Source organism: Sphaerisporangium sp. B11E5 (assembly GCF_039871875.1).
Taxonomy (GTDB): domain Bacteria; phylum Actinomycetota; class Actinomycetes; order Streptosporangiales; family Streptosporangiaceae; genus Sphaerisporangium.
In genome coordinates this window covers 285003-342673 of the sequence record NZ_JBDPMD010000003.1, presented here as the reverse complement: position 1 = coordinate 342673, position 57671 = coordinate 285003, and the positions used below count along the sequence as shown (strand labels likewise).

Annotated in this window: 38 protein-coding genes (2 of these 38 cut by a window edge); 29 read left to right on the top strand and 9 right to left on the bottom strand. The window is 71.3% G+C overall.

The window, feature by feature from the left end; genetic code table 11:
* From ABGB17_RS05280 to ABGB17_RS05205, 16 genes are all read left to right on the top strand, one after another.
* Positions 1-1220, top strand: the 3' portion of a protein-coding gene (locus tag ABGB17_RS05280; protein WP_347626637.1) for an aminotransferase. The gene continues 40 nt to the left of window position 1, outside the view; only the last 1220 of its 1260 coding nucleotides appear in the window; its start codon lies beyond the left edge, outside the window; the stop codon is at positions 1218-1220.
* A 9-nt stretch (positions 1221-1229) separates the two neighbouring features.
* Positions 1230-1820, top strand: coding sequence for a DinB family protein (locus ABGB17_RS05275; protein ID WP_347626636.1), 591 nt, complete (start codon positions 1230-1232; stop codon positions 1818-1820).
* Between the two features lie 316 nt (positions 1821-2136).
* Positions 2137-3705, top strand: a complete 1569-nt coding sequence (locus ABGB17_RS05270; protein ID WP_347626635.1) for an amino acid adenylation domain-containing protein — start codon at positions 2137-2139, stop codon at positions 3703-3705.
* A gap of 18 nt (positions 3706-3723) precedes the next feature.
* Complete coding sequence (locus ABGB17_RS05265) at positions 3724-3987, top strand: acyl carrier protein (protein WP_347626634.1); 264 nt, start codon at positions 3724-3726, stop codon at positions 3985-3987.
* On the top strand, positions 3984-4931 hold the full coding sequence (locus ABGB17_RS05260) for a chlorinating enzyme (RefSeq protein ID WP_347626633.1): 948 nt from the start codon (positions 3984-3986) through the stop codon (positions 4929-4931). The genes ABGB17_RS05265 and ABGB17_RS05260 overlap by 4 nt, the downstream gene beginning before the upstream one ends.
* 100 nt (positions 4932-5031) lie before the next feature.
* A complete protein-coding gene (locus tag ABGB17_RS05255; protein WP_347626632.1) occupies positions 5032-6282 on the top strand; it encodes an alpha/beta hydrolase in 1251 nt (416 codons plus the stop codon).
* Between the two features lie 43 nt (positions 6283-6325).
* Positions 6326-7108 carry a thioesterase domain-containing protein gene (locus ABGB17_RS05250; RefSeq protein ID WP_347626631.1) on the top strand — a complete coding sequence of 261 codons (783 nt, stop codon included), beginning with the start codon at positions 6326-6328 and terminating at the stop codon, positions 7106-7108.
* A gap of 19 nt (positions 7109-7127) precedes the next feature.
* Positions 7128-13373, top strand: coding sequence for an amino acid adenylation domain-containing protein (locus tag ABGB17_RS05245; RefSeq protein WP_347626630.1), 6246 nt, complete (start codon positions 7128-7130; stop codon positions 13371-13373).
* Complete coding sequence (locus ABGB17_RS05240) at positions 13373-16561, top strand: amino acid adenylation domain-containing protein (RefSeq protein WP_347626629.1); 3189 nt, start codon at positions 13373-13375, stop codon at positions 16559-16561. The genes ABGB17_RS05245 and ABGB17_RS05240 overlap by 1 nt, the downstream gene beginning before the upstream one ends.
* Positions 16561-19770 (top strand): amino acid adenylation domain-containing protein, encoded by a 3210-nt coding sequence (locus ABGB17_RS05235; protein WP_347626628.1) that lies wholly within the window; start codon positions 16561-16563, stop codon positions 19768-19770. The genes ABGB17_RS05240 and ABGB17_RS05235 overlap by 1 nt, the downstream gene beginning before the upstream one ends.
* A 2-nt stretch (positions 19771-19772) precedes the next feature.
* The gene (locus ABGB17_RS05230; RefSeq protein WP_347626627.1) at positions 19773-22364 is read left to right on the top strand and encodes an amino acid adenylation domain-containing protein; all 2592 of its coding nucleotides are present in this window, start codon (positions 19773-19775) and stop codon (positions 22362-22364) included.
* A 168-nt stretch (positions 22365-22532) separates the two neighbouring features.
* Positions 22533-23666 carry an aminotransferase class I/II-fold pyridoxal phosphate-dependent enzyme gene (locus ABGB17_RS05225; protein ID WP_347626626.1) on the top strand — a complete coding sequence of 378 codons (1134 nt, stop codon included), beginning with the start codon at positions 22533-22535 and terminating at the stop codon, positions 23664-23666.
* 27 nt (positions 23667-23693) lie between these two features.
* On the top strand, positions 23694-24947 hold the full coding sequence (locus tag ABGB17_RS05220) for a cytochrome P450 (protein WP_347626625.1): 1254 nt from the start codon (positions 23694-23696) through the stop codon (positions 24945-24947).
* 15 nt (positions 24948-24962) lie between these two features.
* Positions 24963-26342 carry an MFS transporter gene (locus ABGB17_RS05215; RefSeq protein WP_347626624.1) on the top strand — a complete coding sequence of 460 codons (1380 nt, stop codon included), beginning with the start codon at positions 24963-24965 and terminating at the stop codon, positions 26340-26342.
* A gap of 10 nt (positions 26343-26352) precedes the next feature.
* Entirely contained in the window at positions 26353-27741 is a 1389-nt protein-coding gene (locus ABGB17_RS05210) for an MFS transporter (RefSeq protein ID WP_347626623.1), read from the top strand.
* A 12-nt stretch (positions 27742-27753) separates the two neighbouring features.
* A complete protein-coding gene (locus tag ABGB17_RS05205) occupies positions 27754-28548 on the top strand; it encodes a phytanoyl-CoA dioxygenase family protein (protein ID WP_347626622.1) in 795 nt (264 codons plus the stop codon).
* 163 nt (positions 28549-28711) lie between these two features.
* Here the strand turns inward: ABGB17_RS05205 and ABGB17_RS05200 are convergent, their stop codons facing one another.
* Positions 28712-31033 carry a non-ribosomal peptide synthetase gene (locus ABGB17_RS05200; protein ID WP_347626621.1) on the bottom strand — a complete coding sequence of 774 codons (2322 nt, stop codon included), beginning with the start codon at positions 31031-31033 and terminating at the stop codon, positions 28712-28714.
* A 375-nt stretch (positions 31034-31408) separates the two neighbouring features.
* On the opposite strand from ABGB17_RS05200, the gene ABGB17_RS05195 reads away from it, so the two are divergent.
* From ABGB17_RS05195 to ABGB17_RS05145, 11 genes are read left to right on the top strand one after another with little or no spacing between them, the layout of a single operon-like run.
* Positions 31409-34012: an amino acid adenylation domain-containing protein gene (locus tag ABGB17_RS05195; RefSeq protein WP_347626620.1), complete on the top strand. Its 2604-nt coding sequence runs from the start codon at positions 31409-31411 to the stop codon at positions 34010-34012.
* A 1-nt stretch (position 34013) separates the two neighbouring features.
* Positions 34014-34898, top strand: a complete 885-nt coding sequence (locus ABGB17_RS05190; protein ID WP_347626619.1) for a chlorinating enzyme — start codon at positions 34014-34016, stop codon at positions 34896-34898.
* 4 nt (positions 34899-34902) lie between these two features.
* Positions 34903-35769 (top strand): aspartyl/asparaginyl beta-hydroxylase domain-containing protein, encoded by an 867-nt coding sequence (locus tag ABGB17_RS05185; protein WP_347626618.1) that lies wholly within the window; start codon positions 34903-34905, stop codon positions 35767-35769.
* Between the two features lie 5 nt (positions 35770-35774).
* On the top strand, positions 35775-36464 hold the full coding sequence (locus tag ABGB17_RS05180) for an iron-containing redox enzyme family protein (RefSeq protein WP_347626617.1): 690 nt from the start codon (positions 35775-35777) through the stop codon (positions 36462-36464).
* A gap of 3 nt (positions 36465-36467) precedes the next feature.
* The gene (locus tag ABGB17_RS05175; protein WP_347626616.1) at positions 36468-37598 is read left to right on the top strand and encodes a fatty acid desaturase; all 1131 of its coding nucleotides are present in this window, start codon (positions 36468-36470) and stop codon (positions 37596-37598) included.
* Positions 37579-38403 carry a PhzF family phenazine biosynthesis protein gene (locus tag ABGB17_RS05170; RefSeq protein ID WP_347626615.1) on the top strand — a complete coding sequence of 275 codons (825 nt, stop codon included), beginning with the start codon at positions 37579-37581 and terminating at the stop codon, positions 38401-38403. Before ABGB17_RS05175 ends, ABGB17_RS05170 begins: the two co-directional genes overlap by 20 nt.
* A complete protein-coding gene (locus tag ABGB17_RS05165; RefSeq protein WP_347626614.1) occupies positions 38400-39659 on the top strand; it encodes a cation:proton antiporter in 1260 nt (419 codons plus the stop codon). The genes ABGB17_RS05170 and ABGB17_RS05165 overlap by 4 nt, the downstream gene beginning before the upstream one ends.
* Positions 39656-40423, top strand: a complete 768-nt coding sequence (locus ABGB17_RS05160) for a thioesterase domain-containing protein (protein ID WP_347626613.1) — start codon at positions 39656-39658, stop codon at positions 40421-40423. The genes ABGB17_RS05165 and ABGB17_RS05160 overlap by 4 nt, the downstream gene beginning before the upstream one ends.
* 25 nt (positions 40424-40448) lie before the next feature.
* Positions 40449-41579 (top strand): capreomycidine synthase, encoded by a 1131-nt coding sequence (gene vioD, locus ABGB17_RS05155; protein ID WP_347626612.1) that lies wholly within the window; start codon positions 40449-40451, stop codon positions 41577-41579.
* Entirely contained in the window at positions 41576-46252 is a 4677-nt protein-coding gene (locus ABGB17_RS05150; protein ID WP_347626611.1) for an amino acid adenylation domain-containing protein, read from the top strand. The genes vioD and ABGB17_RS05150 overlap by 4 nt, the downstream gene beginning before the upstream one ends.
* Before the next feature lie 8 nt (positions 46253-46260).
* The gene (locus ABGB17_RS05145; protein ID WP_347626610.1) at positions 46261-47304 is read left to right on the top strand and encodes a MupA/Atu3671 family FMN-dependent luciferase-like monooxygenase; all 1044 of its coding nucleotides are present in this window, start codon (positions 46261-46263) and stop codon (positions 47302-47304) included.
* A 65-nt stretch (positions 47305-47369) separates the two neighbouring features.
* Here ABGB17_RS05145 and ABGB17_RS05140 read toward each other — a convergent pair whose 3' ends face one another.
* The 4 genes from ABGB17_RS05140 to ABGB17_RS05125 form a co-directional block, all read right to left on the bottom strand.
* Complete coding sequence (locus ABGB17_RS05140) at positions 47370-48881, bottom strand: MFS transporter (RefSeq protein WP_347626609.1); 1512 nt, start codon at positions 48879-48881, stop codon at positions 47370-47372.
* 54 nt (positions 48882-48935) lie between these two features.
* Positions 48936-49544 (bottom strand): TetR family transcriptional regulator, encoded by a 609-nt coding sequence (locus ABGB17_RS05135; RefSeq protein WP_347626608.1) that lies wholly within the window; start codon positions 49542-49544, stop codon positions 48936-48938.
* A 104-nt stretch (positions 49545-49648) separates the two neighbouring features.
* Entirely contained in the window at positions 49649-50605 is a 957-nt protein-coding gene (locus tag ABGB17_RS05130) for a hypothetical protein (RefSeq protein ID WP_347626607.1), read from the bottom strand.
* Between the two features lie 143 nt (positions 50606-50748).
* Positions 50749-51495: a TetR/AcrR family transcriptional regulator gene (locus ABGB17_RS05125; RefSeq protein WP_347626606.1), complete on the bottom strand. Its 747-nt coding sequence runs from the start codon at positions 51493-51495 to the stop codon at positions 50749-50751.
* Positions 51496-51545: 50 nt separating this feature from the next.
* Here ABGB17_RS05125 and ABGB17_RS05120 point away from each other — a divergent pair, with 50 nt between their 5' ends.
* Together ABGB17_RS05120 and ABGB17_RS05115 are read left to right on the top strand one after the other, a co-directional pair.
* Entirely contained in the window at positions 51546-52499 is a 954-nt protein-coding gene (locus ABGB17_RS05120) for an ATP-binding cassette domain-containing protein (RefSeq protein ID WP_347626605.1), read from the top strand.
* Entirely contained in the window at positions 52496-53272 is a 777-nt protein-coding gene (locus ABGB17_RS05115; protein WP_347626604.1) for an ABC transporter permease, read from the top strand. The genes ABGB17_RS05120 and ABGB17_RS05115 overlap by 4 nt, the downstream gene beginning before the upstream one ends.
* 77 nt (positions 53273-53349) lie before the next feature.
* Here the strand turns inward: ABGB17_RS05115 and ABGB17_RS05110 are convergent, their stop codons facing one another.
* The 4 genes in view from ABGB17_RS05110 to ABGB17_RS05095 are tightly spaced (at most 55 nt apart) and all read right to left on the bottom strand, a layout consistent with a single transcriptional unit that may run on beyond the window.
* Positions 53350-55170 (bottom strand): hypothetical protein, encoded by a 1821-nt coding sequence (locus ABGB17_RS05110; RefSeq protein ID WP_347626603.1) that lies wholly within the window; start codon positions 55168-55170, stop codon positions 53350-53352.
* Between the two features lie 55 nt (positions 55171-55225).
* Positions 55226-56713, bottom strand: coding sequence for an AMP-binding protein (locus ABGB17_RS05105; RefSeq protein WP_347626602.1), 1488 nt, complete (start codon positions 56711-56713; stop codon positions 55226-55228).
* Entirely contained in the window at positions 56713-57414 is a 702-nt protein-coding gene (locus ABGB17_RS05100; protein WP_347626601.1) for a lysophospholipid acyltransferase family protein, read from the bottom strand. Before ABGB17_RS05100 ends, ABGB17_RS05105 begins: the two co-directional genes overlap by 1 nt.
* On the bottom strand, positions 57407-57671 hold the end of the coding sequence (locus ABGB17_RS05095; protein ID WP_347626600.1) for a hypothetical protein. Its footprint extends 701 nt past the window's final position; 265 of the gene's 966 nt are visible here — the last part of the coding sequence; the start codon falls outside the window, past its right edge — the gene reads right to left on this strand; the stop codon is at positions 57407-57409. Before ABGB17_RS05095 ends, ABGB17_RS05100 begins: the two co-directional genes overlap by 8 nt.

Below are 57671 nucleotides of genomic sequence, written 5' to 3'. Positions count from 1 at the left end.
CGATCGGCACCGCGTACACCTTCCTCGACCGCCGCGCGAAGGAGCGGGACCTCCTCGACCTCGCGCAGGCGGCGCCCCAGTACCCCGCCGCGCCTGAGGTACTGGAGCACGTCATCGCGACCGCCCGTCACCCGCACGGCGGCGACTACACGGAGATCGAGGGGCTGCCGCACCTGCGCGAGGCGTTCGCCGCCGAGCTTTCCGCCGCGTATCGCGGGCGGGTGCGCGCCGAGAACGTGGTCGTCACCGCCGGGTGCAACCAGGCGTTCTGCCTGGTGGCGTCGGCGCTCGCCGCACCCGGTGACGAGGTGGTGGTGACGCTGCCGTATTACTTCAACCACGACATGTGGCTGCGGATGACGGGGATCGTGCCGGTGTACCTGGAGCCCGGACCCGATCTGGTCCCCACCGCCGAGGCGGCGCGGGCCCTGATCACCCCGCGTACGCGGGCCATCCTCGTGGTCACACCCGGCAACCCGACCGGCGTGACCGTGGCGCCGCGCCGGATCGCCGCGCTGGCCGAGGTGGCGGCCCGGCACGACGTCGCGCTGATCCTGGACGAGACGTACCGGTCGTTCCGTGACACCGAGGAGCCCCCTCACACGCTGTTCGCCGACTCGCGATGGCCCGATACCGTCGTCAGCCTGCACAGCTTCTCCAAGGAACTGGCCATCCCGGGGTACCGGGTAGGCGCCGTGGTCGCCTCCCCGGAGCTGGGCCGTGAGGTGACGAAGCTGCTCGACTGCGTCGCGATCTGCGCGCCGCGGATCGGTCAGGAGGCCGCCTGGGCCGGCCTCACGGCGGCCGGGGAGTGGCGGCGGACGCGAGCCCGTGAGATCGCCGACCGCCGGCACTGGTTCACGACGGTGATGGCCGACCGGCCCGGCGGCTTCGAGTTGCTGTCCGTCGGCGGTTTCTTCGGCTGGGTGCGCCACCCGTTCGCCGGACGTCCCACCGAGGACGTCGTGGGCGAGCTCGCCGTCGAGTACGACACGCTGGTCATCCCGGGCACCGCCTTTCTCCCGGACGACCGCGGCACCTTCCGGGTCAGCCTCAGCAACGCCGACCGGGCCGCGCTCGCCGACTTCGCCGGTCGCCTCACCGACTTCGCCGGACGGAAGGGCCGCGGCGCGCGCGGCACCTCCGGACAGGGCGCGGACCCGCACGGGCCGGGTGCCGCCGACGTGTCACAGGAGCGGGCCGCCGGCGACGGCATGTAGGCTGACGCCGTGGCTGACAGCGACACGTCGTGGGCAGAGCCTCCGTGGGAGCCGCCGCTCGCCGGTACGGAGGCGGAGCACCTCGCCGGAGCCCTGGACCGCCTGCGCGCCACCTTCCGATGGAAGGCCGACGGCCTCGACCCGGCCGGGCTGCGGGTCCGCGTCGGCGCCTCCGCGCTGACCATCGGCGGCCTGCTCAAGCATCTCGCGCGGGTCGAGGAGCAGTGCTTCGGCACCAAGCTCAGCGGCACGCCGCTCGGCCCGCCGTGGGACGCCGTGGACTGGCAGGCCGACCCTGACTGGGACTTCACATCGGCCGCCGACGACACCCCCGCGCAGTTGTACGCGCTCTACGACGACGCCGTCGCGCGATCCAGGACCACGCTCGACGCCGCCCTGCGGAACGGCGGGCTCGACCAGCTCGTCCACCTGGCCTGGCCGGACGGCCGGCGGGCCGGCCTGCGCCGCATCGTGTGCGACCTGATCGAGGAGTACGGCCGGCACACCGGCCAGGCCGACCTGCTGCGCGAGGCCGTGGACGGTCGCGTCGGGGAGGACCCGCCGGCCGCGTGGCGCCCGGTACGGGCGGCCGGCTCCTAGCCCCGTTTTCCGCACGTCGCCCTCGACGACCTGCACGGATCACTCACCGCACCGAATATCACAGAACACCTGACCAGGGACATTCGGGCTCGTGCGGAAAACAGGCCTAGCCCGCCGACCAGGCCGGTACCCCTTTCACGTGACTCCACCGGTACGGCCGCCGTACCTAATCTGAGGACACGTGCGACTGGTGCTCGCGATTCCGGTTCACCTGCGTGGCCGGGGCGTCTCCGCGTTGATCCGGACGAGCCAGGACCGCGGATCCAGCACGGTCGTGACCTGAACGGACGGCATCCGGCGACGGAAAGGAATCCGTGTGGAGCTCCCCGGCCGCTGCCTGCACACGATCTTCCGGGAACGAGCTCGCCGGGCTCCGGACAGCGTCGCGCTCTCCACACCGGCCAGGACCGTGACGTACGGGGAGCTCGACGCGTGGAGCGACCGCCTCGCTGGTCGTCTGGTCGAGCGAGGCGTCGGGCCGGATGTCCTGGTCGGGCTCTGCGCGCGCAGGAGCCCGGAAGCCATCGCCGGCATGCTGGGTGTCCTGAAGGCCGGTGGGGCCTACGTGCCGATCGATCCCGCTTATCCCGCGGAGCGCGTCGAGTATCTGCTGGCCGACAGCGCGGCGCCGATCGTGGTGGCGGCGAAGGACACGGCCGGGGTGATCGGCGGCCGTCACGCGTCGATCGTCTGGATCGACGGGGACGAGGACGAGGACGTCGCCGGCCCGCCCTCCAGGGAGCCCGGGCACGAGGCGCCGCGGCCCGAGGCGACCGGCGGCGACCTGGCCTACGTGATCTACACCTCCGGGTCGACCGGCAGACCCAAAGGGGTCATGGTCGAACATCGCAACGTGGTGCGGCTCTTCGAGCAGACGGCCGCCTGGTTCCACTTCGACCACCGGGACACCTGGGCGTTGTTCCACTCACTCAGCTTCGACTTCTCGGTGTGGGAGATCTGGGGTGCGCTCCTGTACGGCGGACGCCTGGTGCTGCTTCCCGAGATGACCTCCCGCTCGCCCGCGTTGCTGGTCTCGCTGCTGCGCTCCGAACAGGTCACCGTCCTGAACCAGACCCCGTCGGCGTTCCACCAGTTGCTGACGGTGATGGGCGCGGGGAAGAACGGCGACGACGGCACCTCGGGCCTGTCCTTGCGGCTGGTCGTCTTCGGCGGGGAACGGCTGGAGCCTCAGCTGCTCGCCCCCTGGGTGGACCGGCACGGCGACCGCCGGCCCGTGCTCGTCAACATGTACGGCATCACCGAGACCACGGTGCACTGCACCTATCGGCGGATCACCGCGGCGGACGTGCGCTCGACCGGGGTGAGCCCGATCGGTGTTCCCATCCCTGACCTGCGCGTGTATCTGATGGGTGATGACGGCGGGCCGGTGCCGGACGGCGCGGCGGGGGAGATGCACATCGCCGGCGGCGGGGTGACCCGCGGCTACCTGAACCGGCCGGAGCTCACCGCGGACCGGTTCGTGTCCGCCGTCACCGAGAGAGGCGAGGAACGGCTCTACCGGTCCGGGGATCGGGCGGTGCGGCTGCCCGGCGGCGAGCTGGCCTACCTCGGGCGGGTGGACGACCAGGTGAAGGTCCGCGGGTTCCGCATCGAGCCGGGCGAGATAGAGGTGTGCCTGTCGGAGACACCAGGAGTCGCGCGGGCCGTCGTCGCACCCAGGGATTTCGGTGGCGGCGACGTGCGCTTGGTCGCGTACCTCCTGCCCGCCGGCGACGCCGGCGAGGGCGCGCGGCTCGCCGCCGCGGCCGAGCGGCAGGCGCTGACGAAACTGCCACGACATCTTCGGCCGTCCGTCTACAAGGTCGTCACGGAGATCCCGATGACGCTGCAAGGAAAGGTGGATCGCGATGCGCTGGGAAAGTGAACCCCGGGCAGGGCGGGAATGACCGCGCCGCCGAGTGCCGGCGTCCCGGTGTCGGACGTCCGGGAAACGATCATGGACATCGTGCGTACGCATCTGGACCGCGAGGTCGATCCGTCGATCGATGTGTTCGACCAGGGCGTCACATCCCTGACCTTCCTCCGGATCGTGGCTCAGATCAATGAGAAGTACGACATCACGATGGATGTCGCGGAACTGGAAGAGGCGAGCGTCGACACGCTGTCGGGGTTCGTCGCGGGCCAGCTGAGGAGCGAGAACCGGTGACGGAGACAGTGCAGCAGACCTTCAGTCCCACCCCGGAAGAGGTCGCCAAGTTCCACGAGCTCGGTTACCTCGGCCCCTTCAAGGTGTACGAGGAAGACGAGATGCGGCGCCTCTGGCGGCGCGAGCGGCTGCGGCTGATGAACCGTACCGGCGCCGTCTACGACGAGGGCGACGCGCAGGCGGGCAACACCAACATCGCCAACTACGACCGTCACCTCGACTCGGACTTCCTCGCCGATCACATCTGCCACCCGCGGATCGTCGACCGCGTCACCGCCGTGCTCGGCCCGAACGTCCTGTGCTGGCGTAGCGAGTTCTTCCCGAAGTACCCCGGCGACGAGGGCACGGACTGGCATCAGGCCGACACCTTCGCCTTCGCCTCGGGCAAACCGCAGATCCTCTGGCCCGAGGAGGAGAAGGAGTTCGGCGGCACCATCACGGTGTGGACGGCGTTCACCGAGGCCGCCGAGGACACCGGGTGCCTCCAGTTCATCCCCGGGACGCATCGCACGATGTTCTACGACGAGACCAAGGGGATGCACTACCAGCCGGGCAAGATCAACAATGCGAGCAAGGACGGCGTCAACCGCGGCTTCTACGGCTACGACTACCGGGAACTGCAGAAGGACCCGGACTGGCGGCCGCCGGAGGAGCGGGCGATCTCGATGGTGATGCGCCCGGGTGAGGCGGTCATGTTCTGGTCGACGATGATGCACGCGTCGAAGCCGCACAGCGCGATGGACAAGGAGATGCGCCTCGGTTTCGCCGGCCGGTACGTGCCGACCTGCGTGGCCATCTACCCGGACACCGAGGACGTGGACGAGTACGGCGGCCGGATCAGCCTGAAGGACTACGGCGCGGTGCTGGTGGCGGGTGCCGACACCTACGGCCACAACCGGAAGGTGACGGCCACCACACGGGGACACATCTTCCCGGTCCGGTGACGGCGCGCCTCCGCGACACGACGAGGCCGGGCCGGTCGTCGCCGCACGGCTGTGCCCGGCCACCGGGTCAGGGGTGGCAGATCTGCCAGGGAGTGGCCCAATGCTGGAGCCGCGCGCGAGCGAGGCGATCACTCGGCTCGTGACATCCGTCCTCTCGGTGCGACCCCTCATGGAGGGCCTGGCCGTCCCGGTGCGGGTCGTGCCGGTCGCGAGAGACGCGGCCGGCTCGCCGGAGACCTGGCCCGCGGCGCGGTGGCGCGGGCTCGAACGGCTGCTGGACCGGGTCACACGGGAGGCCGGTGTCACCGGGCTGTCGTTGTCGCGCAGCACGGCCGCCGGCGACCTTCAGGTCTTCGAGCGGGTGATCAGCGATCGCCTGGCGCTCGCGGACCTGGCGGACGCCGTCGGCACACCGCCGGACGAGCTGCCGGCACAGGCCGGCCAGGTGATCGCCGCGGCGGTGGCGGACGGTTTCGACGTGTCCTTCCACAAGGACACCGTCGTCTCGCACGACGGGGTGCCGTTGAACGTGTACGGCGCGGGGTCGGGCGACGAGGCGGTCGTCCTGGTTCCCGCCTGCGGTATGCCCGCCGCGCTCGCGGAGACCTGGATGCGTTTCCTCGCGCGGGACCGCCGCGTCCTGGCATGGGAGAGCAGGGGCCTTTTCGGCCCGGCCGCGCGGAGCGGCGACTGCGCCGTAGACGTCACCGCACAGGCCGCGGACCTGTTCACCGTCATGGATCACTACGCCGTTCCGAGGGCCCACATCGTCGGCCTCTGCGGCGGCGCGGTGATCGCTCTGGCGGCCGCGGCCGGCCAGCCCGCCAGGATCTCCTCGCTCAGCCTGTGGCATGGCGCCTATGAGTTCGGCAGCGGCTCCCCGAGGACCAGGTTCCAGAACGACCTCATCGAGCTGATGACCATCGCCGCGCACAGCCGAGCCGCGGCGCGGTCGGTGCAGACCGCTTTCTGCCAGGTCGCGTTGAGAACCACACCCGCCGAAACAGCGCATCTCGTGCTGTATCCCTACACCAATCCCGAGCTTTTCTACCGGTACTGCCGGCTCAACGGCAGCATCGCCACCACCGACGTGGAGCCGTACCTCACGAAGGTGGAGCAGCCCACGCTCGTGGTCACCAGCGAGGACGACGAGACCGCCCATCCACAGGGTTCGCGACAGGTGGCCGAGGGCCTGCCGAACGGCCGGCTGCGGGTGGAGCCTCATGGCGACCACTCGTCGCTGTTCCACGCGGACACCACCCTGATGCAGGTGGCCGTCGACTTCATCGCGGAACGCGGTCACGACCCGCGAGGAGAGCCCCTCTCGATCGACTGTCCTCGATTCGTGTGACAGCACCACGAAGGAGCCTCTCGATAGCGTCGGTGAGGAGCTCATGTGCACCGTCGCGGACGAGGTGGGGATGAACGCACACCCGCAGGACATCGACCGCCGCTGGCTGAAGCGATTCGGCCGCACCGACGACACAGCGCGGATTCGACTGCTGTGTTTCCATCACGCGGGCGGCAACGCCGGCATGTACCGCCCGTGGCGCCGGCTGCTGCCGCCGGCTGTCGAACTGGTCGCCGTCCAGTTACCGGGCCGCGCCGACCGCTTCACCGAACCGGCCCACGATCGTATGACCAGCCTCGTCCGCGATCTCGTCGACGTACTCAAGCCACTGCTGGACCGGCCGTTCGCCTGCTTCGGCATCAGCATGGGGGCCAGGGTCGCCTGGGCCCTGACGCACACGCTCCGCGTGACGGCGATGCCGCTGCCCACCCGGCTCTACGTGGCGTGCGATCCCGGCCCCGCCACCGATGACGGCACCTGGCCGTGGGAAGGACGGCCCGACGGCGTGGAAGCCCACCTCCGCGAGATGGGCGGCACGCCGCCCGAGGTGCTGGACCAGCCGGAACTGCTGCGGGCCATCCTCCCCACCTTCCGGGCCGACCTGGCGGTGCTCAGCACCCACGACTTCCACCCGCTCACCCCGCTGGACGTGCCGATCCGTGCCTTCGCCGGTGTGGACGACCCCGTCGGCACTCCCGAACGCGTCGCCTCCTGGCGTGCCGAGACCACCGCCGGCTTCCGGCTCCATCACATCGCCGGCGGGCACTTCCTCACCCCCGCCGCTGAGCGCCAGGTCGTCCAGACCATCGTCCAGGACCTCATCTGACCAGCGAAGGGAGCAGAGTGTGAGCAGCGGAAACGTCGAGGACATCTACGAGCTCTCACCGCTTCAGCAAGGCATGCTGCTGCACAGCCTGCACGACGGCGCCGCCGACATGTACCTCAGCCAGCACACGTACGCCGTCGAAGGACCGCTGGACGTCGACGCCCTGGTGAGTGCCTGGGAGGCGGTCGTCGCCGCGCACCCCGGGTTGCGGACGTCGTTCCACTGGCAGGGACTGGACAAGCCGCTGCAGGTCGCGCACAAGCACGTGGCGCTGCCCGTCCACCACCACGACTGGTCCGGCCTCGACCACGCGCGGCAGCGCGAACGGCTGGAGCGCCTGCAGACCGAGGACCGCGCCGCGGGCTTCGACCCCGCGGTGCCGCCGCTCCAGCGGCTGCACGTGGTCCGGCTCGGCGAACGCCGCCACACGCTCATCTGGACCTACCACCACGTGCTGCTCGACGGCTGGTCGATCCCCGTCGTCCTCGACGAGGTCATGGCGTGGTACCGCACGCTGACCGTCGGCACTCCCGCGCCGCGGCCCGTGCCGGCCTACCGCGACTACATCGCCTGGCTGCAACGTCAGGACCTCCAGGAGGCCCGCGACCTGTGGACCAAGGCCCTGGCCGGTGTACGGCCCAGCCTCGTGTCCCGATTCGAGCCGGCGGACCCGCTGCACGGCACCGGGGCGGTCGAGCGCCGCATCGTGGCCCTGCCGGAGACGCTGACCGAAGGGCTGCGTGACGCGGCGGCCCGCCACCGCGTCACGCTCAGCACCATGGTGCAGGCCGTGTGGGCCGTCGTGGTGCAGAGCTACACAGGTCAGCCGGAGGTCACCTTCGGCTGCGCCACCTCCGGCCGTCCTCCCGAGCTGCCGCAGGTCGAGCGGATGGTGGGCCTGTTCGCCAACACGCTGCCGCTGCGGGTCACGGTGCCGGGCGACGGCGATCTCGGCTCGTGGCTGCGCGACCTCCAGGACACCTATGCGGCCATGCGCCGCTACGAGTACGCCCCCCTCGCCGACATCAAGAAGTGGGCCGAGGCGCCGGGACAGCAGCTCTTCGACACGCTCCTCGTGCTGGAGAACTACTCGCTCGCCATCGACGCCGGCTCCGGGGACGCCGCGGCGGACGAGCCGCTGAGGTTCGGCGTCGACACGCTCTACGACAAGATCGACCTGCCGCTGACGCTGACGGTCGCGCCCTCTCCGGTGTCGGAGATGCAGTTGCTGATCCACCGCGACCGGTTCGCCCCCGGCTTCATCGACGACCTGCTCGAGCGGCTGCACCTCACCATGGAAGCGATCATCGCCGCCGAAGGCATCGCCCCGGTCGTGTCGGCGACCGGCCCGCGGCCGGTCCGGCGGACCGAGGAGCCGGTGGCGGCGATGCGCCGGCGGGCGTCGGCACCCGAGCCGCCCGCCACTCCCGAGGAGGAGGCGGTCGCCGCCGTCTACAAGGAGATCCTCGGCCTCACGGACATCGACGTCACGGCCAGTTTCTTCGAGCTCGGCGGTGACTCCTTCGACGCCGTCCGCGCGGTCGGCCGCATCGAAGGCGCCGGCATCGCGACGCTCGCCGCACACCCCAGCGTCCGCGAACTCGCGCAGGCACTCTCCTCCACCGCGGCCGAGCAGCCGGCCACTGAGCTGGACGACGAGATCGCCGAGCTGGAACGGCAACTGGCCGCCAAGCGCGCGGCGAAGGAGCGGCAGGACAGGCCCGGCCGCATGGTGCCGGTGGCGCGCGATCAGGCGTTGCCCTGCACCCAGCAGCAGGAGGGCCTGTGGTTCATGCACCGGCTCGACCCTTCGTCGCCGACCTACCACATCCCGTTCGCGTTGCGGCTGCGCGGCGCGCTGGACGTGGCCTCGTTGGAACGGGTGCTGCTCGCGCTGGTGGTGCGGCACGAGGCGCTGCGCACCAGGTTCGTCGAGGAGGACGGCCTGCCCCGCCAGGTGATCGATGCGCCGCCGCCGGCGTTCTCGCTGCCGGTGACCGAGCTGGACGGCGACACGCTCGGGCGGTGGGCGGCGGACGAGGCGCACCGGCCGTTCGACCTGGCGGCTGGGCCGCTGTTCCGCGCGGCGCTGGCGCGGCTGGGGCCCGACGAGCACGCGCTCGTGCTGGTGGTCCACCACATCGTCGCCGACGGCTGGTCGGCCAAGATCCTCGCCGACGAACTCGGCGCCCTGTACGCCGCCGAGCGCGGTGTGGGGGGGATCGAACTGCCGGAGATGCACCTGCAGCCGGGTGACCACGCGGTGTGGCAGCGTGCCCGGCTCGACGGTCCCGAGATGGACCGGCAGGTGGCTTACTGGCGTGAGGCCCTGGCCGGTCTGCCGACGCTGGACTTCCCGGCGGACCGGCCCCGGCCGGCCGACCCGACCGGTGCCGGCGCGGTGGCCGGCCGCGAGCTGCCGGCCGGTACCGCGGCGGCGGCGCGTGCGTACGCGCTGAAGCACCGGGTGTCGTTCCTGGCGGTGTTGCAGGCGGCGTTGCTGACGGTGCTGCATCGCTATACCGGGCAGGAGGACCTGGTCATCGGGTCGATCTTCTCGGGTCGTACCCGTCCGGAGATCGAGCCTGTGGTGGGTTTCTTCGCCAACACCGTGGTGCTGCGTACCGATGTCGGGGGTGAGCCCACGTTCGCCGAAGTGGTCCGCCGTTGTCACGAGACGGTGCTGGACGCCACCGAGCGCCAGGACATCCCCTTCGCGTTGATCGTCGACGCGCTCCAGCCCGAACGGGTCGCCGGACGCAACCCCCTGTTCCAGATCAGCCTCAGCCTCCAGCCCGCCGGCACCCAGGCCGGCCTGTCACTCGGCGACATCCAGGCCGAGCCGATCGACATCGCCGACGACTACGCGCGCTTCGACATCCTCATCAACGTGGCGGACGCCGGCGGCCGGTCGGAGCTGATGGTCGAGTACTCCACCGAACTGTTCGACGCCGACCGCATCGAACGTCTTCTCGACCACTACGTCGCGGCGTTGGCCAACGGCCTGGCCGAACCCGGCACCGTCGCCGCGGACCTCGACATCATGCCGGCCACCGAACGCCACCAGGTACTCGCGGCATGGAACGACACGGCCGGCGGGCCGCCGGTCGAGCTGGTGCACCGGCTGGTCGAGGCGACCGCCGCCCGTACGCCGGAGGCCGTCGCCGTCATCGACCACGACGGCACGGAATGGACGTACGAGCAGCTCGACGTGGCGGCCAACCAGCTCGCGCACCGGCTGCGCCGGCATGGCGTCGGCCCGGGGGTTCCCGTAGGCGTATGCCTGTACCGAGGCGCCGACATGGTCATCGCGCTGCTGGCCGCCTTGAAGGCCGGCGGGGGATACCTCCCGTTCGAACCCGACCTGCCGCCGGAGCGGCTCGCGTTCATGCTCGCCGACGCCGCTCCGCCGGTCGTCGTCACCCACGCCGCCCACGCGTCCGCCTTCCCCGCCGCGATCACGCTGGACACCGAGCGGGACGCGCTCGCCGCCGAGCCGGCCGGCCCGCCGGACAGCGGCGTCACCGTCGACTCCCTCGCCTACGTGCTCTACACCTCCGGTTCCACCGGCACACCCAAGGGTGTCCTGGTCTCGCACCGCGGTGTCCACAAGCAACTCGCCTGGATGCAGGAGACCTACCGGCTCCAGCCCGCCGACCGTGTGCTGCAGAAGACGCCGTACAGTTTCGACGTCTCGGTCTGGGAGTTCTTCTGGCCGCTCGCCGTCGGCGCCACCCTCGTCGTCGCCGCACCCGGCGGCCACCGCGATCCCGGGTACCTGCATCGGCTGATCGCGAGCGAGGGCATCACCACGGTGCATTTCGTCCCCTCGATGCTGCTGGCCTTCCTCGACGCCGTGCAGGACGGGCTCGACCCCGGCGCGCTGCACAGCCTGCGCCTGGTGTTCGCCAGCGGCGAGGCGCTGCCGCCGGTCGCCGCGCGCCGGTTCCTGGCCGTCTGGCCCGGCGTCGAGTTGCACAACCTCTACGGCCCGACCGAGGCCTCGATCGACGTCACGTCCTGGCGCTGCGAACCCGGCGCCGTCACCGTGCCGATCGGGCCTCCGATCACCAACATGCGGACCTACATCCTGGACGGCCGCCTGCGGCCGGTGCCGATCGGGGTGCCCGGGCAACTGTTCATCGGCGGGCCCGTGGCTCTCGGCTACCTCAACCGGCCGGGGCTCACCGCCGAGCGCTTCCTCGCCGACCCCTACGCCGGCCGCCCAGGCGAGCGCATGTACGCCAGCGGTGACCTGGCTCGCTGGCGGAGGGACGGCGCGATCGAGTACCTCGGCCGCACCGACCGGCAGGTCAAGCTCCGCGGCCAGCGCATCGAACTCGGCGAGATCGAACACGTCCTGGCCCGCCACCCCGCCGTCCGCCACTGCGCCGTGATCCTGCGCGACGACGCCTACCTGGCCGCGTACGTCGTCGCGGAGCCGGACCACGGCGAGCCCGGCCCCGCCGAGCTGCACGAGTACCTGGCGCAGCGGCTGCCCACGTACATGATCCCCACCGCGTGGGTCGCGCTGCCGGAGTTGCCCGTCACCCGCAACGGCAAGCTCGACGTCGCCGCGTTGCCGGCCGTCGCGTCGCCGGCGGCCGAGTACGTGGCACCGCGTACCCCCACGGAGGGATGGCTCGCCGCGGCGTGGCAGGAACTGCTGGAGGTGGAACGGGTAGGCGTCCACGACGACTTCTTCGACCTCGGCGGCAACTCGCTGCACGGCACGCAGCTCATCGCGCGGATCAGGGGCGGCCTGGGCATCGAGCTGGAGCCACGGCACCTGTTCACCAGCCGGGTGCTTGAACAGCTCGCCGCGCGGCTCGACGAGTCCGGCATCACGCGCGCCGCGAGGACGATCGCGCCGGTGGCCGGACATGGTCCGCTGCCGTGCACGCACCAGCAGGAGGGTCTGTGGTTCATGCACAGGCTCGACCCGTCGTCGCCGACCTACCACATCCCGTACGCGCTGGGGCTGCGCGGCGCGCTGGACGTGGCCTCGTTGGAGCGGGCGCTGCTCGCGCTGGTGGGGCGGCACGAAGGCTTGCGCACCAGGTTCGTCGAAGAGCGCGGCCTGCCCCGGCAGGTGGTCGACCCGCCGCCGCCGGCGTTCTCGCTGCCGGTGACCGAGATGGCCGCGGACGACGTCGCGCGGTGGGCCACGGAGCACATCTGCCGGCCGTTCGACCTGGCGGCCGGGCCGCCGTTCCGGACGGCACTGGCCAGGCTCGCTCCCGATCACCACGTACTGGTACTGGTGGTCCACCACATCGTCGCCGACGGCTGGTCGGGCAAGATCCTGGCCGGGGAACTCGCCGCCCTGTACGCCGGCGACCACGCCGCGCTGCCGGAACTGCGCCTGCGGCCGGTCGATCACGCGGTGTGGCAGCGCGGCTGGCTCGACGGCGCCGAGATGGACCGGCAGATGGCCTATTGGCGTGAGGCCCTGGCCGGTCTGCCGACGCTGGACTTCCCGGCGGACCGGCCCCGTCCGGCGCGGCCCACCGGCGCCGGCGCGGTGGCCGCTCGCCGGGTGCCCGACGACACCACGGCGGCGGCGCGTGCGTACGCGCTGAAGCACCGGGTGTCGTTCCTGGCGGTGTTGCAGGCGGCGTTGCTGACGGTGCTGCACCGGTACACCGGGCAGGAGGACCTGGTCATCGGGTCCGTCTTCTCGGGTCGTACCCGTCCGGAGATCGAGCCTGTGGTGGGTTTCTTCGCCAACACCGTGGTGCTGCGTACCGATGTCGGGGGTGAGCCCACGTTCGCCGAGGTCGTCGGCCGTTGTCATGAGACGGTGCTGGACGCCACCGAGCGCCAGGACATCCCCTTCGCGTTGATCGTGGACGCGCTCCAGCCCGAACGGGTCGCCGGACGCAACCCCCTGTTCCAGATCAGCCTGACGCTCCAGCCGGCCAACACCCAGGCCGACCTGACGCTGGGAACCGTGACGACGGAGCCGGTCGAGCTGGGTGGCGGGTACGCGCGGTTCGACGTCGCGATCGACGCGATCGACAACAGGGACGGCCTGGACCTGGTGGCGGAGTACTCCACCGAGTTGTTCGACCCCGGCCGCATGGAGCGCTTCCTCGACCACTGCGTCGCGGCGTTGACCAACGGCCTTGCCGACCCCGGCGCCGTCGCCGAGGACATCGACATCATGTCGGCCACCGAACGTCACCAGGTGCTGCATGCCTGGAGTTCGACGCCCGCCGGAGCCGGTGGCGTCGCGGTGGCCGGGTCAGAGGGAGGGGTGTAGTGGTGCACACCGTTGTCGCCGGTGCGGTGGGCACGTCGGGTCTGTTGCATCAGGTCGTGGCCGGGCATGAGGCGGGTCGTGTGGCGTTCCGTTTCGTGGGTGGTGTTTCGGGGTGTCCGGTTGAGCTGACGTATGGGGAGCTGGGTGGTCGTGCGGGCCGGTTGGCGCGGGCGTTGGGGGAGGTGGGGGTGGGGCGGGGCCGGGTGGTCGGGTTGTTGCTGGAACGCGGTCCGGATCTGCTTGTCGCGCAGCTTGGGGTGATGATGAGCGGGGCGGCGTGGATGCCGCTTGATCCGCGTAATCCGCCGGCCCGGCTGGCTTTCCAGGTGTGTGACGCCGCGGCGCCGTTGCTGCTGACGACCTCGGACCTGGCCGATCTGGCCACCGAGGTCGCCCCCGCCACCGCGATCTGGGTCCTGGACGACCCGCCGCGGCAGGCCGATCTGGCCCGTTTCCCCGAAACGGCGCCGGACATCGACGTCCGGCCGGTCGACCCGGCATACGTGGTCTACACCTCCGGCTCCACCGGCACCCCCAAGGGGGTGCTGACCCCTCACCGGTCGGCGTACACCTACTGCAGGAACGCGGTCGAGCATCACGGTGTCACCGCCGCCGACCGCATCCTCCAGACGGCCAACCCCGCTTTCGACGGCACCGTTTTCGACACCTTCGCCACTCTCCTGGCCGGCGCGACCGTCGTCAGCGCCCCGTTCGCCGTCATCACCGACCCGGCCGCGTTCACCGCGCTCGTCCACTCGGAGCAGGTCACCTTCTCGTTCCTGACACCGACGTTCCTGAGCCTGCTCGATCCCCAGGGGTTCACGGGAAGCGCGTTGCGCGGGTTCGTGGCCGGGGGGGAGTCGCTCGCCGCGGAGGTGCAGGGCCGCTGGTCGCGGCCCGGCTTCGCCCTCCACCACGGGTACGGCCCCACCGAGACCACCGTGGCCTGCATGAACTACGTGTGCCCCGACACACCTGTGCAGGGTCCCGTGCCGATCGGCGCCGCGCTGCCCCATCACCGCGCCTACGTGCTGAACAAGCGTCTGCGGCCGGTGCCGGTGGGGGTGGCGGGGCAGCTCTACATCGCCGGGGCGGGACTGGCGCACGGCTATCTCAACCGGCCCGGGCTCACCGCCGAGCGTTTCCTGCCCGACCCCTACAGCGGCCGGCCGGGGGAGCGGATGTACGCCAGCGGTGACCTGGTGCGCTGGCGGCCCGACGGCCTGCTGGAGTTCCTCGGCCGCACCGACCGGCAGGTCAAGCTCCGCGGCCAGCGCATCGAACTCGGCGAGATCGAACACGTCCTGGCCCGCCACCCCGCCGTCCGGCAGTGCGCCGTCATCATGCGCGACGACACCTACCTGGCCGCGTACGTCGTCGGCGAGACCGACCCCGGCGGCCTGCGCCGGCACCTGGCGGAACGGCTTCCCGCGTACATGATCCCCTCGGTGTTCGTGCCGCTGACGGAGCTGCCGCTGAGCCCCAACGGCAAGCTCGACCTGGCGAGACTCCCCGATCCGGTGCCGGGCGGCAACCAGTACGTCCCGCCCCGTACCGGCACCGAACGCTGGCTGGCCGCGGCATGGCAGGAACTGCTGAAGCTGGAACGCGTCGGCGCCGACGACAACTTCTTCGAGCTCGGCGGCAACTCCCTGCACGGCAGCCAGCTCGCCGCCCGCGTCCGCGAGCAGTTGCGCATCGAACTCGACCTGCGCCACCTGTTCTCCCATCCGGTACTCGCGGATCTGGCCGCGCGGCTCGACGAGTCCGAGATCGCACCCGCGCAGACGCCGATCGTGCCGGTGGCGCGGGACGGGGCGCTGCCGTGCACGCCGCAGCAGGAAGGGCTCTGGCTCCTGCAGTCCATGGATCCGTCGTCGTCGATGTATCACATCGCGTTCGCCCTGGCGCTGCGCGGCGCGCTCGATGTCCCCGCCCTGGAGCGGGCCCTGCTCGCGCTGGTGGTGCGGCACGAGGCGCTGCGCACCAGGTTCGCCGAGGAGGACGGCCTGCCGCGCCAGGTGATCGACCCGCCGCCTGCGACGTTCTCGCTGCCGGCGGACCCCGTCGAGGCCGGCCAGGTCGAGTCGTGGGTGACCGAGTGGACGACGCGGCCGTTCGATCTGGCGGCGGGGTCGCTGTTCCGCGCGGCGCTCGCGCGGCTGGGGCCCGACGAGCACGTGCTGGTGCTGGTGGTCCACCACATCGTCGCCGACGGCTGGTCGGCCAAGATCCTCGCCGACGAACTCGGCGCCCTGTACGCCACCGAGCGCGGCATACGAGGAGCAGAACTGCCGGCGATGTCCCTGCAGCCGGTCGATCACGCGGTGTGGCAGCGCGGCTGGCTCGACGGCGCCGAGATGGACCGGCAGATGGCTTACTGGCGTGAGGCCCTGGCCGGTCTGCCGACGCTGGACTTCCCGGCGGACCGCCCCCGGCCGGCCGACCCCACCGGTGCCGGCGCGGCCGCCGACCACCAGGTCCCGGCAAGCACCGCGGCGGCGGCGCGTGCGTACGCGCGGACGCATCAGGTGTCGTTCCTGGCGGTGTTGCAGGCGGCGTTGCTGACGGTGCTGCACCGGTACACCGGGCAGGAGGACCTGGTCATCGGGTCGATCTTCTCGGGTCGTACCCGTCCGGAGATCGAGCCTGTGGTGGGTTTCTTCGCCAACACCGTGGTGCTGCGTACCGATGTCGGGGGTGAGCCCACGTTCGCCGAAGTGGTCCGCCGTTGTCATGAGACGGTGCTGGACGCCACCGAGCGCCAGGACATCCCCTTCGCGTTGATCGTGGACGCGCTCCAGCCCGAACGGGTCGCCGGACGCAACCCCCTGTTCCAGATCAGCCTGACGCTCCAGCCGGCCAACAACCAGGCCGACCTGACGCTCGGCGACGTGGCCGCCGAACCGCTGGACGCGGCCGCACGTTCCGCGCGGTTCGACGTCGCGATCGACGCGATCGACAGCGGGGACGGCCTGGACCTGGTGGTGGAGTACTCCAGCGAGTTGTTCGACCCCGGCCGCATGGAGCGCTTCCTCGACCACTACGTCGCGGCGTTGACCAACGGCCTTGCCGACCCCGGCGTGGTGGCCGAGGACATCGACATCATGTCGAGCAGTGAGCGGCAGCAGGTGCTGCATGCCTGGAACCCGGCCGTCGCGGTGGCCGGGTCAGAGGGAGGGGTGTAGTGGTGCACACCGTTGTCGCCGGTGCGGTGGGCACGTCGGGTCTGTTGCATCAGGTCGTGGCCGGGCATGAGGCGGGTCGTGTGGCGTTCCGTTTCGTGGGTGGTGTTTCGGGGTGTCCGGTTGAGCTGACGTATGGGGAGCTGGGTGGTCGTGCGGGCCGGTTGGCGCGGGCGTTGGGGGAGGTGGGGGTGGGGCGGGGCCGGGTGGTCGGGTTGTTGCTGGAACGCGGTCCGGATCTGCTTGTCGCGCAGCTTGGGGTGATGATGAGCGGGGCGGCGTGGATGCCGCTTGATCCGCGTAATCCGCCGGCCCGGCTGGCTTTCCAGGTGTGTGACGCCGCGGCGCCGTTGCTGCTGACGACCTCGGACCTGGCCGATCTGGCCACCGAGGTCGCCCCCGCCACCGCGATCTGGGTCCTGGACGACCCGCCGCGGCAGGCCGATCTGGCCCGTTTCCCCGAAACGGCGCCGGACATCGACGTCCGCCCGGTCGACCCGGCATACCTAATGTACACCTCCGGCTCCACCGGCACCCCCAAAGGGGTCCTGATCTCTCACGGGTCGGCGTACACCTACTGCAGGAACGCGGTCGAGCAACTCGGCGTCACCGCCGCCGACGTGCTCCCGCAGGTGGCCAACCCCGCCTTCGACGTCACGGTCTTCGACACCTTCGCCACTCTCCTGGCCGGCGCGACCGTCGTCAGCGCCCCGTTCGCCGTCATGACCGACCCGGCCGCGTTGACCACGCTCCTGCGAGCGGAGAACGTCACCGTCGCCTACATCCCCCCGGCGGTCCTGGGCCTGCTCGACCCGGCACACCTGACCGGCAGCCGGCTCCGCGCCGTCCTGTGCATCGGTTCTGTGCTCGGCGTCGAACTGGCCAACCGCTGGTCGCGGCCCGGCCTCGCCCTGCACAACGGGTACGGCCCCACCGAGGCCACCGTCATCTGCACCAACTACGTGTGCCCCGGCACACCTCTGGAAGGCACGGTGCCGATCGGCGCCGCGCTGCCCCACCAGCGCACCTACGTGCTGAACAAGCGTCTGCGGCCGGTGCCGGTGGGGGTGGCGGGGCAGCTCTACATCGCCGGGGCGGGACTGGCGCACGGCTATCTCAACCGGCCCGGGCTCACCGCCGAGCGTTTCCTGCCCGACCCCTACAGCGGCCGGCCGGGGGAGCGGATGTACGCCAGCGGTGACCTGGTGCGCTGGCGGCCCGACGGCCTGCTGGAGTTCCTCGGCCGCACCGACCGGCAGGTCAAGCTCCGCGGCCAGCGCATCGAACTCGGCGAGATCGAACACGTCCTGGCCCGCCACCCCGCCGTCCGGCAGTGCGCCGTCATCATGCGCGACGACACCTACCTGGCCGCGTACGTCGTCGCGGAACCGGGCCACGACGACCCCGACCCCGCCGAGCTGCGCGAGCACCTGGCACACGCCCTCCCCACGTACATGATCCCCACCGCGTGGGTCGCGCTGCGCGCGCTGCCGTTGACCCCGAACGGCAAGCTGGACGTCGCCGGGCTCCCGGACCCGATGCCGGACACCAAGGAATACGTACCGCCACGTACCGGCACCGAACGCTGGCTCGCCGCGACCTGGCAGGAACTGCTGGCCGTCGAACACGTCGGCGCCGACGACAACTTCTTCGACCTCGGCGGTACCTCCCTGCACGGCACGCAACTCGCCGCCCGCGTCCGCGAAGACCTGGGCATCGAACTCGACCTGCACCACCTGTTCACCGAGCCGGCGCTCGCGGACCTGGCGGCGCTGCTCGACGCGTCAGAGGCCGCACCCGCGCAGACGCCGATCGTGCCGGTGGCGCGGGACGGGGCGCTGCCGTGCACGCCGCAGCAGGAGGGGCTCTGGCTCCTGCAGCGGTTGGGCCCGTCGTCGATGTACCACCTGTCGTTCGCCCTGGCGCTGCGCGGCGCGCTCGACGTGCCCGCGCTGGAGCGGGCCCTGCTCGCGCTGGTGGTGCGGCACGAGGCGCTGCGCACCAGGTTCGCCGAGGAGAAGGGCCTGCCGCGCCAGGTGGTCGACCCGCCGCCCGCGGCGATCTCGCTGCCGGTGGAGCGGGTCGAGGCCGGCGGGGTCGAGTCGTGGGTGAGCGACTGCATGACGCGGCCGTTCGATCTGGCGGCGGGGTCGCTGTTCCGCGCGGCGCTCGCGCGGCTGGGGCCGGACGAGCACGTGCTGGTGCTGGTGGTCCACCACATCGTCGCCGACGGCTGGTCGCTGCGGATGCTGGCCGACGAGCTGTCCCTGGCGTACGCCGCCGAGCGCGGTGCGGGTGCGGCCGAGCTGCCGGAGGTGTCCCTGCAACCCGGCGACCACGCGGTGTGGCAGCGCGACCGGCTCGACGATGCCGAGATGGATCGCCGGCTGGCTTACTGGCGTGAGGCCCTGGCCGGTCTGCCGACGCTGGACTTCCCGGCGGACCGGCCGCGTCCGGCACAACCCACCGGCGCCGGCGCGGCCCTCAACCGCCGGGTGCCCGACGACACCGCCGCGGCGGCGCGCGCGTACGCGCGGACCCACCAGGTGTCCTTCCTGGCGGTGTCGCAGGCGGCGCTGCTCACCGTGCTGCACCGCTACACCGGGCAGGACGACCTCGTCCTCGGGTCCATCTTCTCCGGCCGTACCCGCCGTGAGATGGAACGCATCGTCGGTTTCTTCGCCAACACCGTGGTGCTGCGCACCGATCTCGGCGGCGAGCCCACCTTCGCCGAGGTCGTCCGCCGCTGCCACGAGACGGTGCTGAACGCCACCGCCCACCAGGACGTGCCGTTCGGAGTGATCGTCGACGCGCTCCAGCCCGAACGGGTCGCCGGCCGCAACCCCCTGTTCCAGGTCAGCCTGACGCTCCAGCCCGCCGGCAACCAGGCGGATCTGTCGCTCGGCGACGTGGCCGCCGAGCCCCTGGACGCGGCCGGCCGTTCCGCGCGGTTCGACATCGGGATCGAGATGACGGACGCGCCGGACGGCATGTGGGTGTCGATGGAGTACTCCACCGAGTTGTTCGACGTCGGCCGCATGGAGCGCTTCCTCGACCACTACGTCGCGGCGTTGACCAACGGCCTTGCCGAGCCCGGCGCCGTCGCCGAGGACATCGACATCATGTCGGCCAGTGAACGTGACCAGGTGCTGCATGCCTGGAACGCGGCGGGTGCCGCCGCCGCGACCGGGTCAGGAGAGGGAGGAGCGTAGCGGTGCACACCGTTGCCACCGGTGCGGTCGGCACACTCGGCCTGCTCCATCAGGTCACGGCCGGGCATGACGCGGGTCGTGTCGCGTTCCGGTTCGCGGGCGGCCCCACGGGTGAGCCGCCGGTCGAGCTGACCTACGGCGGGCTGGGCCGGCGTGCCGGCCGGTTGGCGCACGCGTTGCGGGAGGCGGGGGTGGGGCGGGGCCGGGTGGTGGCGTTGCTGCTGGAACGCGGCCCGCATCTGCTCGTCGCGCAGCTCGCGGTGATGATGAGCGGGGCCGCCTGGATGCCGCTGGACCCGCGCAACCCGGCGGCCCGGCTGGCCTTCCAGGTCGGCGACGCCGCGGCGCCGTTGCTGCTGACGACGTCCGATCTGGCCGCCCTGGCCACCGAGGTCGCCCCCGCCACCATGACCTGGACCCTGGACGACCCGCCGTGGCAGGTCGATCTGGCCGGCCACCCCGAGACGGCGCCGGACGCCGGCGTCCGGCCCGACGACCCGGCGTACCTGATCTACACCTCCGGCTCCACCGGCATCCCCAAAGGGGTGCTGGTCTCCCACAGGTCGGCGTACACCTACTGCCGGAACGCGGTCGGACAGCTCGGCGTCACCGCCGCCGACGTCGTCCCCCAGGTGGCCAACCCCGCCTTCGACGTCACGATCTTCGACACCTTCGCCACTCTCCTGGCCGGCGCGACCGTCGTCAGCGCTCCTTTCGACGTCATCACCGACCCGGACGCGTTGACCACGCTGTTGCGGGAAACCGGCGTCACGATCGCCTACATCCCCCCGACGGTCCTGGCCCTGCTGGACCCGGCGCGACTGGACCAGAGCCGGCTCCGCGCGATCCTGTGCGCCGGCACGGTGCTCGGCGTCGAACTGGCCAACCGCTGGTCGCGGCCCGGCCTCACCCTGTACAACGGCTACGGCCCCACCGAGGCCACCGTGATCTGCACCACCTACGTGTGCCCGGACACGCCGCTGCGGGGTACGGTACCCATCGGCACCGCCCAGCCCCACCACCGCGCCTACGTCCTCGACAGGCGCCTGCGGCCGGTGCCCGTCGGCATCTCCGGCCAGCTCTACATCGCCGGCGCCGGCGTGGCCCACGGCTACCTCAACCGGCCCGGGCTCACCGCCCAGCGTTTCCTGCCCGACCCCTACGGCGGCCGGCCAGGCCGGCGGATGTACGCCACCGGCGACCTGGTGCGCTGGCGGCCCGACGGGCAGCTCGAATACCTCGGCCGTACCGACCGGCAGGTCAAGCTCCGCGGCCAGCGCATCGAACCCGGCGAGATCGAACACGTCCTCACCCGGCACCCCGCCGTCCACCGATGTGCCGTCGTGCTCCGCGACGACGCCTACCTCGCCGCGTACGTCGTCGGGGACGCCGACCCCGGTGTCCTGCGCCGGCACGTGGCAGAACACCTTCCCACGTACATGATCCCCTCGGTGTTCGTGACGATCCCCGAGCTGCCGCTGAACCCCAACGGGAAGCTCGACGTCGCCAGGCTTCCCGACCCGGCGCCACACGCCAAGGAATACGTCCCGCCCCGCACCGACACCGAACGCTGGCTCGCCGCGACCTGGCAGGAACTGCTCGGGGTGGGACGGGTCGGCGCCGACGACAACTTCTTCGAGCTCGGCGGCAACTCCCTGCACGGCAGCCAGCTGACCGCTCGCGTACGCAAACACCTGCGCGTCGAGATCACGACACGCCACCTGTTCACCAACCCGGTCCTGGAACGGCTCGCCTCCCGGCTCGACAGCGGCGACGCCGACGGCGCCGCACGTTCCGACGACGCCGCGGCGCTGCAGCCGGAAGGCACGCAGCCGCCGCTGTTCTTCGTGCACCCCGTCGGCGGCTCGGTGGCCCAGTACGTGCGCCTGGCGCCGTTGCTCGGCGCCGACCAGCCCTTCTACGCGATCGAGGACCCCGGCCTGCGTGGCGGCACCAGCGCCGGTGACGTGCCCGGGCGAGCGTCCGAGTACATAGAGATCATCCGTCGGGTGCGGCCGAGCGGGCCGTACCGCCTCGGCGGCTGGTCCCTCGGCGGCGTGATCGCCCTGGAGATGGCCAGGCAACTGGCCGACGCCGGCGAGCACGTCGCGATCGTCGTCGTGCTGGACAGCGGCCTGCCGGGCGACCCCGGTGTCCCGGGCGACCTGGAGGTGCTTTCCGCCTTCGTGCGCGACCTCACCGGCATCGCCGGGGTACGGCCACCGGATCTCGATCCTGAGTCGTTCCGGCACCTGGCCCGGGACGCGCTGGAGGAGCAAGCGATGGCGGTGCTCGACGACGCCGGCCTGGTCCCCGCGGGCACACGTGACGAGATCCGGACACGGATGCGGTTGTTCGCCGCCAACACCAGGGCGATGTTCACGCACCGGCCGCGCGGATACCCAGGTCGGCTGGTGCTGGTCAGTGCGGCCGCGAGCGCCGCCACGGACCCCGCCGCGTGGCAGGCGCTCTGCGCGGCCTTCGAGCATCGCACCGTACCGGGCGACCACTACAGCATGTTGCAGCAGCCCCACCTGGAGGAACTCGCCGCCGTGCTGCGCGACTGCCTGCGCGAGGGGCAGGAGCGATCGTGACGCTGTCCCACCTCCGAGCCCTGGTCCCTGTTAGAGGGGACAGGTACGCAGTGACATCGGCACCTTAATGTCCTGGATAGGCGAAGTACTTGCTGTTCAGCCGGCCACGCCCGCCGTAGCACGAATGCGCGGCGACGTACGGGCGCGACGTCCCCGAAGGACTAACAGATGAGCGAGCTTGCCAGCCTGACCACCATGGAAGTTGAGGCGCTGACCGACCCGGGCGGCGGACTCAACCTCACCGACGGACACGCCCGGCTCGTCCTTTCCGCACAGCAGGCGGCCATCGTCGAGCGTATCCCCGACATGTTCGCCGAGGCCACCCGCCGTTCCTTCCCGGACATCGAACGGGAGGCGCACGCCGCGTTCCTCGGTGCGATCGGGCAGCACAGCGCACCGATCGGCACCGGCCGGATCCTGAGCTGCTACTCCTCCACACTGGCCACCGACATCGTGGCCCGGGCCCTGCCCGCCGGCGCGGTGATCGCGGTGCTGCACCCCACCTTCGACAACATCGCCGATCTCTTCGTCACCCGGGGCCTGTCGCTGGTGCCCCTGTTCGAGTCGGCCATGCTCGCACAGGACTGGCCCGGGCCTCCGGTGCGCGCGGTCGTGGTGACCCACCCGAACAACCCGACCGGCCTCGTCATGCCGGAGGGGCATCTGCGGTCGCTCGCCGAGCACGCCGCCCGGCACGGGCAGACGGTCATCATCGACGCCAGCTTCCGCGGCCAGGTGCGCGAGGCCCAGTACGACACCTACGCGATCCTCGAAGCGGCCGGCGTGAGCTGGATCGTCATCGAGGACACCGGGAAGCTCTGGCCCGTGCACGAGCTCAAGATCGGGTTGCTGGCGTACAGCGAGCGGACCAGGCTTCCCATCGAGCGCGCGTTCTCGGAGTCGCTGCTCGCCGCCTCACCGGTCGTCCTGCAGCTCATCAAGGCCCTGGCCGGGGACTGGGTGGACGGCGGCTACGAGCGGGCCCGCGCGCTGGTGGAGCGGAACCGGGTGGTGGTGCGGGAGACGGTCGAGCCCGCCGGGCTGCGGCTGGCCGACCCCGACTCGCAGATCAGCGTCGCCAGGATCGAGATCCCCCCCAGCGGCCCCGACTCCGCGGTCCTGTACAAGGACCTGGTCGCCCGCGGCGTCCACATGCTGCCGTGCAGGCCGTTCCACTGGGCCGACCCGGATGGCGGCCTGCGCTTCATCCGCGTCTCCCTGGCGCGTCCGTTCGAGGTCGTCGAACGCGGGGCGCGGACGCTGGCTCAGGCCTACCGCGACCTGTGCGTGCACGCCGGCTGACATCGCTTCGACGGGAGGTGCGCATCGATGAGCACGGATGCCCTGACGCTGACCGAGGACGACCAGGCCGCCTTCGGTTACGACCCGTTCGACTACCGGATCCACGAAGATCCCTATCCCGTCTACGCCTGGATGCGTGAGCACGCGCCGCTGTACCGCAACGAGCACCGCGACTTCTGGGCCCTGTCACGGCATGCCGACGTGGTGGCGGCGCTGCGCAACCCCAAGTTGTTCTCCAACCGCAACGGCATCTCGCTGGAGTCGGAGCTGTGGGGCCCGCACGCGGTGCAGACCAGCTTCTTCCTCGCCATGGACCCGCCGGAGCACGGCGCGTACCGCAGCCTCGTCGGGGCCGCGTTCACGCCGCGCAAGGTGGCCGCCCTGGAGGCGCGGATCCGCGTGCTCGCCCGGGAACGGCTGGAACCGCTGCGGGACCTGGCGAAGTTCGACTTCGCCGCCGACTACGCCGCCGCGCTGCCCAACGACGTGGTCTGCGAGATGCTCGGCGTCCCGCCCGAGGACTGGGACCAGGTCCGCGCCGACACCGACCAGCTCAACCAGCGCGAGAACGGCTCGGAGGACCGCGGTCCGAACTCCGTGGCCGCCGCCCTCCGGCTGGCCGACTACTTCGTCGAGCTGGTCGGCGACCTTCGCCGCCACCCCGGCGACGACCTGACGTCGGCCATGATCCAGGCCGAGGTCAACGGCGTCAGGCACACCGACACGCAGATCGTCGCCTTCCTGTTCCTGGTGATCAGTGCCGGCAACGAGTCCACCGGCAAGACCATCGGCAACGCCTGGTACCACGGGTGGGTGCACCCGGAGGCCCAGCGTGCGGGGCTGAACGGACGCGCCGCCGACTGGGCCAACGAGACGTTGCGCTACGACTCGGCGAGCCAGATGACGGCCCGTACCCTCACCGAGGACACGGTCATCCACGGCGTCAACCTGACGAAGGGTGCGCGTGTCGCGATCCTGCCCGCTTCCGGCAACCGCGACAGTCGCGTGTTCCCGGACCCGGACCGCTACGACCTGGACCGCGACACCAGCAAGATGATCAGCTTCGGGTACGGCCCGCACCACTGCCTCGGCGCCGCGCTCGCCCGGCTGGAGATGCAGATCGCCCTCGAGGAGATCGGCACGTTCGTGTCGGAGTACGAGATCGACCTGGCCAACACCCGGCGTGTGCACTCCCCGCACCAGCGCGGGTTCGCCTCCCTGCCGTGCGCGGTGACCCACCGGCCGAAGCCGCGCCCGGTGGACGCGGGTACATCCAACTGATCATTGGGGTCGACGATGAGCACTTCCCACGCTGACACTCGCAACGACCACGACGGTGACGGGGCGGAGACGGCGTTGCCCCCCCACGGGGTGCGCACGTTCACGATCGTCTGGGGCGGCCAGTTCGTCGCGGTGACGAGTCTGACGGTGCTCAACTTCGCGGCGGCCTTCTACTTCTACGAGCGGTACCCGTTGCCGTTCCTCGGCATCATGTTCGCGCTTCCCTTCATCCCCTTCCTGGTGACCTCTCCCTTCGCCGGATCACTGATCGACCGGTGGGGGCCGAGGCGCGCTCTGCTGGTGAGCAACGTCGGCGGCATCGTGCTCGCGGCCAGCCTGGCTGTGCCGCTGTTCACGCGGACCTTCTCCGTGTGGCACGCGTTCGCCGTCATCATGCTCGTTCCCATGCTCAAGGCACTGCTGCTGCCCGCCATCGAGACGTCGGTGTCGCTGCTGGTGCCGAAGCGGCACATCGGCCGCGCGAACGGGACCCGGATGCTGGTGAACGGGCTCGGCGCGGTGCTGGGGCCGATCGCCGCCGGGCTCCTGCTCCGTGCCATCGCCATCGAAGGCGTCGGCCTGCTGGTGGCCGTGTCGCTGGCTCTCGCCGTGGTGACCCTGGCCGTGGTGCGGATCCCGCCGGCCCGGCGGCGACGTCCGGACGCCGGTGCGCGGACGCCACTGGCGCAGTTCAGGGACGCCTGGGACGTGATCAGGACCCTGCCGGGGATGGTGGCGCTGCTGGTGTTCTTCGGCGTGATCAGTTTCGGCATCGGCTTCGTCGAGGTGCTGCTCCCGGGCCTCGTCCTCGCCTTCGCCTCGGAGGGCGCCCTCGGCGCGGTCCTCGCGGTCGGAGCGCTCGGCATGACCGTCACCGGTGTGGCGATGACGGTGTGGGGCGGGCCCCGCCGGCGGGTCAACGGCATGCTCGGATACTCGCTGCTGTTCGCGGCGGCGATCGTGCTCGGCGGGCTCCGGCCGAACATCCTGCTGATCGCCCTCGCCGCCTTCGTCTTCCTGGGCACCACGTCGATCATCATCGGCAACTTCCACACCATCCTGAACACCAAGGTGGAGCCCGAGCTGCTCGGCCGGGTCATGGCGTTGAAGAACGTCGTCTATGCCGGCCTGCTCATGGTCGGCAACGTCATGGCGGGGGTCCTCAGCGGTGTCCTCCAGCCGGTGGTGGGCGAGGACCAGGTGCGGTCGGGCGTCGTGGCGTTCCTCGTCGGGGACGGGCCCGACCGGGGGTTCGCGCTGCTCCTGGTGGCGGCAGGCGTGCTGATCGCGCTCTGCACGCTGTACGCCTACCGGCATCAGCGGCTGAGCGGCGTGGAGGAGGCGCTGCCGGACGTGACACCGGAGGACCTGGCGGCCGACGCGGTGCGGCGGTGAAGGGGCAGCCATGGCACCGACCGCCTCCGGGTTCCGCGCGTTCACCGTCCTCTGGTGCGGACAGTTCGTCTCGCTGACCGGGTCGGCGCTGTCGGGTTTCGCCTTGGGGGTCTACGTCTATCAGGTGACCGGTTCAGCCACGACGCTCGGGCTCATCTACGCGCTCTCCGCCCTCCCGTTCGTTCTCGCCTCCCCCTTCACCGGTTCGCTCGTGGACCGGTTCGGCGCGAAACGCGCGATGGTGGCGGCCAACGCCGGGTCGCTGATCGTCATGTCGGTCCTGGCGGCCGCGCTGTTCATCGACGCCTCCGCCGTCTGGCCGGTGGGCCTCGTCGTCGCCTCCCTCTCGGTCCTCGCCGCGCTCCAGATGCCCGCGTTCGAGGCGTCGGTGCCGCTCCTCGTACCGAAAGGGCAACTCGGCCGGGCGAACGGGATGCGGCTCATCGCGGTGGCGTCGAGCCAGGTCCTGGCACCGGTGGCCGGCGGGTTCCTGCTCCTGGCCATCGGCATCGACGGGATCATCCTGATGGACTGCGTCTCGTTCGGCGCGGCCCTTCTCACGTTGATGTGGGTCCGGATCCCGCGGGTCCGCCGGCCCGCCGAGGCGGCGGCGGCCGGGGTGGCGGCACTGCTCAGGGACTTCTGGGTGGCGTGGCGGTATGTCGCGGCCCGGCGCGGGCTGCTCGCCCTGCTGGTCTTCCTCGCGGCCCTGGAGTTCTGCGCCGGTTTCGTCGACGTGTCGATCACCCCCCTGGTGCTCGCGTTCGCGACACCGGGCGCCCTCGGCACCGTCCTGACCATCGGCGGGGCCGGCATGATCGCCGGCAGCCTGGCGATGACCGCGTGGGGCGGCCCCCGGCGGCGCGTGCGGGCCATACTCGGGTGTTCGCTGGTGCTCGCGGTGGCGATCGTCGCCGGCGCCACGCGTCCGGACGTCGTGCTGGTGGCCGTGGCCGCCTTCGTCTTCTTCGCGGTCCTGGCGGTCGTCATCGGCAGCAACCAGAGCCTGTGGCAGTCGAAGGTGGAGCCGCATCTGCTGGGCCGGGTCATCGCACTGCGGAACATGGTCGCGTCGGTCCCGCGGCTGCTCGCGTTCGGCTTGGCGGGTCTGGCCGCCGATCAGGTGTTCCAGCCGTTCGTCGGCCGGGACCAGGTCCGCTCGCCGCTCCTGGCGGCGTTCATCGGCGACGGCCCGGGCCGGGGGTTCGCCCTTCTGATGATGGTGATGGGCCTGCTGCTCGCTCTCTGCGCCGTGCTGGCCTACCTGTCACCCCGGCTCCGGCATCTGGAGGACGAGCTCCCGGACGTCACACCTGAGGACGTGACTCCCGGAGGGGACGCCGCCGATCCGCCCGAAGTCGGACAACCGGAACCATGGCAGAGCGAGACCGTCCCGTGAGGAGGGCACGCCGTGCTCAATGACGCCCAGCTGCGCGAGTACCACGACGACGGTTTCGTCGTCGTGCCGGGGGTGCTGACGCCACGCGATCTGGCGCGGATCCGGGACGAGGTCGAGCGGCTCTACGGTGAGGACCATCCGGGCCGGGTACTGGAGAAGGACGGCCGGACCATCCGCGGCGTCCACGGCTGCCATCAGGCGAGCGAGCTCTTCTCCCGCCTGGTCCGGCTGCCCGACCTGCTGGAACCGGCCGAACAACTGCTGGCCGGCAAGGTGTACGTGCACCAGAGCAAGGTCAACGCCAAGCGGGCACTGCACGGCGACGTATGGCCGTGGCACCAGGACTACATCTTCTGGGAACGGGAGGACGGCATGCCCGCGCCGCTGGTCACCAACGTGGCCCTCCTGCTCGACGACGCGACACCCCACAACGGCCCGTTGCTGTTCGTCCCCGGCTCCCACCGCTTCGGCACCCTCGCCACCGAGCGGCGGTGTGACGGCGGCGAGGAGAGCTGGAAGTCGAACCTCGCGGCGGACCTGGACTACGCGTTGACCGCCGAGCAGCTCGGCCCCATGGTCGCCCGGCTCGGGATACGGGCCGCGACGGGTGCCGCGGGCAGCATGGTGTTGTTCGATCCCCGGCTGGTCCACGGCTCGGGCACCAACATGTCCCCCTACGACCGGCAGCTTCTCATCATCACCTACAACAGCGTGGACAACGTCCCGCAGGAGGTGCCGAGCCGCCGGCCGGAGTTCCTGTCCGCCTCGGACACCACGCCGCTGGCCCCGCTCACCGGCGGGCTCTGACCATGACCCCGCCGGCGCACCCGCCGGCGCACCCGCCGGCGCACCCGCCGGCGCACCCGCCGGCGCACCCGCCGGCGCACCCGCCGGCGTACCCGCCGGCGTAGCCGCCACAGGCGGGCGGCCGGCACGCGCGGACGGCCGCACGCCCCGGGCACCGGTGCGGTCACCCGCCGGACGCGGCGCCCCCGGTGGTGCCGGCCAGGGTGGCCTGGATCGACGCCGCCACATCGCGGACGCTGCCGCCGAGCAGGACGGTCACGTCGGGCCGCACGTGCAGCTTCTCCAGGCACTCGTCGAGCAGTTTGAAGGCGAGCAGGGAGTGGCCGCCGAGCGCGGCGAAGGTGTCGAGCACGCTGACCGGCCCGGTCTCCAGGACCCGGTGGTAGATGTCGATCAGGGCCGCCTCGACCTCGTCGGCGGGCGGCACGATCTCGCGTTCGCCGCCGGCCCGCGCCTGCCACGCGGCGACCAGCGCGTCCTTGTCGACCTTGCCGTTCACGGTCGCCGGGATACGCGGCACCGGCACGATCGCCTCGGGTCGCATGTGACCGGCCAGGACACCGGCCGCGTGCTCGCCGATCGCGTCGACGTCCACGCCGTCCACGCCGGCGGGCACCACGAAGGCGAGCAGGCGGACCGGTGTGCCGTGCGCGACGACCGCGCAGTCGGCGACCGACGGGTGCGTGGCGAGCACCGACTCGATCTCGCCGGGCTCGACACGCAGCCCACGGATCTTGATCTGCCTGTCGATCCGGCCGAGATGCTCCAGCACCCCGTCGTCGCGGTACCGGCACAGGTCACCCGTCCGGTACATGCGTGTCCCCGGCGGCCCGTAGGGGTCGGCGACGAACCGTTCTGCGGTGCGGCCCGGTGCCCGCCAGTACGCCTGCGCGAGCCCGACGTCGCCGCCGATGTACGCCTCGCCCGGCATGCCGACCGGCACCAGGTCGAGGCTCTCGTCCAGCAAAGTGATCCGGAAGTTGGCCGCGGGCCGTCCCAGCGGCACCACCGGGACCCCCGGTTCGGCCGGAAGGACCATGTCGGTGACGTTGCCCGCCTCGGTCGGGCCGTAGCAGTTCACCAGCTTCGCCGTCGGCAGCGTGGCGTGGAACCTGTCGCGGACACGGGGGGTGACCGGCTCACCGCCGCACATGGCCCAGCGCAACGCCCCGGCCCGGCCGGCCGACACCTCCTCAAGGAACGGGGCCATCACGGTCGGCGGCAGGAAGATCGTGGACACGCGATGGTCCTCCACGAGCCGGGCGAGGCGCCGCGCGTCGCGGTGCTCGCCCGGCGGGCAGATCACCAGGCACGCGCCGTGGTAGAGGGGCCAGAAGAGTTCCCAGATGGAGACGTCGAAGCCGGGTGAGGTCTTGAACAGCGCGCGGTCGCCGGGGGCGAACGGGTACCGGCCCTGCATCCAGGTCAGGTGCGCCAGTGCGCCGGCCGTCGGGTAGGCGACCCCTTTGGGGCGGCCCGTGGTGCCGGACGTGTACAGGATGGTGAGCAGCCCACCCGGCCCGGCGTCCACCGCGGGGTCACTCGCCGGCAAGGCGTCCCACGCCCCCTGCCCGGACTCGACGTCCACCGTGTGCCACGCGCCGTCCGGGACACGGCCGCGACAGGCCGGGTCGGTGAGCACGTGTCCCGGCGCGACGTCGCCGAACATGTACGCGAGCCGGGAGTCCGGCAGCTCGGCCTCCAGCGGCACGTACGCGGCGCCGGTCTTCGCGGCGGCGTAGATGGCGATGACCTGATGGATGCCGCGCCGCATGCAGATCCCCACGCGGCCGCCCGAGCCGGCCCCCTGGCCGATGAGGAAGCGCGCCAGCCGGTTGGCCCGCTCGTTCAGCTCACGGTAGGTGAGCGTGGTGCCGTGCCCGTCCACCAGCGCGACGGCACCGGGGGTGCGCTCCACCTGCTCCTCGAACGGCGCGGTCATCGTGGTGTGCCGTACCTCGGGGACGCCGTACACGTTGAGACCGCGCAGGATGCGTTCGCGCTCGGTGTCGTCGATCAGCGGATGCGCCGCCATGGGGGTGCCGGGATCATCCGCCAGGCGGGTGAGGAGCCGCAGGAACGTCCGGGCCCAGCACTGGGCGGTCGGCGTATCGGCCGCGCTGGTCATGTTCTCGGCGTACAGGCACCGGTTGTCCTTCGCGACCACGATCGTGACGTCGATCCCGTGGCGGGTGGCCGGGTCCGGCGCCGCGGCACCTGGCGGCAGCGCGGCCCGGCGCAGCGCGGTACGGAAGTCGTCGGCGAGATCGACCGGTACGGCCGGGGCCGGCGCGGTGAACTCCCGCGCTTCCTGCACCACCTGGACCCGGCGGGACGCGCCGGGCCGCGACAACCGCCGCGCCAGCACCGTGGCGCAGATCGACAACGGGAGGAATTCGTCGGCCCCGGCTTCCGACGCCAGCGTGGACAGCGCCTTCGCGAGGCCCGGCGGGATCGGCACCGGGCCGACGCACTCCGGCGGCATCGACGTCGTCCTCTCGCCGTTCCTCGTCGCGAGGACAGCCGGCTCGTCCGCCGGAGAGAGAACGGATACCGGTGCGGCGACCGCGGGTCCGACCGGGAAGCGGCTGCTGGTCACGGATGCTCCAATGGCCTGGATCGATCCTGATCCTCAGTTAATCGAGCGGCTCTCGGGCCGGTCAATCCGCGGGTCCGTCCCCCGTTCGCAGGACAACTCCGCCGCCCAGTCGCCGGTTCACGGGACTCTCCCCACCGTGCCGCCCCCGCCTAGCGTCGGGGATGCGAGTCGCGGACGCTGCCCCGGCGGCTCGCGGCCGGAAAGCGGGTGAATCGTGCTTCGGACTGATGGGCGCCTGCCGTGAGCGATATCGAGACCCTGATGCGGCCATCGACCGCCGGGCCGGAAATCTCGGTCCTCGACCTGATCCGCGCGCGGGCGCGCGCGCACGGCGACCGCGACGCGCTGGTCGACCTCGTCGGCACGGCCGCGGCGCCGCTGAGCTACGCCGCGCTGGTCAGCCGGATGGACGCGCTGGCGAGCCGGCTGCGCGCCCGCGGCGCCGGGCCGGAACAACCGGTGGCCGTGCTGCTCGACCGCTCCGCCGACACGGTCGTCGCGATGCTGGCGGTGCTCGCGACCGGCGGCGCGTACAGCCCGCTGGACGTCACCGCACCCGACGCGCGCATCGCGGTGACCGTGCGGCACCTGGGTGCGCGGGTGGCGGTCGCCGACCACGCCAACGCGGGCCGTCTGCCGGCCGGCGTCGCCGTGGTGGGTCCGGACGCGGCCGGCCCGCAGGAGCCTCTCGCGGTCACGCCTCATCCCGCCGCGCCGGCGTACGTCATGCACACGTCCGGCTCGACCGGCGTGCCGAAGGGTGTCGCGATGACCCATCGCGGGCTCTCCCGGCTGGTCCGCTGGCAACTGGCGAGCGGAGTGCCGGGGCTGCGCACGCTGCAGTTCACCGCGACGTCCTTCGACGTGACCTTCCAGGAAGTGCTCTCGACACTGGCCACCGGCGGCTGCCTGGTCGTGGCCTCCGACGAGGTGCGCCGCGATCCCGCCGCGCTGCTCGACACGATCGTGAGCCACCGGATCCAGCGCTTGTTCCTGCCGTACGTGGCGCTGCAGCTGATGGCGGTCACGGCCGGACGGCTTTCCGTGACACCCGGCTCGCTCCGGCACGTGATCACCGCGGGCGAACGCCTGATCATCACGCCGGCGATCCGCGACCTGTTCGCCGCGATCTCGCACTGCCGGCTGGACAACCACTACGGGCCCACCGAGACGCATCTCGTCACCAGCCTGACACTCCCCGCGGACCCGGCCGCCTGGCCGGCGATCCCCCCCATCGGCGCCCCGGTGGCCGAGGTCTCCTGCTGGGTGCTCGACGACCGGCTCCGCCCCGTGCGGCACGGGGACGTCGGCGAGCTCTACGTCGGCGGGGCCTGCCTGGCCCGCGGGTACCACGACGACCCGGCCCGTACCGCGGAACGGTTCGTGGCCAGCCCGTTCACGGCGGGCGAGCGCCTCTACCGCACCGGCGACCTGGCCCGCCTGCGAGACGACGGCGACTACGAGTTCGTCGGCCGCGCCGACCGTCAGCTCAAGGTGCGCGGCTTCCGGGTGGAGCCCGCCGAGGTGGAGGACGCGTTGCTGCGCCACCCCCGGGTCGAGGCGGCCGCGGCCGGGCTGCGCGAGGTCGCCGACGGCGTGTCCGTGCTCGTCGGGTACCTCCAGACCGACGGCCCGGTCTCCCACCGGGAGCTCACCGAGCACCTGCGGGGCATACTTCCCGCCTACATGGTGCCGTCGCGGTACGTCACCGTCGCCACGATGCCGCGGACCACGACCGGGAAGGTCGACGCGCGGGCACTGGCCGAGCTGGCGCTGCCCGCGGCCCCGGCCCCGGACGGACCCGCGCCGGCCGGGCCGTCGCTCGCCGAGATCGTCACCGCCATCTGGGCCCGGGTGCTCGGCCACGACGAGTTCGCGGGCGACGACGACTTCTTCGAGGTCGGCGGGGACTCGCTGCTCGCGACGTGGGTGGTCGCGGAGCTCGGGCAGGCCCTGGACCGGCCGGTCGACCTGTCGCTGTTCCTGGAGTACAGCACGGTCGACGACCTGGCCGGAGCACTGGGTTCGGTCGTGTCCGTCCCCCGGCCGCGGCACACGTCGTCGCAGATCGTCACGCTCCGCCCCGGTCCCTCCAACCGCAGCCTGTACCTCGTGCACCCGCTCGGCGGTGAGCTGCTCGGCTACCGGGAGCTGGCCCAGGCCTCTTCCGCGCCGCTGCGGCTGCTCGGCATCGGCTGGACGGGGGAGCCGCCCGCGTTCGGCAGCACGCTCGGCGAGATCGCCCGCATGCACGTCGAGCAGTTGCGCACGATCGAGCCGGACGGGCCGTACCGGCTGGGCGGCTGGTCGTTCGGCGGCGTGCTGGCCTACGAGATGGCGCAGCAGCTCGTCGCCGACGGGCACACGGTGGACTTCCTGGGGTTGTTCGACGCGAACCCGGTCATCGATCCCCTCACCGGCCTGCCGATGGCGCGGACGCCGTTCCTCGGACTGCTGGACACCGTGGTGGCGCGACTCGACGACCCGGCCACGACCGACGCCGACCTCGTCGAGCTGACGTCGGCCGAGACCTGGGTCCAGCTCATGGGGGCGCCGATCGCGGCCGGTGTGTCGAGCGCCTACCTGCGCACCGTGCTGGAGACCGCGCGGGCCTGCATGAACGCGGCGATGCAGTACCGGCCCCTGCCGTATCCCGGGCCGGTTCATCTGTTCCAGGCCGCGGGCGCCGGGCCGGTGCGCCAGGCCGAGCTGGCCGCGGCCGTCCGGGACCTCTGCACGGGGCCGCTGACCGTCATCCCGATCGGCGGCGACCACTGGACCTTCATCAGGGGAGAACACGTCACCGAGACGGCGGCGGAACTGGATGCCGCGCTTGAACGCGTCGGTGAGGCAGGGAGTGCCTGAAGTGGATCTTGAAACAGACGCGAAGACCTTCGCCGAGCAGGGGTACATCGGGCCGTTCACACTCTGGGAACCGGAGGAGATGAAGGCCTGGTGGAAGGAGCAGCGAAGGGCACTGCTCGACTCCGCCCGCAACGCGCGCAAGGTGTTCGACAACCCGGTGAACTACGACCGGCACCTGGACATATCCGGGCTCAGCAGGCTCATCAGCGAACCGGAGATCGTGCGCCGGATGCAGGCCCTCATCGGCCCCGACATCCTCTGCTGGCGCACCGAGTTCTTCCCCAAGAACCCCGGTGACTCGGGCACCGGATGGCACCAGGTGGAAACGTACGCGATCGGTGAGACGAGCCAGGGCATGCTGGAGGCGACGGAGCACTCGCCCGGGCTGCCGATGGAGCTGACCTGCTGGGTGGCGTTCACCGAGGCGGCCAGGGAGAACGCCTGCATGAAGGTCATCCCGGGCAGCCATCGCCGGTGGCGCTACGACGAACGCGCGCCGATGAAGTGGAACGGCACGGCGCGCGACAACTCCTTCTTCGGCTACAACTACGACGACATCAAGATCGACAAGGACTGGAACCCGGAGCAGGAGGACGTCCGCCACCTGGAGATGCGCGCCGGACAGTTCTTCATCTTCACCGCGCGCTGCATCCACGGCTCGAACCCCAACACCAGCCGGCGGCAGCGCATGGGCTTCGCGATCCGGGTGGTGCCCACCCACGTGCGGGTCTACGGCGGCATGACCGAGTTCGACGAGTTCGGCCACCACTTCGACCTGGCCCGGCACGGCTGCGTGCTCGTCGCCGGGGAGGACGAGTACCGGCTCAACCGGGTGGTGCGCGAGAACGCGTGGGGCGAGCGGTTCTCCACTCTCGAAAGGGTGTGACCAGATGCGAACCCGATACGTGACCACCGTCGAGCTCGACGAGGCGCGGCTGGCGAAGGATCTCGAGCAGAGCGCGTCGTTCCACTACTCCGAGGCGTACAGCAACTACCTCATCGGCGGTCCGTGGAAGAGCGCCATGGTGTGGGCCACCGGCGGGGACACCGGCACCGGTGTGCTGACCAACTACGCCTACGACCAGCGGTCCACCTTCACCGAGTACGGCGGCCAACTGCCGTACATCCAGGAACTCATCACGGACGTGGCCGACCTGAGCCGGTTGCAGTTCGTCCGGCTGGCCGTGTTCTCCGACAGTGTGATCATCCCGCACCGCGACTTCCTCGAGCTGTCCGACGTGCCCGAGGAGGCGCGGTCGGCACATCGCCTGCACATCCCGCTCGTCACGCACGACAACTGCTTCTTCAGCGAGGACAACGTCGTGTACCGGATGCGCGCGGGCGAGATCTGGTACTTCGACGCGGCCCGGATCCATTCGGTGGCGTCGCTCTCCAGCGAACCGCGGATCCACCTCATCTTCGACTTCGCCGACCGGTCCGGCGCCGGGCCCCTGGTCAACGGGGAACCGGAGGCGGAAGGCGAGGGAATCCCGGCCGGCCGCCGGGTGGAGCGGCCGCCGCTGCCCGACGCCCGGCGCGCGAACCTGCTGCGGCTCGCGGACGTGCTCACCATGGACAACTTCCGCGAGGTCTTCAGCATCGTGATCAAGACGCACTTCCGGTGGGACGGCGGCGAGAACTTCGCCTGGGACACGATGACCGGCCTCGCCCGCGCCTGCGAGGACCCGGCCGTCCTGCCGCACACCCTGAACCTGCAGCGCTACTACACCTTGGATCGATCCGGTAGTAAGGAGTGACGAGCATGACCACAACGCTGTCGTTCGGCGACCGTCTGGCCGGGAGCCCGGTGCACCGGAAGTTCCAGGACCACCCCTTCTTCGCCGCTGTCGCCACCGCGGACCTGACCAAGGAGCAGGCCGCCATCCTCATCGAGCAGTGGTGGCACCCGCTGCACTACTTCCCGACCTTCCTCGCCCGCTGCGTGGCCGTCCTGCCGGACATCGCCGCCAAGAGCGCGATCACCCGGATCCTCAACCAGGAGGCGGGTGGCGGCGTGGTGTCCCAGGCACACGAGGTCATCTACGTCGACTCGATGGACAAGTGCGGGTTCGACCGCGCCCGGGTCACCGGGACCGAGCCGTACGCCGAGACCGCGGCCCTCGTCGAGGGCTACCGGAACGCGTCGGACGGATGGGAGAGCGCACTCGGGTTCATCTTCGCCACCGAGACCACTGACCTGCTCATGGTGTCCAGCATCGGCAAGGCGATCGAGCGGACCACCGGCATCACCGACAACGAGTGGGTGAAGATCCACGTCGAGCAGGAGCCGGACCACGTCGAGGAGGCCAACCACGCCCTGCTCGCCAACTTCAGCGCCGAGCAGGAGGACGCCGTCCTGCGGGCGGCCAACGAGATGTGGACGCTGTGGACGGCGTTCTTCGACCGGCTGGTCGTGGAGGCCGGCGTCGGGTCGTCCGCTCCGGCGAGGTGAGCCGTGGAAGACGTGCGGAGCACCTACCTGCGCTTCCCCTCCTGGACGCAGCACTTCTGGACCTGGCAGACCGGGAAGGCCCTGCCCGGGCAGAAACCGATCGTCCGGCACACCTGGGCGTCCTACCTCGGTGTGACGCTCTTGCTGTTCTTCGCCGGCCTGACCGTCTCGACGCTCGCCGTGGCGCTCATGTTCCCGCTGTGGTACGTGGCGCTGCTGCTGGGCTGGCTGCTCACGGTCAACGGGGAACGGCTGATGGTGCTGGTCATCGCGCACCAGGCGCTGCACCGGCGCTTCTCGGGCAGCTCGCGCCGGGACGCGTTCTGGGGTGAGGTCGTGACCGTGCTCTCCGTCTTCCACACCTTCCGGGATTTCAAAGAGGAGCACTTCGACAACCACCACAGGCGGGAGGTCTTCGCGACGAGGGCCGACCCGCCGGTGCAGTTCCTGATCGACCTCGGGTTCCGGCCCGGGCTCAGCCGGACGGCGCTGTGGCGGCGCGCGTGGGTCGTGTTCCTGTCACCGCTCTTCTACTGGAACGGCTTCCTCGGCCGGATCAGGAGCAACCTCAAGGGCCGGGGGCGGCGGCTCGCCGCCTTCGCGGTGTGGATCGGATGGTGGCTCTCCCTGCCCTTCTGGCTGCCGAACGGTGCGCTCGTCCTGGTGCTGGCGTTCGTGGTGCCGGTCGTGCTGTTCGCGCAACTGAGCGCGTTGCTGGACCGGCTGGGGGAGCACGAGTGGCTGGGGCCGCGCGACCCCGCGTTCGGTCACCGCTTCTACACGGTGGCCAACACCGCGGCCAGGTACTGCGGGTCCCCGGTCCCGCCCGCCGGGCTGCCCCTTGGCGCGCGGCTGCGGGCATGGTCGCGCTGGACCGCGCTCACGGTCTGCTACCACCTGCCCTCGCGGCTCCTCGTCGTGGTCGGGGACCTGCCCAACCACGACTACCACCACCGGTACCCGTCCACGCCGGACTGGACCACGGCCGCCTACGCGCGGCAGCGGGACATCGACAACGGACCGGAGGGACCGCCCTACCGGGAGGTCTGGGGCATGGGTGCGGCGATCGACCAGATGTTCCGTACGCTGGCGGGCCAGGGGGAGAGCCGGGCGGATGCGTTTTCGAGTCGTTGACACCTTCTCCGACGAACGCTTCGCCGGCAACCCGGCCGCCGTCGTCGAGGTGCCGCGGTTTCCGCCGGACGGCGTGATGCAGCGCACCGCCCACCTGATCGGCCTCCCGACGTCGGCGTTCGTGGTGCCGGTCGCGCCGGCGCGCTACCGGGTGCGCTGGTTCACCCCGTACAAGGAGATCAACCTGTGCGGGCACGCGACGATCGCCGGCGCGCGTCACCTGTTCCTGGCCCCGGAGAACGCCGGCCAGACCAGGCTCACCTTCGTCTCGGACAACGGCGTCCTGCACGCCGAGCGGGCCGGCGAACTGATCGCCATCGACCTGCCCAAGGCCGGACTCACCGTCGGCGAACCGCCGCCCGGGTTGCTGGAGGCGCTCGGCACGGACGCCGTGGTGTGCGCGGTGTCGAGCGACGACGTCCTCGTCGAGGTCGAGTCGGCCGCGGTGGTCGCGGCCGTCCGCCCGGACTTCGCGGCGCTGGCCAGGCAGCCGTTCCGCGGCCACATCGTCACCGCGCGCGCCGCCTCGGGCGCCGACTTCGTCTCCCGGACGTTCTTCCCCTCGCTCGGCGTGAACGAGGACCAGGTGTGCGTCACCGCGCACTGCAAGCTCACGCCGTACTGGTCGCAGCGGCTCGGCCGGGCCCGGCTCAAGGCGTTGCAGCTCTCCGAACGCGGCGGCCGGCTGGAGGTGGAGGACCTGGGGGACCGGGTCCGGGTGCTCGGCACGGCGGTACTGCGGGACGAGGGCGACACGACGGTGCTCGACGACGGCGCCGGCACCAGAGAAGGAGCGCTCCGATGAGCCCGCACACCGTCGCGCTGCTGCTCCTCGGCCTGGCGGTCATCGTCGCGGTGGCGCGGCTGTTCGGCATGCTCGCCCGGCGGCTCGGACAGCCCGCGGTGATCGGCGAGATCGTGGCCGGCATCCTGCTCGGGCCGACGTTGTTCGGCGGCGCGATCTCCGGGACGCTCTTCCCCGCCGAGGTGCGGCCGTCACTGACCCTGCTGGCCGACCTCGGCGTCTGCCTGTTCATGTTCCTCATCGGCCTGCACCTGGACCACACGTTGCTGCGCGGCCAGAGCCGGACGGCCTCCGTCGTGTCGTTCGGAGCGATCCTGCTGCCGTTCGGTCTCGGCGTCCTGCTGGCGCTCCACCTCGCCGGCGGCCACGAGACCGGCGACCGGACGGCGTTCGTGCTGTTCATGGGTGCCGCGATGGCGGTCACCGCGTTCCCCGTCCTGGCCCGCATCCTCACCGACAACGGCCTGCTCGACACGCCGATCGGCGGGCTGGCGCTGGCCTGCGCCGCGGTGGGCGACGTGCTCGCGTGGGCCCTCCTCGCCGTCGTGGCGGCGCTGGCCGGCGGCGGCGGTCATCCGTGGCGCGTGCTGTTCGTGGTGCCCTTCGCCGTCCTGCTGCTGGGGGTGGTACGACCGCTGCTGGCCCGGCCGGCCGCCCGCCGGCCGGTGTCCGGCCCGCTGACCGGCGTCGTGCTGGTCGCGGTGGCGGCCGGGCTGCTGCTGTCGGCGCTGGCGACGAGCTGGATGGGCCTGCACGCCATCTTCGGCGCGTTCCTCTTCGGCGCCGCCATGCCGCGTGAGGGCACCCTGGCGCTGCGCCGGCGGGTGCTGCCGTGGATCGAGCGGATCTGCACCGTGCTGCTGCTGCCGGTCTTCTTCATGGTCGCCGGCCTCAAGGTCGATCTGTCCCGGCTGGACACGGTCGCGTTCGGTGAGCTGGCGCTGATCCTGCTGGTGGCGATCGGCGGCAAGTTCGGGGGTGCGTACCTGGGCGGGCGGGTCACCGGCGTGCGTCCCCGCCACTCGGCGGTCCTCGGCATCCTGATGAACACCCGCGGTCTCACCGAGCTGATCGTGCTGACTGTCGGGCTCCAGCTCGGCGTGCTGACGCCGGAGCTGTACTCCCTGATGATCGTGATGGCCCTGGTCACGACCGCCATGACCGGCGTCCTGCTGCGGATCGTGTACCCCGAGCGCAGGATCGTCGAGGACAGGGGGCCCCGGACCCGCACGTTCCCCGAGGAGGCGGTGCCATGAGGGAGTCGCGGGCCAAGAGCGTCTGGTTGCAGCGCGAGCCGTCGCCGGCGGCGGCCGCGCGGGTGTTCTGCGTGCCCCATGCCGGCTGCGGCACCGGGGTGTTCCGCAACTGGCCACCGGAGCACGGGCCCGTCGATTTCCTGCCGGTGGAGCTGCCCGGCCGGCTGAGCCGCTTCGGTGAGACGATGCCGGCGACCTTCGAAGAGCTGGCGGCGGACATGATCGCCGGGCTCGAACGCTACATGGACGTGCCTTTCGCCTTCTTCGGCCACTGCTGGTCGGCGCTCCTCGCCTACGAGGCGACCGCCCGGCTGCAGCGCGCCGGCGGGCCGGCGGCGGCGCGGCTGTTCGTCTCCTCCCAGCTCGCCCCGCAGGACGGGCCGGTGGGGCGGATGCTCGGCATGGACGAGGCGGAGCTCGCCGGGGAGCTGGAGGCGATGATCCGCGACCAGGGCGGCACGCCGCACCCCGAGCTGGTGGCCGTCTACCTGCGGGTGCTGCGCGCCGACGTCGAGATGAGCCGGCGGTACGTCGTCCCCGACCCGCTCCGGCTCACCTGTCCCATCACCGCCATCGGCTGGAGCGAGGACAGCGAGGTCCGGCCCGGCCAGATGTCCGGCTGGCCGGCCTGCGGTGACACCTCCTTCGAGGTCTTCGCCGGCCGCCACAACAGGTTCGTCGACGCGCCGCGGGAACTGCTGACGACCCTGTGCGCCGGCATGGCGGGCCGGGGGCCGTCCCGGCTTCCGGTGACATCACGGTGAGCACGACGCGCCATAGCGTTGCGGTGTGGACATTGCGATCGCCCAGCTAGAGCAGTGGATGCGCGACTACTACCACAACGTCGACCACGACATCGGCAGCAGCGGCGTACGTGACCTGACCATCGCGGAGCTGCGCGGACTGTGCGGATTCGAGCTGTCGGAGCTCGACACGCTGACCTGCCGCGACAGCGAGAGTTACGGCGGCAGCGGCCTGCGTGCCGCGCTGGCCGACCGCTGGACCGGTGGCGACGTCGACCGGATGATGGTCACCCACGGTTCCAGCGAGGCGATCTACCTGGTCATGAACCTGGCGCTCGAGCCGGGCGACGAGGTGATCGTGGTGGACCCCGCCTACCAGCAGCTCCACGGCATCGCCGCGGCGCGCGGCTGCCGGGTCACCCGGTGGCCGCTCGACCCGCGCGCCGGGTTCGCCGCCGATCTGGCGCTCCTGCGCGAGCTCGCGCGGTCAGGCCCCCGCATGATCGTCGTGAACTTCCCGCACAACCCCACCGGAGTCTCCATCACGGCCGAGGAGCAGAAGGAACTGGTCGCCATCGCCGCGGAGGCCGAGGCCCTGCTGGTGTGGGACAACGCGTTCGGCGAGCTCACCTACACCGCCGACCCTCTGCCGCTGCCGACCTCCTGGTACGACCGGTGCATCGCGTTCGGGACGTTGTCCAAGAGCTACGGGCTGCCGGGCCTGCGGGTCGGCTGGTGCGTCGCTTCCCCCGGCCTGCTGGCCCGCATGGCGCTGCTGCGCGACTACATCGCGTTGTACGTCTCGCCTGTCCTGGAGTTCTTCGCCGAGCAGGCGGTGCGGCACGCCGACCGGATCGTCGCGTCACAACGGGAGCACGCCGGCGGGAACCTGCGGCTGCTCCGCGACTGGGCGGACGGCCTGCCTGACCTGGTGCGCTTCACTCCGCCCGGCGGCGGCGTGACCGCCTTCGTCGAGTTCCCCGGCCAGCCTGACGTGGTCCGGTCCTGCCGCCGCCTCGCCGAGCGGCACCGGGTCCTGCTCGTACCCGGCGCCTGCTTCGGCGACGCGTACCGCGACCACGCGCGGCTCGGCTTCGGCGGCACGACCGCCGGGCTGACGGCCGGGCTCTCCCTACTGGAACAGGTACTGCGCGAGGACGCGAGGGGTGACCAATGACTGACCTGCAGAGTCGCATCGCGGCGCTGTCGCCTGAGCAGCGGACGATCCTGGAGCGGCGGCTCGCGGAACTGACGGCCGCACGTGGGTCCGCGCCAGAGGAGCGGATAACGCCCCGCGACCCCTCCCGGCCGATCCCGCTGGCGTTCCAGCAGGAGCGGGAGTGGGCCATCACGCAGTTCCGGCCGGCCAACAACATCCCTGGCGCCTTCCGGGTCGAGGGTCACCTGGACCTGGCGGTGCTCAGTCGCGTCCTGACCGAGGTCGTGGATCGGCACGAGATCCTGCGCTCCACCGTCGAGCTCCAGGACGACGGCACCCGGGTGCTGGTGGTGCACCCGCTCACGCCGGTGCCGACCCCGTTGGTCGACCTGTCGGGCCATGCACCGGAGCGGCAGCGCGCTGAGGTGCTCCGGCGCTGGAAGGCCGAGGTGATGCAACCGTTCGGCCGTGATCAGTCCCTGCGGCTGCGGACCACGATCCTGCGCATGGCCGAGGACAACCACGTCGTGCTGATCACCACCGACCACACCGCCGCGGACCTGGTGTCGATGGCGATCCTCGTGCGGGAGTTCGCGGCGCTGTACGCCATGCATCTCAACGGCGGTCCCGGCCTTCCCCCGCTGGAGATCCAGTACGCCGACTTCGCCGCCTGGCAGCGCGAGTTCGGGGAGAAGCGGATGGCCGCCGAGGTGGACCACTGGCGGCAGACGCTCGAAGGCATCCCCGGCGTGCTGGCCCTCCCCAGCGATCGGCCGTTTCCGCCTCGGCCGACGTTCGCCGGCGCGGCGCACGTCGTCGACCTCTCCGCCGAGTTCACCGCCGAACTGCGCCGGTTCGTCGAGAACGAGAAGGCGTCGCCCGTCGTCGTCCTGCTCGCCGCCCTCTCCGTGTTGCTGTATCGCTATCTCGGCCGGGAGGACCTGGTCATCGGCGAGATCGTGTCCGGGCGCGGCCGGGTGGAGGTGGAGCAGCTCATCGGCTGCTTCGTCACCGCGCTCCCGCTGCGCATGCGGCTGGCCGACGGGCAGACCCTGCGTGAGGTCGTGGGACAGGCGCGGCGGACCGTTCACACCGCGTACGACCATCAGGACCTGCCCATCGAGCGCCTGATCGACGAGCTCGACCTCGGGCGGGAGGCCTCCCAGACCTCCATGACCCACATGTGGCTCGACGTCCGCACCCCGGAGAGCACCCTGGAGGTCCCCGGCCTGCGGATCAGCCGGGAGCCCATCGAGGTCAACATGTCGGCGGCGCCACTCACCCTCGACGCCAACCCCAACGGCCGGCAGATGCAGCTCCAGTGGGTGTACATGACCGACATGTTCGACAAGGAGACGATCGTCCTCCTGGCCGAGCAGTTCACCACGGTCCTGCGCCAGCTCGTCACCGCTCCCGACACCCCGGTGGGGCAGGTGGAGCTGGCCATGACATCGGCGACGGAGATACCCGCCGCCGAGGCCGGCGGCGCCGACCCCGGCTTCGTCGAACTGTTCCAGCGCCGGGTCGCGCTCGCGCCACACGCACCCGCGGTGATCTGCGACGGCACCCCGACCAGCTACGCCGAGCTCAACCGGGAAGCGAACCTGCTGGCCCGCCGCCTGCGCGGCCTGGGGGTCGGCCGTGAGACACCGGTGGGCATCCTGGTGGACCGCTCGGTGAGACTGCCCGTCGCCATCCTTGGCGTGCTCAAGGCCGGTGGCGTCTACGTCCCCCTGGACCCCGCCTATCCGCCCGAACGGATCGCCTTGATGCTCGCCGACTCGGGGGCGCGGGTGCTGGTCACGCAGAAGCGGCTCGCCGACCTTCTGGCCGAGGCCGGCGTCCAGGCACCGGACCACGCCGTGCTCCTCGACGCGTCGTCCCCGCCGCCGGACGCGGGCGCCGACAGCGACCTGCCGGACGTGCCCGACCCGGGGTCGCTGGCGTACGTGGTCTACACATCCGGCTCGACCGGCCGGCCCAAGGGCGCGATGATCGAGCACCGCTCCCTGGCCGTGTACGCGCGCGATGTGGTCGACCGGCTCGGGCTCGGCGCCGGTGACCGCTTCCTCCAGTTCTCCTCGCCTGGGTTCGACGTGCTGGTGGAGGAGCTGTTCCCGACCTGGCTGGCCGGCGGCGCGGTGGTCATCCCCTCGCAGCACATCATCAGCGGCGAGATCGACCTCGCCGACCTGGTCGAGCGGGAGCGGCTGACCGTGATGGAGCTGCCCGCCGCGTACTGGCACGAATGGGTGCGTGAGCTCGACCGGCTGGGGCGGGAGCTGCCGAGCTGCCTGCGGCTGGTGATCATCGGCGCGGAGCGCGCGCTGCCGGACCGGCTGCTGATGTGGCGGCGGCTCAACGTGCCGTTGATGAACTGTTACGGCCTGACCGAGACAACCGTCACCTCGACCTTCTTCCGCCTCGACCCGGCGGACCCGGTGTGGGACTGGCCGAACCTGCCGATCGGCACCGCGCTGCCTTCGGCCGACCTCCGCATCCTCGACGACCGGCTCCGTCCGGTGCCGGTGGGTGCCATCGGCGAGATGTACATCGGTGGCACCAGCCTGGCCCGCGGGTACCTCGCGCGTCCGGGCCTGACGGCACAACGTTTCGTCGCCGACCCGGACCCCCGGCGGCCCGGCCGGCGGCTCTACCGGACCGGCGATCTGGTCCGCAGGCGTCCCGACGGGAACCTGGAGTTCCTCGGCAGGGTCGACACCCAGATCAAGATCCGTGGTTTCCGCGTCGAACCCATGGAGATCGAGTCGACGCTCAGCCGGCACCCGCAGATTGCCGAGTCGGTCGTCGTGGTGTACGAACCGTCGCCCGGGGACCGGCGGCTGGCGGCGTACGTCGTCCCGAATCCCGGGGCCAAGGCCGGCGTCCCCGAGCTGCGCCGGTTCCTCGAACGCGAGCTGCCCGCGTACATGGTGCCGTCCGCGTTCGTCGAGCTCGAGGCCCTCCCGCTCAACGCCAACGGCAAGATCGACCGGGACCGGCTCCCGGCGCCGGACGGGCTGCTGCCCGACTCGGGGGAGGAGTACGTCGAGCCGCAGACGCCGGTGCAGGCGAAGCTGGCCGACGTGATGGCCGCCGTCGTCGGGCTCGGCCGAGTCGGCATCCACGACAACTTCTTCGAGATCGGCGGCGACTCGATCCTGGCCATCCAGGTCGTCGCCAGGGCACAGGAAGCGGGCCTGCGGCTCTCGCCCTACGATCTGTTCACCCACCCGACCGTGGCGTCGCTCGCCGAGGTGGCCGCCGCCGGGCCCACCGTCGACGCCGAGCAGGGCGACGTGACCGGCCCGGTGCCGCTCGCCCCGACCCAGCGGCGGTTCTGCACCTCCGGTGCCGAGGAACCGCACCACTGGAACACCTCCGTTCTGCTGGAACTGCGCGAACGGGCGGACGCGCGACTGGTCGGCGAGGCCGTGGAGCGGCTGCTCGCGCACCACGACGGCCTGCGCCAGCGGCTTCTGCTGGCCGGCGAACGGACCCGGGTGCGGATAGCGCCGCGCGGCGACGTGACACCCCTGCGGACGTACGACTTGTCCGGCCTGGACGAGGACGGACAGGACGAGCGGATGGCCGAGCTGGCGGACGAGCTGCAGCGTGGTCTCGACCTGGCGGTCGGTCCTCTGGTCCGCGCCGGCCTGTTCCTGCTCGGCGGGCGGCGACCGGACCGGCTCGCTCTCGTCGCGCACCGGCTCGTGGTGGACCCGCCCTCGATGCGTGTGCTCCTCGACGACCTCGGGACCGCGCTGGCCCGGTCCGCCGACGGCCGGGAGGTGAAGCTGCCGGCCAAGACCACGTCATGGCAGTCGTGGGTTCGGCGGCTCACCGCCTACGGCGCGACGGAGCCGGTGCGGTCACAACGCGAGTACTGGTCCGAGCTGGCCGCGGCGCCGGCCGGCGAGCTGCCCTTCGACATCATCCCGGCAGAGCCGGGGGCCGGCACCGTGGCGACCGCGCGGACGCTGGAGGTGTCGCTGAGCGCCGCGGAGACCGCCGAGCTGATGCGCGCCGCGTCCGACGCGCTGAGCTGCCGCACCGAGGAATTGCTGCTGACCGCGCTCGGCCGCACCCTGACCGGCTGGACCGGTGCCGACCGGCACCTGGTCGACCTGGAGCGGCACGATCGGGATCCGCTCGCCGAGGACGTGGACCTGTCCAGGACGGTCGGCCGATTCAGCGTCGTCCACCCGGTCGCCCTGACCTGCGAACCCGATGCCTCCCTGGAGGAGACCCTGAAGACGGTGAAGGAGGGGCTGCGAAGCGTACCTTCGGGCGGAATCGGCTGGCTCCTGCTGCGCCAGGGCCGCGAGCCGCTGCCGGAGTCCGCTGTCCGTCTCGGCTTCACCTACCTGGAGGCGACGGATCCGCCGGCGTCGGACGTCTTCACGGTCCTGCCGGAACCGGCCGGGGCCGAGGAGAGCCCGCGTGCGCCGCGGCCGTACCCGATCGAGGTGCGGGCGTCGGTCGCCGGCGGCGCGCTGGTCGTCCACTGGCGCTACAGCGAGGGCCTGCACCACCGGCACACGATCGAGCGGCTGGCCGACACGTACCTCGGCGAGCTGCGGGCGCTGGTCGACCTCGGGCGGCATGTCACCTCTGTGCACACACCCTCCGATTTCCCGCTCGCGAGGGTGAACCAGGAACAGCTCAACGACCTGTTGAGCCGGCTGTAGGAGGACCTGTGGAATTCAGCCTCTTCTTCTTCGCCGACAGCGGCGCCGCCGGCGCCGACGGGTATCGCCTGCTGCTGGAGAGCGCCCGGTTCGCGGACGCGAACGGCCTGTCGGCGGTGTGGACGCCTGAGCGGCACTTCCACTCCTTCGGCGGCCTGTACCCGAACCCGGCGGTGACCGGCGCCGCCGTCGCCGCGGTGACCGAGCGGGTGGGCATCAGGGCGGGGAGCGTGGTCGCGCCGTTGCACCATCCGGTCCGCATCGCCGAGGAGTGGTCGGTCGTCGACAACCTGTCGAGGGGCCGGGTCGGCGTGTCGTTCGCCTCCGGCTGGCACGCGGTGGACTTCGTGCTCCGGCCGGAGAACTACGCGGACCGCAAGAGCGCCATGGTGGAGACGGCCGACATGGTCCGGCGGCTGTGGCGCGGCGACGAGGTCGAGTTCTCCGACGGGGCAGGCGAGAAGCAGAGCGTACGCATCTTCCCCGCTCCGGTGCAGCCCGAGCTTCCCGTGTGGATCACCAGCGCGGGTTCCCCCGAGACCTTCCGGGCCGCCGGCAGGCTGAACGCGGGACTGCTGACGCACATGCTGGGCCAGGATCGGGAGGCGCTGGCACGGAACATCGCCGCCTACCGGCAGGAGCTGGCCCAGACACACGGCGAGAACGCCCGCGGCCACGTCGCCCTCATGCTCCACACCATGATCGGCGACGACCGCGGACGGGTACGCGAACTGGTGCTTGAGCCCTTCGGCAACTACCTCCGCAGCTCAGCCGACCTGATCATCAAGGCCGCCTCCACGCTGCTCCCCGCCGGCGTCGACCTGAACCGCCTGCCGGACCGGGACAAGCAGTACCTCATCAAGCACGCCGTCGACCGCTACTTCACGACCAGCGGCTTGTTCGGCACCGTGACCGACGGCCTCGAGACCGTGGACCGGCTGCGAGAGATCGGTGTGGACGAGATCGCCTGCCTCATCGACTACGGCGTACCGCACGACGAGGTCCTCCGGTCGCTGCCCTACATCGCCGAGCTCCGCGCCCGCACCAAGTGACGACGTGGGGCGCCGGTTCCAGGTGTCGCGGATGTCGCCGGCACCTGAGCCCCAGTAGGGACGTGTCAAACGGTCTCGCGGGCTCCCCCCGATATGAGCTCCGGCCCCGGCTCGCGGGTGTTCCCCGGGCGGACGAGCACCAGTGCCGTCACCACGGCGACCAGCGCGACCGCCGCGGCCACCAGGCACGTCGTGCTCAGCGCCCGGGTGAACGCGACCTCGGCGAGCTCGCGCACAGGGCCGTCGCCGAGCCCCTCGAAGCGGCCACTCACGACCGCCGCCCTCGTCGCCGGCGCGGTGCCGGACATCTCGGCGTCCGTCCGCGCCGCGAAGATGACGCCGAAGGCGGCGACCCCGGTCGCGGTGCCGAGCGGGAAGAACGTGTTGGACAGGCCCGACGCCATGCCGGCCCGGTGGCCGGGCACCACGTCGAGCGTCACGCCGAGCAGCGGCGGGAACGCGAGCGCGCCTCCGGCACCGATGAGCAGGAACCCGGGCAGCATGACGAGCCACGAGCTGTCCGGGCCGACCCGGGCCATGAGCACGTACGCGACGCAGATGAGGGCGAAGCCGATCGCCATCAGCCGGGACGCGGGGACCCGGTGCCCGAGCCGTCCCGCCAGCGGGGCGACGACGAGGATGGGCAGCGTCATGGCGAGCAGCCGCACCCCGGTCTGCAGCGGTGAATGGCCCAGCATGCCCTGCAGCCAGAGGATGAGGTAGGGCAGGGCGCCGAAGCTGGTGACCCGGGCGAAGAAGGTCAGCAACACGGCCCCGCTGAAGGCCGGCAAGCGGAACAGCCGCACGTCCAGCATGGCGTACGGCCGACGTGCCTCGACGGCGGCGAACACCCCGAGCAGGGCGACTCCCGCCGCCAGCGTGCCCAGCACCTGCGGCGATCCCCAGCCGCGTGCCGAGCCGGCGATCAGCGCGTAGTTGAGCCCGAACAGCCCGAGCACGGCGAGGGCCGCTCCCGCCAGGTCGATCCGGCCCGGCGACGACGCCTCTCGGGCGGGTTCGCGCAGCCACAGCGACGCGCCGGCGACCAGCGCGAGCCCGACGGGCAGGTTGATGAAGAAGATCCACCGCCATCCGAGGGTGTCGACGACCACACCGCCGACGAGCGGGCCGAGGCCGGCGGCGGCACCGCCCACCCCGGCGAACAGGCCGATCGCCGCCTGCCTGGCACGCCCCGGCGGATGAGCCCCGGCGATGAGCGCCATCGCCGTGCCCATCACCATCGCGCCCCCCGCGCCCTGCGCGACGCGGAACGCCGCGAGGGAGACCGGGCTCCACGCCAGGCCACAGGCCGCCGACGCGGCCGTGAACAGAGCCACGCCGCCGGTGAAGATCCCCACGCGGCCGGCGCGGTCGGAGACCGACCCCGCGGTGAGCAGCAGTGCGGCGAAGGCCAGCGTGTACCCGTTGACCACCCACTGCAGGCCGTCCAGCCGGGCGCCGAGGTCGGCCGCGATCCGCGGGAGCGCGACGTTGACGATCGTGACGTCGAGAGTGAGGAGCACCGCGGCGACGCAGACGAGGGCCACGGTCCACCCGGCGCGGTGTGAACGACTCATGCGTACAAAGTACACATCGGGGACCTGGCCGGAAAGAGGGGTAAATGAAAAGGATTATCGGTTTGTGGCCAGACTCGCCACGATCAGGCGCAACGCCTGCTGGAAGCCGGCATCGTGGTCGAAGGACCGCATCGCCCGTCCGACCCGCTCCGGATCGTCCACGGCCTTCATCATAAGGCCGGTCCTGGCCTCCCGCCGCTCCGGCGTGGCGGAGGGAAGGAAGGCCAGGTGGCCGAGGACGAACCACCACAAGGTCATGTACGCCTGCGTGGCCTGCCGGTCGTCCAGGCCGAGCTCGGCGAAGCGGTCCAGGGTCCAGGGGAACAGCTCGGCGGCGCGCGCCGAGAACAGCTCACCCTCCCGCAGGATGTCCACGACCCAGACGTGCCGCGCGAGGTAGGCGTCGACCGCGGTGAAGGCCGCGACGATTCGCTCCTGTGGCGTGCCGCCTTCCCCGGGAAGCGGCGGCAGCCCCTCGGCCACGTCGTCCAGCAGCGCGAGGACCAGCTCCCGCTTGTCCCTGACGTGCCGGTACATGGCCATCGGCGTGGCGTGCAGCTCGGCCGCCACCCGCCGGATGGTGAGACCACTCACCCCTTCCGCCTCCGCCACCCGCCGCCCCGCGGCCACGACCAGCGCACGCGTGAGGAATTGCCGAGCCACCCGCCTACCTTACTTCTCCGCTCCCGCCACCAGCGTGGGCGCTTCCGGCCCGAGGCCGATCAGCTGAGGCGCGGCGGCACGATCGTCTCGGCGCCGCCTGGCCCTCATCGGTTGTTGTCCGACAGGGTCTTGCCGAAGATCCCGCTGGGGAGCCCGCGGATGTACAGGACGGCCTGGATGCCGAGGTAGGTCCACAGGAAGGGGGCCGAAGGGCTGACCTCGCCACCGCGCACCGGTTGCCAGTTGACGAACCAGCCGCTCCTGGGGCTGTACTGCTGCCACCAGATGCTGCCGTCGTACGCCCGTACGGCCACGTCGATCATGCCGTTGCCGTAGGACGTCGCGACGGGCCTGGACTGTGATATGCCGCCGCCCGGGATCTCGAACCAGTTGTTCCAGAAGAGGGTCCCGTCGGGCCGCAAGTAACCGAAGCTGACGTAGAGCCGGGAATTGGTGCCCCGGTGCATGGCCAGGAACTCCGCCCCGTTGTACACCCCGACGGCGGGGGAGTTCTCCGTCGTGGCGCCCGGGATCTCACCGCCTCCGTGCCAGACGAGGCTCGTGTCCATCCATCCCGTGTAGATGTGGTTGTTCGTGCCGCGGAAGGTCACCAGCAGGAACGCGTGGTTGTTGAACGCCGTGAGGGAAGGGGTGCTTCGCGTCAGCACGCTGCCGGGCAGCGCGAGCCAGGAGCCCCAATTCCCGTTGATGTAGAGGGCGTAGTACAGCCTGTCGTTGGTGCCCACGTGGAACACGACCGGTATGTCGTTCCACATGGCGAGCGTGGGTGCGGCCGTCGTGCGGGCCCCGCCGGGGATCTCGACGGCGGCCCCGGCGTTGATGACGTAATACAACCGCTCGTTGTTGCGGTACACGATGATTCTGGCGCCGTTGTTGTAGGTGCCCGCCGCCGGCGTGTCGTTGGTGACGACGTTGGTCGGCAGGGTGTCGTACCAGTCGCCCTCGTCGGCGAGGGCGGCGGTGGGCGAGATCGTGAGGATGAGCAGCGCCGACATCACCGCGGCGATCAGCGCGATGAACCTTCTCCCTGAGCTTCGCATGCTTGCCGACCCTTCATGTCGTAGGCGGCGCGTCCCGGCGGACGCCCGGCTCTACGACCATCGCCCCGGTGGCGTGCCGCTCGTATCCGTGTGGCCCTGGCGGTGAACCCTGGTTCCCGCCTGTCACCTCCAGTGGGCCCGGCTCATGCGGACGTGGAGCCGGACCGGCGGGTGCGGCGGGTGATCAGGGCCTCGACGCCATCGAGGAGCAGGTCGAGGCCGAAGACGAAGTCGGTGTCGTCGACCCAGCCCTCGGCGCCGTGCAGGGCGCCGGCGCGTACCGCGGCCGCGAGGGCGGGGTAGGTCCCGGGGTCGAGGAGCCCGGCGAGGACGTCGCCGTACTCGGCGGCTCCGGTGAGGTCGGTCTCGCCGCCGAGGTTGTGGACGAGGGCGGCGTCGGTGAGCGCGTACCCGGTCAGGGCGGTGGCCACGTTGATCTTCTCGCCGTGGCCGAGGCCGGTGCCGTCGAGGGCGGCGAGCGCGCGGTCCAGCCAGAGCAGGCGGCGGGGGCCGAGCGGCGGGGTGAGCTGGGCGATGGACAGCAGCCACACGTGGTCCAGCAGGAGGTCGCGCTGGGTCCTGGTCCACAGGGCGAGGTAGTCGCGCCAGGGCATGCCCTCCGGCTCGGGCGGCGGCGGGGCGACGCCGTCGGCCATGGCGGTGAGCAGGTCCTCCTTGCTGCCGACGTACCGGTACAGCGCGGTCGCCGCCACCCCCACCCGTGAGGCCACGCTCGCCATGGAGACCCCGGCGATGCCGTCCGCGTCGGCGATCTCGATGGCCGCGGCGGTGATCGTGGCCAGGTCCAGCCGCGGCCGCGGCCCCCGGCGCGTCACCGGTTCACGGCCCCACATGCGCTCCACCACGGACGGCGGCTGTTCCTGTGTCATCGCGATCCCTCCTTGACCCGCTCCAGGGATTGTGCAATAACCTGAAAACTATGAACGCCATACACAGTACGCCATTCACAGATTCGGCGTCCGCCATCGTCGCCAGGGGCCTGACGAAGTCGTTCGGCGGCACCACCGTGCTGGCCGGCATCGACCTGACCGTGCCCACCGGCACGTTGCTCGCCCTGCTCGGCCCGAACGGCTCGGGCAAGACCACCACCGTGCGCGTGCTCACCACCCTGCTCGCGCCGGACGGCGGCACCGCCGCCGTGGGTGGGCACGACGTCACGCGCGAGGGCGCCGCGGTGCGCCGCATGATCGGCCTGACCGCCCAGCAGGCCACGGTGGACGACCTGCTCACGGGGCGGGAGAACCTCGAACTGTTCGCCGGCCTGTACCACCTCGGCCGGTCGGGGGCGCGGCGGCGGGCACAGGAGCTGCTGGAGCGTTTCGACCTGGCCGGGGCCGCGAACCGCCGGGTCGGGACCTACTCCGGCGGCATGCGCCGCAGGCTCGATCTCGCGGCGAGCTTGGTGGCGGGCCCGCGCATCCTTTTCCTGGACGAACCCACCACCGGGCTCGACCCCCGCAGCCGGGCCGAGCTGTGGTCGGTGATCCGCGAACTGCTCGCCTCCGGCACCACCATCCTGCTCACCACGCAGTACCTGGAGGAGGCCGACCAGCTCGCCGACCGCATCGTGGTGATCGACGCCGGCCGCGTCGTGGCCGACGACGCCCCCGCCGCCCTGAAACGCCAGGTCGGCACCGAACGTCTGGTGCTGCGCCTGTCCCGGCCCGAGGACGTGCCCCGCGTCGCGCCCGTGCTCGGCGAGGCGGTGAGCGAGACGACGGCGCGCGAGGTCACGCTGGCGGTCCAGGGCCCCGGCCACCTGCGCCGCACGCTGGACCTGCTGCACAAGGCGGACATCGCCGTCGAGCACGTCGAACTGCGCAGCCCCACCCTCGACGACGTCTTCTTCGAGCTCACGGCGGCCGCGGCATGAGCGCCGTCGTCACCGCGACCGGCGACCTGAGCCGCCTCGTCGTCCGCAACCTGCGCCGCGAGACACGCGTCCTCGACGGCCTCATCGTGAACACCGCGCTGCCGGTGGTCATCATGGTGCTGTTCGTGTACGTCTTCGGCGGCGCCATCACCACCGGCTCCAGCGGCCTGGCCTACATCGACTTCGTGGTCCCCGCCGTCCTGCTGATGGCTGGCGGCTACGGCGCCGCCATGACCGCCGTGAACGTCGCCTCCGACATGACCGAAGGCATGATCGACCGTTTCCGCACCCTCCCCATCGGCGCCTGGACCGTCCCCGCCGCCCACGTCGTCGCCTCGGTCATCCGCAACGTCGCCGCCTGCGCCTTCGCGCTGACAGCCGCCGTCATCCTGGGCTTCCGCCCCGCCCCCACCCCCGCCGGCTGGCTCCTGACCTCAGCCGTCGTGACGGCCTACGTCCTCGCCCTGTCGTCCCTGGCCGTCCTGTGGGGCCTGCTGGTCAGATCCGTCCAGGCCGCGGGCGCCTTCAGCTTCGTCGTCCTGTTCCTCCCCTACCTCTCCGACGGCATTGTCCCCGCCGAGACCATGCCCCCCTTCCTGCGCGACTTCGCCGCCAACCAGCCCATCACCCCGATCGTCGAAACCCTGCGCGCCCTCCTCCTCGACCGCCCCGCCGGCTCCTCACCCGCACTCGCCGCCACCTGGCTCGCCACCACCGTCCTGCTCAGCATCCCGGCCGCGGCCCTGCTGTTCCGCCGCAGGACATCGGCCTGACACGGCGTCCCGCTGCCGAGCCATGCCTGTGAACCTGATCGTCGTCCACCCGCCTCTGCCCGGCCGTGGGCTACCCGTCACATTCCCACCATCTCGACAGAGTCGACGATCTTCACCCCTTCGGCGAACTGGAGGTTGGGAAAGCCGGTGTCCTGCTCGGTCGTGGACGCCTCAAGCACCTCGATGGCGTGCGGACTCAGCTCGACAAGGTAGAGCGTGAACAAGTCGCCGGGTGCGGCGCCGCCGACGTAGATCTTGGCTGTCCAGCTTGTGCCGGTGAACCGCATTCCACCCGCCATATCGGGCGAATCTCCGGTCCAGTACCTGCCGTTCGTGTCCATGTAGAGAAAGAGCCAGAGCTGGTGACCGTTGCCAGGGCTCTGTCCCGTTCCGGCTACCGAAAGCATGCCGCGGTATCGAATGCGGGCGTTCTGCTGTGGTTTGGTGATCGCTGGAGCGGCGGTGGCCGCCGAGGACGTCGCCGGCCCGGCGCTACTCGCCTTGCTCGTCTGACCGTCGCCATGATCGCCACCTCGCGAGTTGACGTACGAGAGGATCCCGCCGCTCGCGAGGACGACAGTCGTCGTCACCAGCGCGAGAGAGCCGCGCGACAGTCGGCTGGGCCACGACCGTGCTGTGCCGATTTTGGGTTCCTGCGGGCCCGTCACGGGCGCCGGGACGTGGTCTCCACGCGGGGTGATGTCCGCGCTGGTGAGGAAGCTGTGGGCGGCGCGAGCGGCCAGGCGCAGGAACCATTCACGGTCCTGCGACCGTACTGACGGGTGGTCGAGGAAGAGAAGCGCGCACGCCACGGTGGAGAGCAGGCTCTGGCGCTGCCAGTCACCGCGATAGCCGGTGGGCTCTATCCACTCCAGCGCGGGCGCGCGTATGCCGTCGATCAGCTTGCCGAGCCACCCGGGGAGGCGGGCATGGCCGTCCCCCGCATGGGTGACGAGCGCGTCGATGAGTGCGCTCCGCTGGATGGACGAGAGGTCGTTCATCGACTGGCCGATGAGATAGAGCAGCAGGTATACCGGATCACGGGTGAGAGGGCCACGGGACTCGTACCTGGCCAGATCGATCAGGGCGAATTTGCCGGGGTCGACGGGGTTCACCTGAACGAGCACGTTCTCGCTGTTCAGGTCGCCATGGGTCCGCCCGAGGAGCACCGGGACCCGGACGCCCGCGGTCAGCGAATCGTCCCGCAGCAGGCGGAGCGGGTTGGGAAGCGGTTCCGGCTCCGCGGGGAAGGTCCACATGGCCCCGTCGTTCAACGAGGGCGGGGGCGTGAGCCGCGTGCCGAAGTGCCGCCGCAGGAAGGCGGCGACCGGCTCTGCGGGTCCCTCGTCACGGGTGGGGAACACGGCCCACTCGGCCAGTACCCCACTGACGACGCGCCGGCATACGGCGGCGAACATGTCGGCATCGCACGCTGCGATGCCGGGCCGGGTCTCGCTGGGGCGCAGCACTGCGTCCAGCAGCGCGGTCAGCGTGTTGTAGTCGTCGAGCCTGCCGGTGGCGAGGGTCTGGAAGAAGATCCACGGGTAACGCCGGTCCGCGTGTTGCATGACGACAGGGAGCGGGTCGTGGACCGTCGAGGGCAGCCGGGACCGCCAGACGTGGGGTGCCTCCTCCAGCGCACGATGGTTCCTGGCGTATTCGGTCTCGCTGAAGTCGTCGCCGCTCGGCGTGACGAGTTTGAGAACGAGTTTGACCGTCCCCTTCGTCCGGTGGGTCGCCCGGACCAGGGCGACTCGCGCACCCGACCTGCCGTTCGCGAACCATCGTTCGAGTTCGAAGCGCAGCAGCTTCTGTTGCGCCCACCGTCGCAGGGTGTCCGCGGAGTCGGGGCCTAGACCGGCGGCTAAGGCAGGGTCTACAGGATCCGGAGCAGCCATGGGTCCTCCGCGAGGGAGGATAAACGACTCCGCGCGCTCATGGCTACGCGGACCATCACTGTTCCTCTCTGGGCAGCAGGGACGTGACCACTTTGCCTGCCGCATTTCTGGGAAGCTGCGCCACGAAGATGACCTCACGCGGTACGGACGGAGGGAGGAGCCGGTCGCGGACGTACTGGCGGATCGTGTCGGGGGCCAGGGCGGTACCTGAGCGCAGGACGACGAAGGCGATCAGGCGGTGGCCGAAGTCGTCGTCGGGCACCCCGAGGACCGCGACCTCGCGGACCTCGGGCAGTTCCTCGATCAGCCGCTCCACCGGCCCGGGGAAGACGTTCTCACCGCCTGAGACGATCATGTCGTCCTCCCGGCCGTCGATGTACAGTAGCCCGCCGGCGCCGATGTGCCCGAGGTCGCCGGTCGGGTGCGCAGCCGATCGAGGACCCGACGGCCCGGACAGGTAACCCGTGAAGATCATGCGGTTGCGCACGAACACCTGGCCGGTCCGCCCTGGTGGCAGTTCGCGACCGCCGGCGTCCCGGATGGTCACAGTGGTCCCCCGCGGTGGGCGGCCCGCTGACTGCGGAGCGCCGCGCAGGTCGGCCGGCGTGGCGATCGACGCGCAGGCGACCTCGGATGATCCATAGATGTTGTAGAGAATGTCGCCGTAGGCATCCATGAAGCTCTCGGCGAGGCCTGTCGGCAGGACCGATCCGCCCACGGCGACCAGGCGGAGCGCGGTGGGCCGAGGGGCGAGTTCCATGACGCGTTGGAGCACGACGGGGGCGGTGACGAGCACGCTGCAGCGTCGTGAGACGACCGTGCCCAGTAGTTCCGCCGCGTCGAAGCGGTCACGCAGCACCATCGTCGCCCCGAGGCCGAGACAGGTATGCATGGCCGCGTGTCCCCACATCCCGTGCAGGGGCACCGCGATGGCGACGCGATCGTCCACGGTGAGCGGGACCCGCTCCAGCAGGCCCACGAGGGAGGTGAACCGGGAGCGAGGAGGTCGCATGACACTCTTCGGCGTGCCCGTGGTCCCGGCGGTGAGGACGGTCACCCGTCCACGTCTGGGCGGTGGCCGATGCGTGGGTGCCGTGCGGAGGGTGGCCGGTTCGGGAAGGCCAGGGAATCCCGGGACGGCGTTCAGGTGACGGAGTCCGAGGGCGGCGGTGAGGCGGTCGAGTTGGGAAGGCCGCAGCTGCGGGTTGAGCAGGACGGCGTCGTAGCCGAGAGTCAGCGTGGCGAGCAGGGCCTGCACGGTCTCGCGGGGACCTCGTGCGAGCACACCGACCCGCATGTCCTCGCCCCGGGCACCTGCCAGGCGCAAGCGGTGGGCGAGCCGCTCGGTGGCGGCGAGCAACTCGGCGTAGGACATCTCGCCTACGGCGTCGATGAGAGCGGGATGGTCCGGCGACCGCGCGGCTGCGGCGCGCAACAACCCCTCAGGGCCGGTGCCCCAACGGCGTAGCGCCCACGCCTGGGCTCCCAGCCTTCGTGGCGAGTTCGGGCGAAGCAGGCCGCTGCGGGCCAGGGCGCGCAGCATCAGCCGGTCCCAGTGAAGCGGGTGGCGTAGGTATCGTCGTACGGGCGATCACAAAGTTCCTGTAGGCGGCCCATCACCGCGTCGGTGACAAGGCGGCTCGCACGTGCGGTGTCCGATGTCGCGGGAAGGTCCTCGAAGAACATGGGTTCCCCGCATCGCATGCGCGCGCGACGCAGCCGTGGGACGATCCTGCCCGCGGGGAGGATCGCGTCGGTGTTGAGCAGCGCAATGGGTACCACCGCGGCGCCGGTCCGCAGGTGGAGACGGCCGACACCGGTCCGGCCACGATGCAGCAGTCCGTCACGTGAACGGGTTCCCTCGGGAAAGATGCCGACGAACCCGCCGCGTCCCAGCACTGCGGCAGCGGCGTCGAGTGCCTTCTCCCCGTCGTCCCCGCCGTGCCTGTCCACCGGGATCATGCCGGCGGCCGAGAGAAGCGCCCCGAGGAACAGGCGGGATGACCCCGTGAAGTAGTCGCTCTTGGCCAGGAACACGATCGGGTGCCGCACGGTCAGCTGGACGAGCACCGGATCGAGGAAGGACAGGTGATTGCAGGCGATGATCAGCCCTTCACCGGTTCCCGGACCGGACGAGGGCAGGTTGGCGCGCCCATCGACCACGGGCCGGAACATCAGCCGGATCAGCGGCCCGGGGAACACCCTTTGCAGCAGCCGGTTGATCGCCGGTCGAGGATCAGACACGGATGCCCGCCGGTGCGCCGCGTAGCATTGGGGCACCCTGTCTCACCTGGACGAGCATGATGTCGCAGGCAAGCGACAGTGAGGGCGCGAGGACCGCCGCCTTGTGCTCGCTGACAAGGGCGGTGAACCGCTCGAACGACGCCGGGCAGGTGGCGCGCCACCATCCGATGCCCGTCCGGCGCTGCTGCGGCGCTGTTACCGTAAGCTGCTGATATTCGTCCGGATGCTCTCTGATCAGGCTGGCCAGCAAGTTGATC

Bases quoted from the DNA above. Each gene is read 5' to 3' on its own strand.
- ABGB17_RS05130 (WP_347626607.1), bottom strand. From the start codon at position 50,605: ATGCGAAGCTCAGGGAGAAGGTTCATCGCGCTGATCGCCGCGGTGATG.
- ABGB17_RS05250 (WP_347626631.1), top strand. From the start codon at position 6,326: ATGTGCACCGTCGCGGACGAGGTGGGGATGAACGCACACCCGCAGGAC.
- ABGB17_RS05150 (WP_347626611.1), top strand. From the start codon at position 41,576: ATGACTGACCTGCAGAGTCGCATCGCGGCGCTGTCGCCTGAGCAGCGG.
- ABGB17_RS05210 (WP_347626623.1), top strand. From the start codon at position 26,353: ATGGCACCGACCGCCTCCGGGTTCCGCGCGTTCACCGTCCTCTGGTGC.
- ABGB17_RS05200 (WP_347626621.1), bottom strand. From the start codon at position 31,033: ATGCCGCCGGAGTGCGTCGGCCCGGTGCCGATCCCGCCGGGCCTCGCG.
- ABGB17_RS05105 (WP_347626602.1), bottom strand. From the start codon at position 56,713: ATGCTGCGCGCCCTGGCCCGCAGCGGCCTGCTTCGCCCGAACTCGCCA.
- ABGB17_RS05140 (WP_347626609.1), bottom strand. From the start codon at position 48,881: ATGAGTCGTTCACACCGCGCCGGGTGGACCGTGGCCCTCGTCTGCGTC.
- ABGB17_RS05195 (WP_347626620.1), top strand. From the start codon at position 31,409: ATGCGGCCATCGACCGCCGGGCCGGAAATCTCGGTCCTCGACCTGATC.
- ABGB17_RS05115 (WP_347626604.1), top strand. From the start codon at position 52,496: ATGAGCGCCGTCGTCACCGCGACCGGCGACCTGAGCCGCCTCGTCGTC.
- ABGB17_RS05160 (WP_347626613.1), top strand. From the start codon at position 39,656: ATGAGGGAGTCGCGGGCCAAGAGCGTCTGGTTGCAGCGCGAGCCGTCG.
- ABGB17_RS05120 (WP_347626605.1), top strand. From the start codon at position 51,546: ATGAACGCCATACACAGTACGCCATTCACAGATTCGGCGTCCGCCATC.
- ABGB17_RS05215 (WP_347626624.1), top strand. From the start codon at position 24,963: ATGAGCACTTCCCACGCTGACACTCGCAACGACCACGACGGTGACGGG.
- ABGB17_RS05125 (WP_347626606.1), bottom strand. From the start codon at position 51,495: ATGACACAGGAACAGCCGCCGTCCGTGGTGGAGCGCATGTGGGGCCGT.
- ABGB17_RS05225 (WP_347626626.1), top strand. From the start codon at position 22,533: ATGAGCGAGCTTGCCAGCCTGACCACCATGGAAGTTGAGGCGCTGACC.
- ABGB17_RS05185 (WP_347626618.1), top strand. From the start codon at position 34,903: ATGCGAACCCGATACGTGACCACCGTCGAGCTCGACGAGGCGCGGCTG.
- ABGB17_RS05265 (WP_347626634.1), top strand. From the start codon at position 3,724: ATGACCGCGCCGCCGAGTGCCGGCGTCCCGGTGTCGGACGTCCGGGAA.
- ABGB17_RS05170 (WP_347626615.1), top strand. From the start codon at position 37,579: ATGCGTTTTCGAGTCGTTGACACCTTCTCCGACGAACGCTTCGCCGGC.
- ABGB17_RS05220 (WP_347626625.1), top strand. From the start codon at position 23,694: ATGAGCACGGATGCCCTGACGCTGACCGAGGACGACCAGGCCGCCTTC.
- ABGB17_RS05110 (WP_347626603.1), bottom strand. From the start codon at position 55,170: ATGGCTGCTCCGGATCCTGTAGACCCTGCCTTAGCCGCCGGTCTAGGC.
- ABGB17_RS05180 (WP_347626617.1), top strand. From the start codon at position 35,775: ATGACCACAACGCTGTCGTTCGGCGACCGTCTGGCCGGGAGCCCGGTG.
- ABGB17_RS05165 (WP_347626614.1), top strand. From the start codon at position 38,400: ATGAGCCCGCACACCGTCGCGCTGCTGCTCCTCGGCCTGGCGGTCATC.
- ABGB17_RS05255 (WP_347626632.1), top strand. From the start codon at position 5,032: ATGCTGGAGCCGCGCGCGAGCGAGGCGATCACTCGGCTCGTGACATCC.